The sequence below is a fragment of the Spongorhabdus nitratireducens genome, assembly GCA_947387575.1.
In the GTDB taxonomy this organism is placed as follows: Bacteria; Pseudomonadota; Gammaproteobacteria; order Pseudomonadales; family Endozoicomonadaceae; genus CANDOC01.
Window position 1 is genome coordinate 1 of sequence record CANDOC010000004.1, and the last position, 57,671, is coordinate 57,671.

General features: G+C 49.0%; 39 protein-coding genes and 1 tRNA gene (1 of these 40 running past the window's edge). 21 read left to right on the forward strand and 19 right to left on the reverse strand.

Translation table 11 applies throughout. The features are described from left to right. Positions 1-77, forward strand: a tRNA-Asp gene (locus tag ACYZZ0_RS08510). A gap of 137 nt (positions 78-214) precedes the next feature. Here ACYZZ0_RS08510 and ACYZZ0_RS08515 read toward each other — a convergent pair. Beyond that, the gene (locus ACYZZ0_RS08515; RefSeq protein WP_461536186.1) at positions 215-2,359 is read right to left on the reverse strand and encodes a carboxy terminal-processing peptidase; all 2,145 of its coding nucleotides are present in this window, start codon (positions 2,357-2,359) and stop codon (positions 215-217) included. A gap of 197 nt (positions 2,360-2,556) precedes the next feature. Then, positions 2,557-3,852 carry a M18 family aminopeptidase gene (locus tag ACYZZ0_RS08520; RefSeq protein ID WP_461536187.1) on the reverse strand — a complete coding sequence of 432 codons (1,296 nt, stop codon included), beginning with the start codon at positions 3,850-3,852 and terminating at the stop codon, positions 2,557-2,559. 78 nt (positions 3,853-3,930) lie between these two features. Here ACYZZ0_RS08520 and ACYZZ0_RS08525 point away from each other — a divergent pair, with 78 nt between their 5' ends. Then, positions 3,931-5,037: a tRNA-queuosine alpha-mannosyltransferase domain-containing protein gene (locus tag ACYZZ0_RS08525; RefSeq protein ID WP_461536188.1), complete on the forward strand. Its 1,107-nt coding sequence runs from the start codon at positions 3,931-3,933 to the stop codon at positions 5,035-5,037. Between the two features lie 30 nt (positions 5,038-5,067). Here ACYZZ0_RS08525 and minE read toward each other — a convergent pair whose 3' ends face one another. From minE to minC, 3 genes are all read right to left on the reverse strand, one after another. Continuing rightward, positions 5,068-5,328, reverse strand: coding sequence for a cell division topological specificity factor MinE (minE, locus tag ACYZZ0_RS08530; RefSeq protein ID WP_461536189.1), 261 nt, complete (start codon positions 5,326-5,328; stop codon positions 5,068-5,070). A gap of 49 nt (positions 5,329-5,377) precedes the next feature. Then, positions 5,378-6,190 (reverse strand): septum site-determining protein MinD, encoded by an 813-nt coding sequence (gene minD / locus ACYZZ0_RS08535; protein WP_461536190.1) that lies wholly within the window; start codon positions 6,188-6,190, stop codon positions 5,378-5,380. Between the two features lie 217 nt (positions 6,191-6,407). Then, positions 6,408-7,217, reverse strand: coding sequence for a septum site-determining protein MinC (gene minC / locus ACYZZ0_RS08540; RefSeq protein WP_461536191.1), 810 nt, complete (start codon positions 7,215-7,217; stop codon positions 6,408-6,410). A 160-nt stretch (positions 7,218-7,377) separates the two neighbouring features. Here minC and lpxL point away from each other — a divergent pair, with 160 nt between their 5' ends. Then, positions 7,378-8,325: an LpxL/LpxP family Kdo(2)-lipid IV(A) lauroyl/palmitoleoyl acyltransferase gene (gene lpxL / locus ACYZZ0_RS08545; protein WP_461536192.1), complete on the forward strand. Its 948-nt coding sequence runs from the start codon at positions 7,378-7,380 to the stop codon at positions 8,323-8,325. An 84-nt stretch (positions 8,326-8,409) separates the two neighbouring features. Here lpxL and rapA read toward each other — a convergent pair whose 3' ends face one another. The 6 genes from rapA to nth all read right to left on the reverse strand — a co-directional run bounded on the left by rapA (position 8,410) and on the right by nth (position 17,761). Then, entirely contained in the window at positions 8,410-11,289 is a 2,880-nt protein-coding gene (gene rapA, locus ACYZZ0_RS08550) for an RNA polymerase-associated protein RapA (RefSeq protein ID WP_461536193.1), read from the reverse strand. Positions 11,290-11,663: 374 nt separating this feature from the next. Beyond that, complete coding sequence (gene plsB / locus ACYZZ0_RS08555) at positions 11,664-14,171, reverse strand: glycerol-3-phosphate 1-O-acyltransferase PlsB (RefSeq protein ID WP_461536194.1); 2,508 nt, start codon at positions 14,169-14,171, stop codon at positions 11,664-11,666. Positions 14,172-14,618: 447 nt separating this feature from the next. Beyond that, a complete protein-coding gene (locus tag ACYZZ0_RS08560) occupies positions 14,619-14,999 on the reverse strand; it encodes a hypothetical protein (RefSeq protein ID WP_461536195.1) in 381 nt (126 codons plus the stop codon). Then, positions 14,986-16,143 carry a succinyl-diaminopimelate desuccinylase gene (gene dapE / locus ACYZZ0_RS08565; RefSeq protein WP_461536196.1) on the reverse strand — a complete coding sequence of 386 codons (1,158 nt, stop codon included), beginning with the start codon at positions 16,141-16,143 and terminating at the stop codon, positions 14,986-14,988. The genes ACYZZ0_RS08560 and dapE overlap by 14 nt, the downstream gene beginning before the upstream one ends. Before the next feature lie 163 nt (positions 16,144-16,306). Beyond that, positions 16,307-16,759: a hypothetical protein gene (locus ACYZZ0_RS08570; RefSeq protein WP_461536197.1), complete on the reverse strand. Its 453-nt coding sequence runs from the start codon at positions 16,757-16,759 to the stop codon at positions 16,307-16,309. A gap of 366 nt (positions 16,760-17,125) precedes the next feature. Then, the gene (nth, locus tag ACYZZ0_RS08575; RefSeq protein WP_461536198.1) at positions 17,126-17,761 is read right to left on the reverse strand and encodes an endonuclease III; all 636 of its coding nucleotides are present in this window, start codon (positions 17,759-17,761) and stop codon (positions 17,126-17,128) included. Between the two features lie 287 nt (positions 17,762-18,048). Between nth and ACYZZ0_RS08580 the strand changes: the two genes are divergently transcribed. Then, positions 18,049-18,987, forward strand: coding sequence for a hypothetical protein (locus ACYZZ0_RS08580; protein WP_461536199.1), 939 nt, complete (start codon positions 18,049-18,051; stop codon positions 18,985-18,987). Positions 18,988-18,991: 4 nt separating this feature from the next. Here the strand turns inward: ACYZZ0_RS08580 and ACYZZ0_RS08585 are convergent, their stop codons facing one another. The 6 genes from ACYZZ0_RS08585 to ACYZZ0_RS08610 all read right to left on the reverse strand — a co-directional run bounded on the left by ACYZZ0_RS08585 (position 18,992) and on the right by ACYZZ0_RS08610 (position 24,791). After that, positions 18,992-19,774 carry an ABC transporter permease gene (locus ACYZZ0_RS08585; protein WP_461536200.1) on the reverse strand — a complete coding sequence of 261 codons (783 nt, stop codon included), beginning with the start codon at positions 19,772-19,774 and terminating at the stop codon, positions 18,992-18,994. Continuing rightward, entirely contained in the window at positions 19,758-20,600 is an 843-nt protein-coding gene (locus ACYZZ0_RS08590) for an ABC transporter permease (RefSeq protein WP_461536201.1), read from the reverse strand. The genes ACYZZ0_RS08585 and ACYZZ0_RS08590 overlap by 17 nt, the downstream gene beginning before the upstream one ends. Before the next feature lie 2 nt (positions 20,601-20,602). Next, entirely contained in the window at positions 20,603-21,409 is an 807-nt protein-coding gene (locus tag ACYZZ0_RS08595; protein WP_461536202.1) for an alkaline phosphatase family protein, read from the reverse strand. A 63-nt stretch (positions 21,410-21,472) separates the two neighbouring features. Continuing rightward, entirely contained in the window at positions 21,473-22,459 is a 987-nt protein-coding gene (locus tag ACYZZ0_RS08600; RefSeq protein ID WP_461536203.1) for an ABC transporter substrate-binding protein, read from the reverse strand. Positions 22,460-22,610: 151 nt separating this feature from the next. Then, positions 22,611-23,591 carry a hypothetical protein gene (locus tag ACYZZ0_RS08605; protein WP_461536204.1) on the reverse strand — a complete coding sequence of 327 codons (981 nt, stop codon included), beginning with the start codon at positions 23,589-23,591 and terminating at the stop codon, positions 22,611-22,613. A gap of 114 nt (positions 23,592-23,705) precedes the next feature. Continuing rightward, the gene (locus ACYZZ0_RS08610) at positions 23,706-24,791 is read right to left on the reverse strand and encodes a GlxA family transcriptional regulator (protein WP_461536205.1); all 1,086 of its coding nucleotides are present in this window, start codon (positions 24,789-24,791) and stop codon (positions 23,706-23,708) included. 223 nt (positions 24,792-25,014) lie between these two features. Between ACYZZ0_RS08610 and ACYZZ0_RS08615 the strand changes: the two genes are divergently transcribed. Genes ACYZZ0_RS08615 through ACYZZ0_RS08625 form a run of 3 tightly spaced genes read left to right on the forward strand, consistent with a single transcriptional unit; the run spans position 25,015 to position 29,782 of the window. Beyond that, positions 25,015-26,937, forward strand: coding sequence for a PrkA family serine protein kinase (locus tag ACYZZ0_RS08615; RefSeq protein ID WP_461536206.1), 1,923 nt, complete (start codon positions 25,015-25,017; stop codon positions 26,935-26,937). Positions 26,938-26,979: 42 nt separating this feature from the next. Further along, positions 26,980-28,281 carry a YeaH/YhbH family protein gene (locus tag ACYZZ0_RS08620; RefSeq protein ID WP_461536207.1) on the forward strand — a complete coding sequence of 434 codons (1,302 nt, stop codon included), beginning with the start codon at positions 26,980-26,982 and terminating at the stop codon, positions 28,279-28,281. After that, positions 28,274-29,782, forward strand: a complete 1,509-nt coding sequence (locus ACYZZ0_RS08625) for a SpoVR family protein (protein ID WP_461536208.1) — start codon at positions 28,274-28,276, stop codon at positions 29,780-29,782. Before ACYZZ0_RS08620 ends, ACYZZ0_RS08625 begins: the two co-directional genes overlap by 8 nt. 51 nt (positions 29,783-29,833) lie before the next feature. On the opposite strand, the gene ACYZZ0_RS08630 is transcribed toward ACYZZ0_RS08625, so the two are convergent. Together ACYZZ0_RS08630 and ACYZZ0_RS08635 are read right to left on the reverse strand one after the other, a co-directional pair. Beyond that, a complete protein-coding gene (locus tag ACYZZ0_RS08630; RefSeq protein ID WP_461536209.1) occupies positions 29,834-30,406 on the reverse strand; it encodes a DUF6691 family protein in 573 nt (190 codons plus the stop codon). Continuing rightward, the gene (locus ACYZZ0_RS08635; protein WP_461536210.1) at positions 30,407-30,973 is read right to left on the reverse strand and encodes a YeeE/YedE thiosulfate transporter family protein; all 567 of its coding nucleotides are present in this window, start codon (positions 30,971-30,973) and stop codon (positions 30,407-30,409) included. A 311-nt stretch (positions 30,974-31,284) separates the two neighbouring features. Here ACYZZ0_RS08635 and ACYZZ0_RS08640 point away from each other — a divergent pair, with 311 nt between their 5' ends. The 14 genes from ACYZZ0_RS08640 to ACYZZ0_RS08705 all read left to right on the forward strand — a co-directional run. Further along, on the forward strand, positions 31,285-32,853 hold the full coding sequence (locus tag ACYZZ0_RS08640; RefSeq protein ID WP_461536211.1) for a long-chain-fatty-acid--CoA ligase: 1,569 nt from the start codon (positions 31,285-31,287) through the stop codon (positions 32,851-32,853). A gap of 347 nt (positions 32,854-33,200) precedes the next feature. After that, a complete protein-coding gene (locus tag ACYZZ0_RS08645; RefSeq protein ID WP_461536212.1) occupies positions 33,201-38,027 on the forward strand; it encodes an NAD-glutamate dehydrogenase in 4,827 nt (1,608 codons plus the stop codon). Between the two features lie 201 nt (positions 38,028-38,228). Further along, positions 38,229-39,455, forward strand: a complete 1,227-nt coding sequence (locus ACYZZ0_RS08650; protein WP_461536213.1) for an aspartate aminotransferase family protein — start codon at positions 38,229-38,231, stop codon at positions 39,453-39,455. A 143-nt stretch (positions 39,456-39,598) separates the two neighbouring features. Further along, a complete protein-coding gene (locus ACYZZ0_RS08655; protein WP_461536214.1) occupies positions 39,599-40,528 on the forward strand; it encodes an SDR family NAD(P)-dependent oxidoreductase in 930 nt (309 codons plus the stop codon). 299 nt (positions 40,529-40,827) lie between these two features. Continuing rightward, on the forward strand, positions 40,828-42,540 hold the full coding sequence (locus ACYZZ0_RS08660; RefSeq protein ID WP_461536215.1) for a DUF1800 domain-containing protein: 1,713 nt from the start codon (positions 40,828-40,830) through the stop codon (positions 42,538-42,540). Further along, positions 42,537-43,937, forward strand: a complete 1,401-nt coding sequence (locus ACYZZ0_RS08665) for a DUF1501 domain-containing protein (protein ID WP_461536216.1) — start codon at positions 42,537-42,539, stop codon at positions 43,935-43,937. The genes ACYZZ0_RS08660 and ACYZZ0_RS08665 overlap by 4 nt, the downstream gene beginning before the upstream one ends. A 183-nt stretch (positions 43,938-44,120) precedes the next feature. Beyond that, positions 44,121-45,386: a hydrolase gene (locus ACYZZ0_RS08670; RefSeq protein ID WP_461536217.1), complete on the forward strand. Its 1,266-nt coding sequence runs from the start codon at positions 44,121-44,123 to the stop codon at positions 45,384-45,386. A 5-nt stretch (positions 45,387-45,391) separates the two neighbouring features. Next, a complete protein-coding gene (locus ACYZZ0_RS08675; RefSeq protein ID WP_461536218.1) occupies positions 45,392-46,417 on the forward strand; it encodes an arginine N-succinyltransferase in 1,026 nt (341 codons plus the stop codon). A gap of 214 nt (positions 46,418-46,631) precedes the next feature. After that, entirely contained in the window at positions 46,632-47,666 is a 1,035-nt protein-coding gene (astA, locus tag ACYZZ0_RS08680; RefSeq protein ID WP_461536219.1) for an arginine N-succinyltransferase, read from the forward strand. 107 nt (positions 47,667-47,773) lie between these two features. Beyond that, positions 47,774-49,240, forward strand: coding sequence for a succinylglutamate-semialdehyde dehydrogenase (gene astD / locus ACYZZ0_RS08685; RefSeq protein ID WP_461536220.1), 1,467 nt, complete (start codon positions 47,774-47,776; stop codon positions 49,238-49,240). A 160-nt stretch (positions 49,241-49,400) separates the two neighbouring features. Beyond that, positions 49,401-50,738: an N-succinylarginine dihydrolase gene (gene astB / locus ACYZZ0_RS08690; RefSeq protein WP_461536221.1), complete on the forward strand. Its 1,338-nt coding sequence runs from the start codon at positions 49,401-49,403 to the stop codon at positions 50,736-50,738. A 183-nt stretch (positions 50,739-50,921) separates the two neighbouring features. Further along, entirely contained in the window at positions 50,922-51,392 is a 471-nt protein-coding gene (locus tag ACYZZ0_RS08695; RefSeq protein WP_461536222.1) for a CYTH domain-containing protein, read from the forward strand. Positions 51,393-51,629: 237 nt separating this feature from the next. After that, on the forward strand, positions 51,630-55,097 hold the full coding sequence (locus ACYZZ0_RS08700; RefSeq protein ID WP_461536223.1) for a hypothetical protein: 3,468 nt from the start codon (positions 51,630-51,632) through the stop codon (positions 55,095-55,097). A 126-nt stretch (positions 55,098-55,223) separates the two neighbouring features. Further along, on the forward strand, positions 55,224-57,671 hold the 5' portion of the coding sequence (locus ACYZZ0_RS08705) for an ATP-binding protein (RefSeq protein ID WP_461536224.1). Its footprint extends 822 nt past the window's final position; 2,448 of the gene's 3,270 nt are visible here — the first part of the coding sequence; it begins with the start codon at positions 55,224-55,226; the stop codon falls past the right edge of the window.

Sequence of the window (57,671 nt, forward strand, 5' to 3'; positions counted from 1 at the left end):
GGACCGGTAGTTCAGTTGGTTAGAATGCCGGCCTGTCACGCCGGAGGTCGCGGGTTCGAGTCCCGTCCGGTCCGCCATCAAACAGAAAGCCACATCAAGTTATTGATGTGGCTTTTTTTTTATGCCTGAAATATAAGGCCCTTCAACGTGTACCTGTTCGAATGGATTGATGCAGGCTGATCTGAAATGAGCTTTCCAGATCAGCCTCGACGGATCAGGGCTCCAGGTCCTTCTCTTTGCTTAGATCTGCTGTGTACTGGCGGTTCAGTTGAATGTAATCGACCAGAATATGACCTGACTCTACCAGCATTGCATCCTTGCGGACTTCTTCTTCAGTAGGCCCCTTGAAGCGTGAAGATGTTGCTTCATCCGCAAGCTCCTCAAGTGACTTCAGCTCCTTTTCACCCTTGGCTTTGCGCAACCGGTTTTCAATGGCCAGTTTCTGCTCGGTCTGGGCTTCTTCCTGAGCTTTGCGGGCTTTCTCATTTAGCGACAGTGTCTCTATATCGTCAGCCTGCTGCAGGAAATTTTTCATGTCATTGAGATACATGAAATCAGCATTGTCACTGACCCGCTGGCTGTGACGCTTTTCCAGCAGATCAAAATAAGGCGCCAGAGTGCCCGCTGATTCAAAATCAATCGGCTCAATGGTGTCCCAGGGAAGTGCGTTGGGCAGTGAGCTTTCACCGATTTTGGCCGGGTTGTACAGTGACGGGAATGCGATATCGGGAATGATGCCGCGATTCTGGGTACTCATGCCGGAAATACGGTAGAACTTGGCCAGGGTATATTTAAGCTGACCATGGTTCAGAGGCTGGATGGTTTGCACTGTGCCTTTACCAAAACTCTGACTACCAATAATCAATGCCCGGCCATAGTCCTGCATCGCACCCGCAAAAATCTCAGATGCAGATGCACTGAGTCGATTGATCAGTACGGTCATCGGGCCATCCCAGGCCAGGCCCGGATCAGTATCCCGCTGAATATCCATACGACCACGACCATCCTTGACGACGACTGTAGGGCCGCTATCGATAAAAAGGCCGGTCAGCTGATTGGCTTCCTGTAATGAACCACCACCATTGTTTCGGAGGTCAATTACCAGACCGTCCACCCGCTCTTTCTTCAGCTCGCTGATCAGCTGGCGTACGTCACGGGTCGTGCTCTTGTATTCCGGGTCACCAGCCTGAGCGGCTTTGAAATCGATATAAAAGGTGGGAATGGAAATAACACCAATCTTGAAGGTCTGCACTGCACCGGGAATTTCCAGTACGTACTTTTGTGCTGACTGTTCTTCAAGCTTCACCTTGTCACGGTTGATAGGATAAATACTGGTGTTGCTTTCACTGCCGCCAGAAGTGATGACTTCAAGCCGAACCAGGGTAGATTTGGGGCCGCGAATCTTTTTGACCACTTCATCCAGTCGCATACCGATGACTTCTTCAATCGGGCCGTCTTTGCCCTGACCAACACCGATAATCTTGTCACCGGGTTTCAGCTGTCCAGCCTTGTCTGCCGGGCCGGCCGGAACCAGGCTTACCACCTTGGTGTATTCATCATCGGCCTGTAGCACAGCACCAATCCCTTCCAGAGAAAGACTCATGCTGATATCAAAGTTCTCGGCAGACTGTGGCGAGAAATACTCTGTGTGCGGGTCAAACAGTTTGACGAATGAGTTGATATAAGTCTGGAAGGCATCCTCGCTGCGAGTCTGCTTCAGGTATCGCAACTGATTGGTAAAGCGCTTGCGCAGCTGGTTGGAAATTTCCTCTTCCGTGCGCTTGTTCATTCGCATGGACAGTACGCTTTCCTTGAATTCGCGGCGCCAGAGATCGAACTGTTTGTTCTTGTTGTCCAGCCAGGGGGCTTTATCCCGTTCCAGCTCAAGAGCCTCATCTCTTGTGAAATCAAGTATGCTGATGCCGTTATCCAGCAATTTCAACAAGTACTCAAGGCGTTCCTCTGCCCTTTGCTGGCGACGATTGAAGATTTCATAGGCTTGTCTCAGATCACCATTTTTTAGCGTGCCCGCCAGTTTTTTGCGCCAGGGATCAAACTCCTCGACATCGGCGGCAAGGAAGAATCGCTTGTAACGGTCAAGCTGCTCCAGATACTGGTTGAAGAAACGCTCGGCATAAGCCTCATCCACGGCCAGACGCTCATAGTGCTTGAGCTCAAGCATTTTGTAGATATTGGCACTGGCGATTGCCTGGTTCAGATTGGGCTTCAGTTCGGGTAAGGGGTCAGTGGTGGCATCTGTTTTGGCGTGTACCGGCAGGGATGACAGCGAGAATGTCGCCAGTACAACAGCTAACGAACGTGTCAGCTGGCTTTTCCTGAAAGTAGGGTTGAAAAGCATCTGAAATAGAGGCTCCTTGCTGTTTTCGTTAGTCCCCGCCACATATCAAGGCATTTGGGCAGCGTTCGTAAAGATAATCTTAGGACATGATACCGTCAGTAGTCTTCTGATGGGAGTGTTATTGCTGGCTGCCAGCAAGCCGACAGAGGGGTGGGAGCACAGGCAGGTAGCGTAGCGACCTGCCTGTTAATCATGGATTAGCTGATAACCAGCTGTTCCATGCTGGCCAGACGCTTCAATACCTTAACCAGATATTCTGCATCTTTGGTGCCGGCCAGTTCGCGAATGGAGTGCATGCCAAAGGTTGGCAGGCCAACGTCAAGCGTGCGTACACCCAGCTCGCCGGAAGTCAGCGGGCCAATGGTGCTGCCGCAGCCCATATCGGTACGGGTTACAAACTGTTGTACCGGAACCCCTTCCATCTCGCAGACCCAGCGGAACAGACTGCTGGTTTCATCAGTGGTGGCGTAGCGCTGATTGGCATTGATCTTGATGACGGGGCCGGCATTCAGCAGCGGGCCATGGTTGCTGTCATGCTTGTCAGCAAAGTTGGGGTGAATGCCGTGGGCATTGTCAGCAGAAATCAGCAGGGAGTTCTGCATGGTGCGGGTAAAGTCTGCACCGGAGCCAATCACGCGCTCCAGCACATCTTTCAGGAATGGTCCCTGGGCACCGGTTGTGGACAGGCTGCCACACTCTTCGTGGTCATTGCAGACCAGCAGGAATGGATACTCGGCATCGGTGCCGGCATTGAGCAAAGCCTCGGTACCGACAAAGCAGCTCAGCAGATTATCCAGGCGGGCGCTGGCAATAAACTCGTCACGCAGACCGATTTGTGCCGGTGCCTGGGTATCAAAGAAACGCAGGTCAAAATCGACAACCTTTTCTGCAGCGACGCCCTGTTCCTTGAGGTGCTTTAGCAGCAGGCTGCGGAAGTCAGCAGTGTCGTCATCCGGCAGATGGCACAGTACCGGCGGGATGTCGGTCTGGGGGTTAACGGTGCGCTCCTTGTTGGCACCACGATCCAGGTGGATAGCCAGACTTGGAATAGTGGCGATCGCTTTCTCAAAATTAATCAGGGTTGATTTCAGCTGGTTGTTGCTGTCGGTATAAACAACCCGGCCGGCCAATGACAGGTCACGGTCGAACCAGGGGTTCAGCAATACGCCACCGTAGGTTTCAACGCCCAGCTGCAGGTAACCGTGCTTTTTGATTTCCGGTGCAGGCTTGACTTGCAGGCAAGGGCTGTCAGTGTGTGCGCCCACCATCCGGAAACCGGTTTTGGTATACTCGGCACGGCCTGTAGTAAATGCGATCAGAGAGGATCCGTTGCGGGTAACAACATATCCCTTGCCTGGCTGTATACTCCACTCGTCACGCTCATCAAGGAGCTCAAACCCTGCTTCCTGCAACAGCTGTTGCATGTTTTTGGTGGCGTGCCAGGGAGTAGGTGATGCGTGGAGATAGTCCAGCAGGCGTTGATTAAAACTCATGCCCGATCCTTGTGGTGATTGCTGAAAAACTTCGGCTGTCACGGAACATTATCAGAGTGCCATTCCGGAAGCTGAAGAATGAAAATACTTTTACTGTCGGCCTATGATGCCATGAGTCATCGCTATTGGCGTGAGGGGCTGGTTGCAAATCTGGGTCATCATGACTGGACCGTACTCAGTCTGCCTCCGCGCCATTTTAATTGGCGTATTCGGGGCAGCAGTCTGAGCTGGGCCTTTGGCGAACGTCAACTGCTGGGGCAATCTTATGACAGGGTTCTGGCTACATCTATGACTGATTTGTCAGCGCTGCGGGGTATGGTGCCAAAACTGGCCTCGGTGCCAAGTATTGTCTACTTCCACGAAAACCAGTTTGCCTACCCCTCCTCATCCAGCCAGCAAACGACGCTGGAACCGCAGATTGTGAATCTGTATTCGGCATTGTCGGCGGACAGGGTGCTGTTCAATAGTGATTATAATCGCACAACCTTTATCAATGGTGTATCGCAGTTGCTAAAAAAATTACCGGATTATGTGCCTGATAATGTGCCGGAATTATTGCAGGAACGTAGTCAGGTGGTACCGGTGCCGTTGTCCGACAGCCTTTTTGTTGAACATACTGAAGACGACAGCAAAGGCTCGCCGTTACAAATTATCTGGAACCATCGCTGGGAGTACGATAAAGCGCCGGAAACCTTATTTATGGCACTCAGCCATCTTCGCAGAGCTAATGTGCCCTTTAAAGTACATGTGCTGGGGCAGCAGTTCAGGCGCATGCCGGAAGTGTTTGTGAAAGCCCGGTCAGAGCTGGAAAGCTTTATCGGTAGCTGGGGACATATTGCTGATGACACTGAATATCGAAAAATTCTGGCTGCGGGAGATATTGTATTGTCTACGGCGATTCATGACTTTCAGGGCATTGCAGTGCTGGAGGCAGTAGCTGCAGGTTGTCAGCCTTTAGTGCCGGATCGGCTGGCTTACCGGGAATTGTTTCCCCACCGCTTCAGGTATGAGAGCTGTCCGGAGCAGCCGGAAAAAGAAGCACAAATACTTGCGGGAAGGCTTCAGGTGTTGGCTGAAGCGAAGTCACAGGGAAGCTTTAAGCGAGATGTGCCCGATTTGAACAGGTTACGCTGGTCATACCTTGGCCAAAGTTATGATGATGCCCTGACTGCAATCAGTCTCTGATCAGACCGGGAAGGAATAATACGCCCGGCATCAACCGGGCAGGGTGACATTCACTTCCAATACTGATGTGTCTCCCAGGCTATCCAGCTGGATATGAATATCGCCGGGATTTACGTTCACATATTTGTTTACAACCGTGACAATATCCTGCTGCATGGCCGGCAGGTAATCAGGTCCATTCCGGGTCGAACGCTCGTGTGCAACAATGATTTTCAGCCGTTCCCGGGCTGTATCCGCGGAGTGATCTTCTTCGTGCCCGTTGCGGCGAAAGAAAGAGTCCAGCAGGCTCATCAGACTGTGCTCCCTGTTCTCGGAATGGCTGTTATAGGTTTCATGCCAGCTACTTCCCCCCAAACATCCTTTGTATCAGAGATGGTTTGGGCGCTTCCAGAAAACGGTGAGGCCGTTCTTCACCGAGGAATCGTTCAACCATATCCATGTAAGCCTGACCTGCGATGGATTCCTGCAGGTGAATAACAGGCAAACCCTTGTTGGATGCCTTGAGTACATCCGGTGATTCAGGAATCACGCCCAGTAATGGAATCGCCAGGATTTCCTTCACATCTTCCAGGTCGAGCATCTCCCCCTTACTAACCCGCACGGGATCGTAACGGTTAACCAGCAAATGTTCTTTTACCGGCTCAAGGTTATTTTCAGCACGACGGGAACGACTTTGAAGGATGCCCAGAATACGATCGGAATCACGAACAGATGAAATCTCGGGATTGGTTGTGACAATGGCTTCGTCAGCAAAATAAAGTGCCATCATGGCACCATGTTCAATGCCGGCCGGGGAGTCACAAACAATATAATCGAAGTCTTTAGCCAGATCGGACAAGACGGCTTCAACACCTTCTTTGGTGAGCGCATCTTTATCACGGGTTTGGGATGCAGGCAGAACGCACAGGTTCTCAGAGTGCTTGTCTTTAATCAGCGCCTGATGAAGCCGGGCTTCGCCATTAATAACATTGATAAAATCATAAACAACCCGGCGCTCACAGCCCATGACCAGATCCAGATTTCGAAGGCCGACATCGAAATCAATGACGACTGTTTTGAAACCCTTCATGGCAAGTCCGGTTGCAAAAGCTGCGCTGGTAGTTGTTTTGCCTACCCCCCCCTTGCCGGAGGTTATTACAATGATCTTTGCCAAGGTACCATCCTGATTTTTACGGCGATGGCCTGATATCCGGGATGTGTCTTTGACGTGCGGCAACCAAAAAAATAGAAGCAATGCACCGGTTTAAAACTGACAGGCATAATCCGGTCGCATTTGATTTCATTTAATACCGAGCTCGTCAGGGAAACTTCCGGCAATTATTAAGTGTTGAAAGTGTTGTCTGGGCCACCTGCTTAACTGACCACAGTATTTATGAAAGCGCTTCAAGGTGCAACTTATCTTCGACTAAATATGCCTGAAACGGCTTTTTCCAATACTTTTTGTCTTGCTCAGAGATCAGCTTGTAATTACCACCGATCGAAACCAGCTCGGCTTCAAAGCTGTGGCAGAAGATACGGGCGTGATTGTTGCTCTCTATACCCGCCAGAGCTCTTCCCCGTAAAGCACCATAGACATGAATATTGCCGGCAGCCAATAGCTCTGCTCCGGTACTGACCTGACCAAACACAATCAGGTCACCGTCACTGTGAATTTGCTGTCCAGAGCGTACGGGAGTGGTAATTACCTTGGCGACAGAAGAAACAGATGGTGTGGCAGGCTGTTTTTCCGACATATTGTTATCGACTGCATTATTATTGAGTTCAAGTCGTAGTTGGTGCTGACTCATTAATATGACATTGCCGTCGTTTTTATTTTCGGTAATCTTGTCGTTTTTAGATTCTTTTACTTTGGCCGCGGGTAGCCATGCCAGGCCAGCAGTTTGTGCTACTGCTCGATGAGATTCCGTGCCGCCGCGAATGGCAACCAGAATAATGCCATAGTTTTTGCACAGGGCTCGCAATGAGTGAAAGTCAATAAACTGATGGGAAGGTTCCAGTTTTTCCAGTGCCAGAATAACCGGCGACTGTTCGAAGAAACGAGGTGCGTTCTCGATGGTTTTGCTTAACTGACGTTGAAATGCTTCCGGAGTGAAGTTAAGCAGTTCGATGGTTGTAAGGGCGACGAGTCCTCCCTTGAGCCGAAAGCAGGTGCTTTCCTGTTGCAAGTCGTGTCTGTTCATACCCAACCCTTTTGGTGCCCGCCATCCGATTCCCCATTATAAGCAGATTTTTTTATGGAATGCAGAACCCTTTTTTCAAGATCGGGTCAGATTTTTAAAGATCAGGCCAAAAATGCGAGAATGCGCCGCCTGAGATGTCTAACTTTTATGACCAACCAATATGAATAAACGCACTTCCGCTGCGGACAAGCCGGAACAGCCGCTGGAGTTTCAGCTGCACTATTTATCTCCCCGTTACTGGAGCCTGTGGCTGATGTTCGGTATTAGCCGGCTGATTAGTGGCCTGCCATGGAAAATGCAGATCGGACTGGGACGCAGGTTAGGACGAATGTTTCTTCGTGTGGGAGGGCGTCGCCGTCATATTGCCGAGCGAAATATAGCTTTGTGTTTTCCTGAACTTGATCAGCAACAACGAGAAAAGTTTCTGGTTAAAAGTTATGAATCGCTGGGTATCGGGGTGCTTGAAGTCGGTATGGCCTGGTGGTGGTCACGCAAGCGACTGGAAGACAGCTGGGAGCTGGAAGGACTGGAAAATATAGAGCAGGGTGGCAAAGGCATTGTCCTGCTGGGTATTCACCAGACCTGTATTGAAATGATGGGTGCTACCGCATCACTGGCCGTTGCAACTGATATAACTTATCGCCGCCACAAAAATCCTTTTTATGAATATATACAGCGCCAGCGTCGAACCCGTTTTAATGACTGTGGAAGAAAGCTGGTCGATCGAAAAGATGTGCGGACTTTTGTACGACGATTAAAAGCCGGCAAGATTATGTGGTACTTGCCTGATCAGGATTACGGACCCAAGCAAAGCGTTTTTGCCCCCTTTATGGGCATTAATGCTGCAACAGTGACCGGAGCAGCGAGGTTATGTCGTATGACAGGATCTCGGGTGGTGCCAATATCGGCTTACAGAAATTATGAAACTGGTAAGTATCACATCAAGTTTCATCCAGCATGGGACGATTTCCCGCAAGGTGATGATGTCAGGGATGCGGTGCGGGTCAATCAGTATGTGGAGCAGATTATAAGACAGTACCCTGAAGACTACTACTGGGTTCATCGCCGTTTTAAAACACGGCCGGAAGGAGAGCCCAAGCTTTATTAGGTTTTTTCTGTGAATTTATAAAGAAAAAAGGTGGTGCAATATTGATTGCACCACCTTTTTTGGTGAGCCCAAGAGCTGAGCTGGTCAGGTAGTGATTACCAGGCGCATGGCATCCAGTCTGAGCTGGGCTTTTTGCAGAGCCTGATGACCATAGGCTGCCCGCTGTTTCAGGAAGTCGATTTCTTCATCCCGAACATTGGGGTTAACCTGTTTCAGTGCGGCCAGGCGCTTCATTTCTTCCGTTACATTGTTCAGCAGTGTCTGGCAGGCGTTGGTCACAATTGCAGGCACTTGTTGTTTAACGGAAGCTTCAGCAGCTTGCAGCAGAGCCAGAATAATCTGACGCTGGCTCTTGACTACCTTGCGGGCGGTACCGGTCTTCAACGGTTGAAGCTGTGCAGCCAGACCTTCAAAGCTGACCTTTGCCGCCAGATCTTTACCTGTTGGATCAATCAGGGTACGGATCGGTGTTGCCGGCAGATAGCGATCAAGCTCGAGCTGTCGTTTACCGCAGGCTTCAACCGTGTAGATAGCTTCCAGCAACATGGTGCCGGGCTTCAGACTGCGGTTCTTGATAATGGATACGGCAGTGTTACCGGTCTCTCCGGTCATAACCGTTTCCATGCAACTGCTGACCAATGGGTGCTCCCAGGTCAGGAACTGCATATCTTCCCGAGCCAGTGCCATATCACGATCAAATGTGAAGGTGGCGCCATCTTCCGGTAAGCCGGGCAGACTTGGAACGGCCATATGGCTGCCAGGTCTGGCAATCAGGCAGTGTTTGGAGTGGTCTTCTGATTCGACACCGAAGGCATCAAACAGCTTCTCCATATACTTCTTCAGGGTACGGGACTCTTCCTCTTCCTGAATAGCGGTAACAATGCTGCCCTGTTCGCTACCGTGGCTGCCATGAGAGTTCAGTTCCAGCAGGCGATCACGACCCTGCTCAAGATAAGCACTGACTTCACTGCTGACTTTGGTGGTTTTCTGGATCAGCTTTTCAGCATCTTCCGAGTTAAATTCACCACTGGTCAGGACGGTATTCAGTTCATCACCCAGTTCGGCCGAAACAATACTGCCGGCCCGGCAGGTGGTATTGAAGGCATCCATCCCTTCGTCATACCAGCGGAACAGCATGGACTGGGCGGTATTTTCCAGTACCGGCGCATGAATCTGGATGGTTTGGGTCTGACCAATACGATCCAGACGACCAATGCGCTGCTCCAGCAGATCCGGGTTAACCGGCAGATCAAACAGGACCAGGTGATGAGCGAACTGGAAGTTACGGCCTTCACTGCCAATCTCGGAACAGATCAGGGTCTGGGCACCGTACTCTTCATCAGCAAACCAGGCGCTGGCACGGTCACGTTCGACAATGCTCATGCCTTCGTGGAATACCGCTGCCGGAATGCCTGAACGGATACGCAGGGCGTTTTCCAGATCCAATACAGTCTCTGCACGGGCGCAGATAATCAGTACTTTCTTCTTTTTCAGCAGCTTCAGCAGGTTGATCAGCCAGTCGACCCGGGGATCCACTTTCCACCAAGGATCCATATCATCCAGCTTGATCTGCTGCTGATAAGCCAATTCCGGATAAAGGTGCTGTTCCAGCCCTTCAGCTTCTTCCATGGCAATGCTGTACAGTTCTGGCAGAGACAGAGGATAGCTCTGTGCCAGGCGACCCGGGAAGCCGGAAATGGCGTTACGGGTGTTACGGAACATAACCCGGCCGGTGCCATGACGATCCAGCAGCAGTCGAATCAGCTGCTCGCGGGCATGCGTGCGGTTCTCGCTGGCCTGATGACTATTGATAGTCTGAATCAGTGTATCAATCTGGTCACCCAGCAGGGTTTGCAGATGGGAAACCGCTTCTTCCGGTAACTGGTCGTTATCCAGCAGTTCCTGCACTGCAGAGGCTACCGGTTCATAAGCAGACTGCTCTTCGCGGAAGGCTTCCAGGCTGTAAAAACGGTTGGGATCCAGCAGGCGCAGACGGGCAAAGTGGCTGGCCTGACCCAGTTGCTCCGGTGTTGCCGTCAGTAGCAATACACTGGGCGTGTTTTGTGCCAGCTGTTCAACCAGTTCGTATTCAGTGCTGGGTTTATTTTCTTCCCATTTAAGATGATGAGCCTCATCGACAATCAGGGTATCCCAACCGGCTTCCTGGCATTGCTGGCGAGCATTTTCATCGTCCCGCAGGAAGTCCAGACTGACCAGAATCAGCTGCTCGCTCTGGAACGGATTATCACTTTCGGTATGCCGGCAGCGTTCCTGATCAAACAGGGAAAAATGCAGGTTGAAGCGGCGCAGCATTTCAACCAGCCACTGATGCTGGAGTGTCTCCGGCACAATCAGCAACACTCGACGGGCATGCCCGGTGATCAGCTGACGGTGAAGAATCAGACCGGCTTCAATGGTTTTACCCAGACCCACTTCATCCGCCAGCAGTACGCGTGGAGCGTAACGGGAAGCGACTTCATTGGCGATGTGAAGCTGGTGGGGGATCAGGCCGGCCCGGGGGCCCAGCAGACCGCGGAAAGCGGATTTACACAGGCGGTGATTATGCTGCAGGGTCTTGTAGCGCAGATTGAAATTGCTGTTGGTATCAATCTGGCCGGCCAGCAGGCGGTCCTGAGGCTTGTTGAACTGGATAAAGTTGCTGAGATTGGTTTCCGGTAGTTCGTGGCGTTCACCGTCCCGATCCTGACCGATATATGTCAGCAGTCCGTCTTTTTCTGCAACCTCGGTAACGGTCATGGTCTGACCGTCATGACTTTCCACCCGGTCGCCCGGATTGAAAATGACGCGGGTCAGGGGGCTGTTATGACGTGCATACAGTCGCGTTTCGCCAGTGGCCGGAAAGAGCAGGGTAACCATGCGGGCGTCCATCATCAGGACAGTGCCCAGCCCCTGTTCGATCTCGGTGTCGCTAATCCAGCGTTGTCCGGGAACGAATTCTTCCATAGGTTTCCGTGTTTTTGCTGCCGTAGTAAATAGCCTGCAATCAGGCTAAGGGGGTTAATGGGAAAACCGGTAGGTCAATGACCCGTTTGATGCCCGGATGCATCTATGTTGAAAAGGGGCGGTATAGTAGCGGAAAATCCTGAGAGGACAATATGTTATGCCCGTAGACTGGCATGTTTTCTCCGTAGATGGATATCCCGGACAGCGCATCATGGTAATTGATGGCTATGATTTGTCCGCCGTTCTGTCTGGAAGCCTGTAGCTGAAACAATGAAAACAGAATAGCAGCCTCCAATAAATTTACCCGCGCGATTATACACGGATCCAACCGCTGCCAAAGCAGTTGTTGGATCCGTTATACGTTTACTGAACGCTCAGGAAGCCTCAGGTTGAGGGTTTGGTTGGTGTGGGTGCTGCTTCTGGGTGACTTGCAGAATACTGTGACGCACTTCACTGGTCAGCAACTGGCGGGCATCTTCAGCAACCTGGGTGACTTCATGTCCGTACTCCAGTTTACTGCCGGTATTTTCCAGCAAGATACCCTGCTGAATCAGCTGGTCAATAAAGCTGCGGAACAGGTTTTTATCAAAGAACTCCGGTGCATTGATGCCATGAATCATGGACAGGCGCTGGGCCATGACCTGAGACTGAGCCTCCAGGCTTTCGCGGTCAGTTTCACCGCTGCCATTAAGCAGCAGCAACTGAATGACGATATAGAAGCGCTCCAGTGTGGGCAACATCGGGCGAGCCATTACACTCATCATCACATAAGGTGTGGAGCTGCTGTCAGGGCGGCTGTATTCACCGTCGATTTCACTGAGTAATCCGGCATCAACCAGCGCATCGAGCCAACGATTGATTTCGCGTACCAGCTCCCGTTTCTCCCAGCGCAGGAACAGCTCAGCCTGAAGATAGGGATACAGTACCATACAGATTTCCTGCAGGTGTCGGCGAGGCTGACGATGATTGGTCAGGAACATGGCACAGATCAGAGATGGCAGAGCCAGCATATGCAGAATGTTATTGCGATAGTAGGTCATCAATACCGGATGGTTGCCCTCCAGTTGCAGCACATCTCCCAGACTGTCTGAACGACGAGTGACCAGTTTAAGCTTCTCAACATATTCCACCATTTCGCTGCCACTCAGCTCGGTGTAAGAAATATGCTCGCTGTAGGGAACGGTTTTTAACAGCTTCAGTGTAGTATCCAGCTGCAACACCAGTTCTTCTTCACTGAGAGCATGACGGGGAGCGCTGAGCAGTGCTGTGGCTACCATATTGACTGGATTGATAGCTGCAGCATTATTAATTTCCTGCGACAAGCGTATACCCAGCTGGTTGGTAACCGGCTTGAGCCATTCCGGTTTGAACTCATCATTGTACTTCTGGGTTGTCCAGCCCGGCTGTTGCTGGTCAAGAAATTCGTTCAGGCAGACAGGTTCACCGAAGTTCAAACTGACCCGGCCAAACTCACTCTTCAGTTCAGCAAGGGTACGAATGATATCCAGCGGAGACTCTTTTTTCTTTTTCTTGCCACGTAGCTCACCCAGGTAGGTGCCAACTTCCAGCAGCTTTTCATAACCAATATAAACCGGAACAAAGCAAATAGGCCGGCGGTGATCACGCAGGAAGCTGCGAATGGTAATGGACAGCATACCGGTCTTTGGATTCAGGGTACGACCGGTACGGGAGCGACCACCCTCAATAAAGTACTCGACCGGGAAACCACGAACATACAAGGTATGCAGGTACTCATGAAATACTGCACTATAAAGCGGGTTTCCGCGGAATGTACGACGCATAAAGAATGCACCACCGCTTCGCAGGAAACGACCAACAACCGGCATGTTGAGGTTGATGCCGGCAGCAATATGCGGTGGGCTCAGACGGTACTGAAACAGGGTGTACGACAGTAGCAGGTAATCAATATGGCTTCGGTGGCAGGGGATATAAACCACTTCGTGAGTTTTGGATATATCCTGCACCCGCTCGATATTGTTGACTTCGACGCCATCATACAGCTTGTTCCAGAACCAGGTCAGCAGTTTTCTCAGGAAACGAACAACAGGGAAACTGTAGTCGGAGACTATCTCGTTCGCATATTTCAGAGCGCGAGCTTCAGCTTCCTTGATGGTGATCTGATGGGCGGTAGCTTCCTTTTCAATGGCCTGGCGCATATGGCGGGTGCGCAGCAATTCGTCGACCATGGTACGACGGTGAGATAAGTCCGGCCCGATGACAGAAGTACGCAGCTGACGAAAATGCACCCGTAGAACACGCCCGGTTTTTCTTAATATCCGGTTATGATCCTGACTGTCACCCGCAAGCTCTCGCAGAGAAATGGGTTTGCTGAAATGTACCAGCGTTTGACGGCCATTAAACAGCAGTTCGGTAAACCGGCGCAGTCGGCCTCCGACGTTATAACCGCGGGCAAACAGCAGCTTCAGGGCGGAGTCTTCCTTGTCTGGTCCCTGACCTACAAAAATGGACACAGGAACCAGCTGAATATCCTGCTCCGGATCAGCTTCAACTTGATGCAGCAGCTCAACCAGGCGAGGGGAGTACTGGCCATGCTGGATTTGCGGCTGATGTAGAAAAATACAGGCATTACCACTGTCGCTATCCAAACCTTCTATTGGGTGCGTTGGGCGAGGAAGGCCTGCCTTGATACATTCCTGATCCAGTATAACCAGGTCGGACAGAGACTGCCGGTGCAGCACATAGCAAACCGGTTTGGCAGGGTCGATCTCAAGTGCTTCAAATGAGTTATTGATGCCCTCGGCTCTGACCAGCAGATTCTGGGCCTGACGTACAAGACGAAAAGCCAGACGTTTGGTCCGGGACGATGTCGGGCGAGAGGGGTTTTCGCTCTTATCTTTCATTACAACTGACAGCCATAAGCGGAAAAGCGGGAGGGCTCGGAAGAGTGAGCTACCACCTGTTCACACCATTACAGATTTAATAAACAGTGATATAAGTTCCCGGGTCGTTGTTTTACATCTTTTGACGGAGCCTTTTCCATCCTTGCTGCGTTGCAACCCTAGTTTCCTAGCGAGGGTCACGTAGCTATGGCTACGTTCCCGACGTTGCGCCTTGGAGGCTGAAAAATTCACGCGTCAAAAAGTTGCAAAACAACGACCCAGAAACTTACAAAAAAACAACAGATGGAGCGCATTGTAACAGTCTGATTCGGCTTCGGCACGAAGAGGCTAATAATGAGCTTTACTCACAGGAACAATGTGAGTCGACTATGAAAGCAGATTGACGGGAGAAAGGGGGAGGTTGATGACAACGGGGTTGCCATCAACCAATAAGAAAATCCGAAAGGATTATTCGTTTGGCCACTGAATTAACTGTTCGCTGCCATCTTGGTTTATGTGCAACCACTCATCCATATTGCTTTCATCCCCCTGCCACAGAGATGCGTTACAGCGAACCGGTTGCTGGAAGCGCTGGTTGAATGCTTGCCCGCAGCTTTTATCTTCATCCCACGGTGTACCAGAAGAGTCAAACCAGATGCTATTCCATTTGCCGCTGGCTCCTTTCTGGATCTGCACCGGAATCTGTTTCTCTGCAAGGTATACCTTGAAATAGCGACAGTTGCCGTGCACAGGCCCTGTTTCAACAGTGTCAAATACTTCCGCGAGCCAGGTCGTTATATCTTCCAGGTTCACATCACGTACATAAATTTCGATATCAGGCTGGCTCATACAGCAGGTTTTCCAGAATCTGTTCGTAAATGCGCGAGAGTATATCCAGATCGGCAGCCCGAACACACTCATTGACCTTGTGAATTGTGGCATTTACCGGGCCAAGTTCCACTACCTGGGCACCAGTCGGAGCAATAAAGCGGCCATCAGAGGTGCCACCGGAGGTTGAAAGCTCGGTTTCATAACCGGTGACTGTCTTGATTGCGCTCTGAGCTGCAGAGACCAGAGCGCCTTCAGCAGTCAGGAAAGGCTCACCACTGATGCGCCATTGAGTGGAGTAGTCCAGACCGTGCCGGTCAAGTAGTGCCTCGGTGCGCTGTATCAGTTCATCAGCGGTTACTTCGGTGCTGTAGCGGAAGTTGATATGAACATCGACAGCACCGGGAATCATATTCTCTGCGTTGACCTTGCTGCCGGTGCGGATATCGGTAATCTGAAAGCTGGTGGCCGGAAAGAAGTCATTACCGTGATCCCAGTGCTCCTGGCTTAGCTCGGCCAATGCCGGAGCAGCCAGGTGAACCGGGTTTTCTGCCAAATGAGGGTAAGCCACATGTCCCTGGTGCCCCCGAATGCAGATATCAGCATGCAATGAGCCCCGGCGGCCATTTTTAATAATGTCCCCTACCTTGTCTGTGCTTGATGGTTCGCCTACCAGGCACCAGTCAATCTTTTCGCCACGGGCTTCCAGGTGTTCGATGACTTTTACCGTACCGTTTTTAGCCGGACCTTCTTCATCGCTGGTAATAAGAAATGCGATTGAGCCTTGATGATCAGGACAGCGTTCAACAAAACGTTCGCAGGCTGTCACCATGGCAGCCAGACTGCCTTTCATATCAGCAGCTCCGCGACCCAGCAGCATGCCGTCACGAATTTCAGGGGTAAAGGGAGGAGAGTCCCAGTTAGCCTCGGGGCCGGTGGGAACAACATCGGTATGACCGGCAAAGGCCATGACAGGAGCCGAATCTCCCCGGCGCAGCCAGATATTATCAACCTCCCCGAAGCGCAGTCGCTCAACTTTGAACCCCAGCGGCTCGAGTCGACTGATCATTAACTCCTGGCAACCTGCATCGACAGGCGTAACTGACTGGCGCGAGATAAGGTCAAAGGCCAGTGCAAGTGTTTCTGATAGGGATGTATCAGGCATTCATCGTAACCTTCTAGTCGAGTCAAATTATTATTCTCAAACCTGCCATGTATTGGGGCAGGTTCTAGGTGCCCTGGCTCAGGCTCTGTAGCAGCCAAAGATAACAGATCATGGTCAGGGAGGCTCAGAGGATTGTAATATGGGGACCGGAAAAATGAGCATATCAATGAGTGTCCGAGGAGCCTGAAGGCAAAGGCAAGTCGTCAAAGACCAGCAGAAAAGCCTTGGAGTTATTCTGTAGAGTGAATCTCACCAATAGATGAAAATCTCCTCGATAGCGACCAAGGGCTTCGATACTCAAGTTAATATCTTTGCCTGCATAGATTAGTTTCAACGTGACTGCTGGAACCGGTTCTGCTTCAAAAATGGCGTCTTCCATTTGTAACACTTCATCCAGCTGTACTGTCGGGTCCATGGGTACTGTCAGAATGAAAAGTGCTGCCGGAATCAGGCGGTTCTCTATAAAGGCCACTGGTAGTTCAGTATTCCGACTCAAGACTGTGAACAGATGTTCCAGGAAATCATATGGCAGATGACTCTGGTCATCCTCTTCTCGGGATCCGAAAAAAAGTGATTCATCTGTTGAACTGGCTTCAGACGGGGCTTTTTTATTCAATGAGGCAGCACTGGATTTCCAGAAAATATCTGCATTCCCGGCGCCACCTTCTGCTTGAGAAAGTTGAATAGTAGCGACCGCCTCGGGGGCTGTAGATGTACACTTAAAAACCCGGAAATACACTGGCAACGGACCAAAAGGTGTTGCAACCGTTTCAAATGATGCCCTGGCCGGTGTGAGGGTCTGGCATATCAGTAAAATGAAAGTTAGAAAGAGCCGGTACATGTGTTCATATCGCTCTTGAGCTTCTTTATGTATACAGTACCGGTTACTCCGGCTACTCAGGGGTGGGCTCTATTGTTTATTTGGAATACGGAACGCTTTGCCCAGCTTGTGAGATTGCAAGTGTAGCTGTTTTCTTTCATTTCAGTCGGATAACTTATCCTTAAATTCACACAGGTCTTCAATGATGCAGCTACCGCACTGAGGTTTTCGCGCCTTGCAAGTATAGCGCCCGTGGAGGATTAGCCAGTGGTGAGCATCCAGCAGAAACTCTTTCGGTACCAGCCTTACCAGCCGCTTCTCGACCGCAAGTACATTTTTACCTGGTGCAATCCCTGTGCGATTGGAGACTCTGAAAATATGGGTGTCCACGGCCATTGCTGGCTGCCGGAATGCTGTATTCAGTACAACATTTGCAGTTTTGCGACCTACACCGGGAAGAGCTTCCAGCGCTTCTCTGGTATCAGGAACCTGAGAGTTGTGTTGTTCAACTAGGGCTTTACAGGTTTTGATAACATTTTCGGCCTTGCTGTTAAACAGGCCTATGGTGCGGATATATTGCTTCAACCCCTCGACACCGAGGGCATAAATATCTTCTGGCGTATTGGCGACCGGGTATAGCTTGGCTGTAGCCTTATTAACACCAACGTCAGTAGCCTGTGCTGAAAGAATGACCGCAATCAGCAGTTCAAAAGGACTGGAATAGTTCAGCTCGGTTTTGGGCTCGGGATTCTGCTCGCGCAGACGGCTGAAAATAGCGTGGCGTTTTTCCCGGTTCATATTAAATCTGATCTGCTAATACTCATGGTGGGGGCAGTTTAGCATGGGCGTACATAATAACTAGTGCAATAACCTGCTGAATTGAATTTGCTGACAACTTATACGTTGTTGGAAACGTACCTTGTTTAATAAATACAACATTTATATTGAATTGTGATTTCGAAATTTGGCTGAATAAGTTTTTTTGAAATTTTTCTTTCTATTAAATATCAGTTTTGCTGTTAATTTGTATGAACCTAGCTAAATGAGTGCTGTCATAGTTTTATCTGCTGAGAGAGGATTTCAGTATGAAAAAAATACTATCCAAAACAGGTTTTTTGTTATTTTTATTTGTTTCTTTTTTCGGATTATCTTCTTCTAGTCTGTTAGCCCACTCAATGAGTGAATATGATTATATCTGTGTTATACCTGTAAGCCCCGTTCAGTGTTATTTTGGTATAGCTATTGTTTTTGATTTTGCTGAAGATGACGAAGTGTCATTTTCAGTTGAGAAAAATCCCAGGATAAAAACCAAGTCTTCATCTAATTGTCTTTTTTTTGATCCTGATTTACAACTTTTTTCTATTGGAAGTAGGGTTCGGCGTGAAGCTATCTTTTTTTTGGTTTCTACTGTAACGGGTTCAAAAAAAATTGCAGTTGTTTTTGTTAATAAAAGCCGGGACAGTATTTTGCAAAATGATTATTTATATCAAGTTAGTGACTGCTGGTACGGTAATAGCGATAATGACTTTGTGCCAGTTTATACTGCCATGGGTGCAGGTTATCTTTCTAGCTCCATCTCCAGACTTCGAGATGCGGTTGATCGAAGAATATCGCAGGCAATGATTGATGCACTTAACTATTTCAGTGAAGTTTACACTTTGAAACTGGCAAATAGGAGCAGGCCGCATTTTACAGTTCTAACTGGGGGTTTTTCTTTTCGTTGTAACCACTTCGGATGGGGCTGGCAGCTTCAACGAGGTATGGACGAGTATGATTTTTTTGTTTCTGTGCTTTCCGAGGAGGATATCAAGTATGCTCTGGATAGAAAAAGAAATGAATATGAAAATGTAGAGTTTGAATCAAGCCATGAAGAAGAAAAGGATAGACCTTTTTCCGGAGATTATGATTTGCTTAAGGAGGTGACCCGCTGGAATTCTAAGTCACCAAAGCGACGTAGAAGTGTTGATCATAGAGGGTTAAAGTTGAATCGGAGTTATATTGAAACAGTTTGTAGTAAACCGTGAGCTACTATTTACTTCGATTCTTAATTAAAGTGACTGATATGCTGAAGAAAAATGTTAGCAGAATGTAAGATATAACAATCGCGCTGGTAAAATGTCCATTAAATTCTTTTATATTGTAAATATATACCTGTACAGTTTCATAGGATAAACCGGCTAATATTGATGCGAATACAAACTCACCCAGTAAGAATGAAAAAGAGATGAGAATACCTGTTGTAAGACCTGTTCGAATATTTGGTAGAGTTATAAGAAGAAAGCTTGTTTTTGAACGAGCACCAAGAAGTTGTGCTGCTTCCAACATGTCTTTCAAATTGAGTGCTTTTAGATTGTTACTAATCGTCTGATATATGAAAGGGTAAATTAAAATACACCAAGCACCGATGAGTATCCATGGCGTTCCGGTTAATATCAATACACCCGAAGAATAAACTTGTAATAACCCTACTGCAATCACAACAGGAGGTAGGGCAAAGGGGAGGATTGATAGCATATTCATCAATTTTTTTAATTTTGGTGCTTTTATCTCGGCAATGACAGCAACGGGTACTGTAACTACACAACATACGATTGTAGCGCCAAGCGCAAAGATACAGGATCTTAGCAGGCTATGAAGAAAGCGTGAGTTAGTAGCAAGTTCAACATACCATTGATAACTCCAGTCTGAAGGCAAAGGCGTCAGAGCCCAGTATGTTGAAAGGGAGAAGATCAATGTAGCGAACAGGGGAGAAAATAAAATGGTAGTGAATATGAAGATCACTAACCAGTGACGACTATTTGCCATCATCATTTCTATTCAGATAAGTATGTTTAAGAAGAAATTCGTGAGCCAGCAAGGCGATTGTCAGCAAGACAACAAGTAATACTGACAGTGCACTGGCCAGATTGGGATTCAATTGAATATCACCTGCCACCAGAGTAGCGATACGAATGACCAGCAGGTTGTAATTCCCACCAGTCAAAGCATAGGCCGTCGCATAGGCTCCCATAGCATTTGCAAATAAAATAAGAAAACTACCCAATAGTGCCGGCATCAGTACAGGAATACCGATATGTATCCAGAAATGAAACCGGCCAGCACCCAGTAACTCCGATGCTTCCTGCCACTCAGTCCTGATGGTATCCAGAGCAGGGTAGAGTAGGAGCAGTCCAAGGGGAACCTGAAAATAGGTGTAGATCAGTATCAAGCCCCACTTGCTGTAAAGATTGAAATCCGGCTCCAGTCCCAGCTGTCTCAGAATGATAATCAACATGCCGTTGAAACCAAGGAGAATGGTAAAAGCAAAAGCGAGGGGGACACCGCTGTAGTTGGTTGTCATATTGGCGAAGCACAGCACCCAGTCTCGGGTTCTGCCTCCTATTGCCTGCAGGGCACGGGCACACCCAAAGGCAAGCAATATACCCAATAAACTGGACCAGCCTGTGATTACGAGGCTGCGATAAATACTGTCCAGATAAAGCGGGCCGGTGAATATAGTCTGGTAGTGCTGGAGGGTTAAGTTACCGTCCAGAGTGACACTGTTATACAGCACGATCCCCGCCGGTAACCCTAGAAAAAGCAGAAACAGGGTCAACAGGGGAAGTACTGTAATAACAGTCAGCCAGTGTTTGTGCATATTCAGGCTAGAATATCCCTGTTTTCAGGTTTTCCGTGCTGAGTAATTCCCAGCAGGGTACACATAACGCCACATAAATCGAGCTGTGAGATAGCAGGCTCGGCATCCAGTTGGAAAGCTGAGCCAGCGATATAGAGAGGAATTTCTCTCTCTTCCGAGGTGACCCCGCCATGGGTGCAATCTGAGTTCATGCCATGGTCACTGGTGACAATAATTTGATAGTCCTGCTGTAACCAGATTGGCAGATACTCGGATAGCAGGTTATCTGCTTCACGTGCTGCGTGACGATACTCAACACTGTTACAGCCGTGGTGATGGCCGGCATCATCAATATTCATCGAGTGAACCAGTAAAAAGTCTGGGTCGTACTGCTGGCGCAAAAATTCTGCATCAGAGAACAGATGGCTATCCGGGTATGTGTCCGCATAGTAGAAAATACCCTGCTGGACGGGTTTGCCCGGGGTAACTGAATATCGATGACGAATCTTGTCAAAAGGGGACTCGTTATAGAGCTCGCTGATCCAGTAATAGGCCGCAGCAGCTGTTTTCAGGCCTGCCTTGGAGGCAAGGGAAAAGATACTTTGCTGGTTGGACTTTCTGATTACCTGATTGTGGGTAATACCACTGTCCAGAGGATGTGTTCCGGTTAGCAGGGTTTCATAGAGAGGGCGTGAAAGACCGGGTAGTTCACATTCAATACGATACATCCGTCCTTTTTTTCGCTCCACAAGCGCCTGCATAAAGCCCATACAGTCATGGGCAACCTGATAGCCAAGGCCATCCAGTACAACAAGAATTACCTTATGCATATTGCTGTTCTTTTTTCCGGGCTATAAACGAATGGGTGCTTTGAAAAGTTGGTCGTGACCATGCTATGGCATACTGACTGCAACCCGTGTCTGCCATTGCCGCTGGAGCTGAAGGGAACTTTTTATCCAGCCCTCTCGATTTTGTATGGTTCGGGCGTTTATGTATTGCGCCTCCGGCAATAGTTTGTCCCGTACATTGTCTGGCAGGACAACACTTTTACGTATCGGGCGGGCATATCCGCGTGCCAGGTTAATTTGACCGGCATCGCTGAGAATGTATTCACGCGCCAGAGCTGCCGCATGGGGATGAGGCGCATAGCGGTTAATGATGGTTGTATAACCTTCGGTCACTGTACCATCCAGAGGAATTTGCACAGTAAAATGTTCCTTTCCGATCATTGCTCGATAATGTAAAGCGAGAAAATCCCAGATTAATCCAACTTCCACCTCTCCCCGCTCCAGATTGGTTATGGAGTTGCATTCAATAAAGTTCAGCCGTCCCTGACGTGCAAGTCTGGTGAATAAATTTAACGCTGGATCAAGGTTAGACTCATCGCCACCCAGAGCATACGCAGCCGAGAGAACAGCAAGACTGGGTTGTGCTCCGCTACCTACATTTCCAATAGCGACCCGGTACCGACCATTGGCAATATCACTCCAGCTACGTGGAGGGTCAGGCACCAGATGGTTATTTATGATGAAAGCAATGGTGCCTGTATAAGCGATAACCCAGAAGCCATCCTCATCTCTTGCCCAGCCGGGAATGTCATCCCAGGTTGTGGTGCGGTACGGCATACAGACGCCAAGTCGCAGCGCGTTTGGAATGAAAGCCATACCTATATCGGTAATATCCGCGCTGGCGTTGGCTTTATCTGCATTGAAGCAGGCGATGGCCTGAGCGCTGTTCATGGAGGTGTCCCTGTGCCTGATATCGTAGAGGTGATACAGGTCATCCCAGGTTTGTTTCCAGTTAGCCCAGGTGTCAGGCATGGTCAGGCTGCAAGCCATCCCCTCTGAGGATGCGTGTTCAATCAACTCGTCGAGTGGCATTGATTGAATGGAGCTTGCCAGGAGCTGTGGAGAGTTTGAAAACAGAATAAGCAACAAAAAAATAAAATGTAATTTCATTGTACGAAACTACACCCGCATATCATCGTGAAGCTCGTGTGTGCTTTCATGAATGTTTGCAACTCTCCCGTGACTATTGACAACAAGGAATGAAGCTCCAGCGTGAACCAGTCACTTCACTACCATGAACTGTTTCTGTAGTTTGAACTGGAGGCGCTGGTTGGAGAGTTGGTTGTATTTTTACTGTTCCTGGTGGAGGAGAAGGAGGAGGCGTAGGCTCTGATACAGGTAAGACAGCGGGAGTGTCGTTTTGTTGATGACCTGAAACGGCCACTTGTTCCGAGCTTGCTCCTGTGCTTTCAATATATTGTTGTGGGGTTGTCATCAAAGTTGCAGAAAGAAAAGGTATGTCACTTGAACTTCCAGAAAGTGAATAGGATATATCACGTCGAGTATCGTCTTTCAGGTGCTGGAGCTTGAACTCTGCTGAATAAGGATGATTTGGAGTGCCTGTATTTTTGATGAGTTTGATTAATATTGTTGTTTCGAAGCCTCTACTCTGAGTTATAGCTGCCCCGGTTATACAGGGGCCTACAATTTTTATCTGGGTTTGTGATTCAAGCAAGCAAACTTCCAAATGAGACTGGCTGATGAATTCTGAACGAGCTTCTTTACTCAGCCTTTTTGTTTGCTGAGAACTTAACTGTGGCTCCTGATAAAACAACAGGGTATAGGCAATAGTGAGCAATGGAGGAAATTCTGCAGCGTCAGCTCCTGCCGGCAACAAGGTTCCAACTGTTACGGTAGGAAGCATAACGAAGTCGAAACCAATCTTTTTAGGGGAGGGGACTTTCACTTCAGTGCCAGTTAAAACCTTTTGCACCGAAGATGTTATAGATGTTGCTTCTGGCGGGTTGGCTCCAGCTGCGAAGGAAAACTTGACCTTGACTTTTTGATTACCTGAGTCAGTAAGAGTCAGCCATTGTTCTATCCGAAGCATGTCAGTGTTAAGTGTTGCATGTGCCAAGCCGATGCAGAAAAAAAGCGCAGAAGCTGCCAGTAACCACTGCATGACCGATTGGATATTCAAACGACGATAAGTAATACAGGACATTTCTTATTCTCCTGTGTCGTAATGAATGCTTCCGATTTTATGGAGGACAATTATTGTTCAGGCGATATCTAGACTAGCAGCTACTCAAGGCAGCGTATGTGCTTCACACTGGAATTATGCTATTTCCTGCCGGCGCTTTCTTTCTTCCCTTGGCGTCAGCCCAAAATGATTCCGATAAGCGGTACTGAAATGCGATGCGCTGGTAAAACCACAGCTCAAACCTACCTGCAGTACCGGTTGCTCTGTCATACGCAGCAAGCGGCGGGCTTTTTCCATTCGGAGTTGTAAATAGTAACGGGATGGCAATGTCTGCAGATGCTTTTTAAACAGCCGCTCAAGATGGCGCCGTGAAAGTCCAACATGAAACGCAATATCATCAGTGGTCAGCAATTCTTCCAGATTGGTTTCCATCAAAGTCACCGCTTCAACCAGCTTGGGCTGTGCTGATCCGATACGGTGGCGTAGCGGGGTTTGGTAGGCGTCGTCCGTAGTCCGCAGCCGCTCGCATACAAACTGCTCGGAAATACTGGCAGATAACTCCATTCCATGGTGTTTGCCGATTACAAATAACATCATATCGGTCGCCGCAGTACCGCCACTGCAGGTATATCGGTTGCCGTCTATTTCATATAAACCATCGGTTAGCTGAATCAGCGGGAATTCATTCTTAAGAGCATCGTTGCTCCACCAGTGAACAGTGGCCTTGTATCCATCGAGTAGACCGGCGCAGGCCAGTACATAGGAACCGGTACCGATGCCGCCAATACTCATAGTGGCTTCATCACGGTTCAGGGTGTTGAACGCGCGTAACCAGGCGATGGCTTGATCATTGATGGTAGGCGCAACCGGACTGGCTCCTACAACAAAAACCACGTCCAGAGTGTCCGTAATATTGTGCCCTTGATCGCATCGTGCTGTCAGAGAGTAATCTGGCATGACCCGAACCCCTGCTGAGCAGGTAACAGGTTGTCCGTCCGTGGTAAGGGTCAGAATTTCATACAGATCTTCATTGCGAATCCAGTTAGCCATTCGCAGCGGTTCGGCTGCCGAGGCAAACGCCGTCATGGAAAAATTGCCAAGCAAAAGAAAGCCGCAACGCTTCGGCTGACGCTCGCCGTCAGCATCGCCAGTGATGTTGTTGCATGTTGCACAGGGGACTGAACCCCGAGGCAAGGTATCGGTGTTACAAGCGGTGGTCATGCTTCAGCAGTCTTATATCTAGAGGTATCGCACGGGGAGCATATGGCCGGTAGCTGCCTATGATAAGTGAAGCTGATCAAGAGGTACATGCTCAGCTTCATCAACGGCCGATTTATGAATCAGGCATTCTGCAGACTTCCTGATAAACTTAACGCACCCTCTCCTGTCAGTTTATATGACAAGGGTTCGGCTTTACCGAGTTTGCTCTCCGGAGGCTTCAAATATGCTGCTTTTCGCCGACTACAGGGAACGTTTCAAGTCCAGACAACAGGAAGAAATGAGTCTTCAGGAATATCTGGATCTCTGTCGTGAAGACAAGAGCGTATATGCCAATGCAGCAGAACGGCTACTGATGGCCATCGGGGAGCCTGAAGTGGTTGACACTTCAATGGACCCCCGGCTGAGCCGAATATTTTCCAATAAACTGATTCACCGTTATCCGGCATTTGATGAGTTCTACGGTATGGAAGAGCCGGTGGAACAGATCGTGTCTTATTTCCGCCATGCAGCGCAGGGACTGGAAGAAAAGAAACAGGTGCTTTATCTGCTAGGGCCTGTCGGGGGCGGCAAGTCCTCACTGGCCGAAAAGCTCAAGGAGTTGATAGAGGACATACCTTTCTATGCCATTAAAGGCTCGCCAGTCTTTGAGTCACCTTTGGGGCTGTTCGATCCGGCATCTGATGGTGGAACCCTGAAAGCCGAGTTTGGTATTCCAACCCGCTATCTACGTTATACCATGTCTCCCTGGGCGGTTAAGCGGCTGGAAGAGTACGACGGTGATGTAACAAAATTCCGGGTAGTTAAACTCCACCCCAGTCGGCTCAACCAGATTGCCATCTGCAAAACCGAACCCGGTGATGAAAACAATCAGGATATCTCCAGCCTGGTTGGCAAGGTCGATATTCGTCAGCTGGAAGAGTATTCCCAGGATGACCCTGATGCCTACAGTTACTCCGGTGCTTTGTGTCGGGCAAACCAGGGCATTATGGAGTTTGTTGAAATGTTCAAGGCACCGATCAAGGTGCTACACCCGTTACTGACGGCAACCCAGGAGGGTAATTACAATAGCACTGAGGGACTTGGCGGGCTGCCGTTTGAAGGCGTAATTCTGGCCCACTCAAATGAGTCAGAATGGCAGACATTCAAGAATAATCGCACCAATGAAGCGTTTATCGACCGGGTTAATATTATCAAGGTGCCTTATTGCACTCGGGTCAGTGAAGAAATCAAAATCTATGAGAAGCTGCTGCAACACAGTTCATTGCATCATGCTCCCTGTGCGCCGGATACGCTCAGTATCCTGGCTCAATTCATTGTGCTGTCCAGAATAATGACGCCGGAGAACTCGTCAATTTATTCAAAAATGCGAGTCTATGATGGCGAAAATCTGAAAGACACCGACCCCAATGCCAAGCCGCTGCAGGAATATAAGGATGTGGCCGGAGTGAATGAAGGTATGGAAGGGCTTTCAACCCGTTTTGCTTTCAAGATTCTGTCCAGAGTTTTCAACTTTGATCCAACTGAAGCCGCAGCCAACCCTGTACATCTGTTGTATGTGCTGGAACAGCAGATTGAGCAGCAGCAATTCCCGGAAGAAGTGGAAGAGCGTTATATCAGCTTTATCAAAGAGTATCTGACGCCTAAATACATTGAGTTTCTTGGCAAGGAAATTCAGACCGCCTATCTCGAGTCCTACTCCGAGTTTGGCCAGAATGTATTTGATCGCTATATCACCTACGCCGATCTGTGGATTCAGGATCAGGAGTATCGAGACCCGGATACCGGACAGATTCTGGATCGTGGCGAATTGAATGATGAGCTGGAGAAAACCGAAAAGCCGGCGGGCATTGCCAATCCGAAAGACTTCAGGAACGAGGTAGTCAATTTCGTATTGCGCGCCAGAGCCAGTCTGAAAGGCAAAAACCCCAGCTGGCTCAGCTATGAAAAAATGCGACTGGTGATTGAGAAAAAGATGTTCTCCAATACGGAAGATCTGTTGCCGGTTATCTCTTTCAATGCCAAAGCCTCGCAAGACGACCAGAAAAAACATGCCGACTTTGTCGATCGTATGGTTCAGCACGGCTATACCGAGAAGCAGGTAAGGCTGCTGTCCGAGTGGTATATCCGGGTGAGAAAATCTCAATAGCTTCTCATATCTGATCTGTCCTGAACCCAGCAGGAGGTTGGTATGAGCATTATCATTGATCGACGATTGAATGCCGGGAAAAAAAGCACGGTCAATCGCCAGCGATTTTTGCAGCGGCATCATAAAGTTATTCACAAAGCAGTGCAGGATGCACTGAGTCAGCGTTCTATTACCGATATAGACCGGGGCGATAATATCCGTATTCCCAGGAAAGACTTATCTGAACCGGTCTTTCATCATGGTAGTGGCGGTCGTTCCGAACAGGTGCATCCCGGTAACCGTCAGTTCCATGCCGGTGACCGGATCAAACGGCCACCCGGTGGTGGTGGGCAGGGAACAGGCGATGGAGATGCCAGCAATCAGGGCGAGGGTGAGGACCAGTTTGCTTTTGAAATCAGCCGGGATGAATTTCTCGATTATCTGTTTGATGAACTAGAGCTGCCAAACCTGGTTCGCAAGGAATTAAAAGATGCTACCGAGTTCCGGATGCATCGCGCCGGGTTTACTACCAAAGGTTCACCGGAGCGGTTGAATATAGTCCGCTCTCTCAGAGCCGCTCATGCCAGACGAATTGCCTTGTCAGGAAAAGAGCGGAAACAGATTCGTGAATTAAAACGACAATTGCGCGAACTTCAGGTCAATCCTGATTGCAATGATCCTGAGCGGGAAGAGGAGTTAAGGCTGGAAATACAGGCCTTGAACCGGCGACTCAGGCGAATGCCGTTTATCGACGAATTTGACTTGCGATATAACAGCTTTACCAAGCTGCCGCTTCCCAGCAGTAAAGCTGTGATGTTCTGTCTGATGGATGTTTCAGGCTCGATGACCCAGTCGATCAAGGAGATCGCCAAACGCTTCTTTTTGCTGTTGTATTTATTTCTGCAGCGAAACTATGAAGCTGTTGAGGTCGTCTTTATCCGACACCATACCGAAGCCCGCGAATGTAATGAGCAGGATTTTTTCTTTTCCCGGGAAACCGGAGGAACAGTGGTCTCCAGCGCCCTGAAATTGGCTAGCGAGATTATTGCCGAGCGCTTTCCTCCAGAAAAATGGAATATTTATATCGCCCAGGCATCAGATGGTGATAACTGGAGGGAAGATATCGATCGTTGTAGAGAGATTCTTTCAGATCAGTTGCTACCCCTGTGCCGTTATTTTGCCTATGTCGAGATTGCCGAAGCACCTCAGGCTTTATGGCATACCTACCAGCTTCTTGGTCAGGAAAATGAGCATTTTGCCAGTCAGAGAATCAGGTCGCAGCAGGATATTTATCCAGTGTTCCGCCGGCTGTTTGCCAAGCATCCGTCATCATTGGCAGCGTTGAGGGGATTCGGATATGGCTGAGCGTTGCCTTCTATCTACAGGTTCTGAATGGAGCTTTGAACTGCTGGAAACGTACGACAGGGAAATTGGTCGGCTGGCAGAGCAGTACCGCATTGATACCTATCCGAACCAGATAGAGATCATCAATTCGGAGCAGATGATCGATGCCTATGCTGCTGTTGGCATGCCCCTGATGTACAACCACTGGAGCTTTGGTAAACAGTTCCTTAGCAATATGAAACGCTATCGGCGGGGGCAGATGGGGCTGGCCTATGAGCTGGTAATCAATTCCAACCCCTGTATTGCCTATTTGATGGAAGAGAACACAATGCCAATGCAGGCATTGGTTATCGCTCACGCCTGCTATGGCCACAACTCTTTCTTCAAGGGCAATTATCTGTTCAAACAGTGGACCAATGCCGACTCCATTGTCGATTACCTGCTGTTTGCCAAGCATTACATTGCCCAGTGTGAAGAAAAGTATGGCGTGGAGCAGGTAGAAACCTTGCTGGATGCCTGCCATGCACTGATGAATCAGGGCGTTAACCGGTATGAACGACAGGCACATCTTTCTCCTGAAGAAGAGCGGCATCAGGCCCGGGAGCGTGAGGAATATATCCAGCGCAACCTGAATGACCTATGGCGTACGATTCCGGTCAAGGAAGAAAAAACGCAGGTGAAAAGCGAGCGTTTTCCCAAGTCGCCGGAAGAAAATATTCTCTACTTTATTGAGAAAAATGCACCTTTGCTGAAAACCTGGCAGCGGGAAATCATCAGGATCGTCAGAAAAATAGCCCAGTACTTTTATCCCCAGCGCCAGACCCAGGTTATGAATGAAGGCTGGGCCAGCTTCTGGCATTACACGTTAGTGCATAGCCTGTATGACGAAGGACTGGTAAATGAAGGCTTTATGCTGGAAGTCCTTCACTCGCATACCAATGTCGTTTTTCAGCCAGCTTTTGATGATCAGCGCTATTCCGGCATCAACCCCTATGCTCTTGGCTTTAATATTTATAGTGATATTCGCCGGATCTGTGAGAATCCAACGCCGGAAGACCGGCAGTGGTTTCCGGATATTGCGGGCAGTGACTGGCTGGATACACTTCACTTTGCCATGCAGAACTTCAAGGATGAAAGCTTTATCCTGCAGTTTCTGTCTCCCAAAGTGATGCGGGATATGCGGCTGTTTGGTATCGATGATAATGATGCCCATCAGTATCTTGAGATCAGCGCCATTCATGATGAAGAAGGGTATCGATCGCTCAGGCAGTCATTATCTGCGCAATATAATCTGGGTAACCGTGAACCTAATATTCAGGTGCTGGACGTAGATGTCACCGGAGATCGCTCAATGATTCTGGTGCATGAAATGCATCAGGGACGGCCACTGGATGCTGCCAGCACGCAAGAGATTCTGAAACATGTTTACTATCTGTGGGGCTTTGATGTCAGCCTGCAGTCGGTTGATGAGTATGGGAAGGTTCAGCAGCGCTACTGGTTACCCGACAGTGAGCAGGGGTGAATAAAATACAGAAAAGTCATCATCAGTCAGGTGCTGATGATGACTTTGGTTTCAGGCGTTTTCAGAAGATGCTGTTGAAGCTGGCAACAGCACGGCAATGATGATGAATACAGCAGCAATGGCTCCTGCAACCCATAATGCAGGTAATGACGGCAGCATGACGGAATATTTTTCAACTCCGGTTGTGGCCAGCGTCGCTTTACCTCCAAGGTCGTCAAATAACCAGCTGTTCTGTATTGAACCGTAACTCAGGGTGAAAATACCTGCACCGACCAGCCCGCCTGTTATGAAAAACAAGGCATCTTTTCTTCCGGCGCCTGCGGCTACCAGACTGGTGCCTGGGCAAAAGCCAGCCATTGCCCAGCCCAGTCCCAAAATAGCACCACCGGCGATAACACCCATATAAGATGTTTTAATACTTAAATGATTGCCACTGATGATGCCTGCTGACAGCAAAGTAAACAGCAATAGGCTGCTTATACCAATACCCAGCAAAATAGCTTTCATCAGGTGCAGGTCTGTAAGCCGCAGCATGCCGATGATTTTGGCCGGGCTGGCGGCCCCGGCTTTTTGCAGCACGAAACCGAAAAGGAAGCCGACAATAATTGCGAGCATAATATTCATTTATGCGTTCCTCCGGTACATCAGCATCGCAACAGGGACGGCCACAGCAAAAGCCCCCATCGCAAAAAGATAGCCACTCAGTGACGTCTGCATCATGCCGCTCATCATATGTCCACTGGTACATCCTCCGGCCAGCCGGGCACCAAAAAGGACCAGTACACCACCGAAAAATACGGTGAGATAGCGCTTCGAGTCAGGCTTGTCACAGGTTACGGCAAGATTGTTGCTATCAGCTTCAGAGGCATTGGATTGCATGCGACTGGCGACAAAACCACCCAGTACCATCGCCAGCACAAAGACAAAACTGTAATTCAGCGGATTAGCGATATTGCTGGCATATTTACCTCCGCTTTTATTCAGGTAGGCATTGGGGCTGGCATAACCGGTTTTACTGGAATTATCCTCAACCACAACATCACTGAACAGGTTCCAGACAATGCCGTCAAATATGACAAACTGAGTGGAAACACCGATAGGTTTGACCAACAGTACAGCCAGCAAGAAAGTCAGCCCCAGGGCTAGACCACTGATCTTCCAGTTCCACTGTTGTTTATAAAGAAACTTCATAAACCCTCCTTCCTTGCCTTTGTGATGATATTTATAGGCAAAAGATATATGCGCTTATCATATATTAGATTTTCCTAATGTAAAGTATAGAAGAAATGTGAAACCCGAATTTACGTAGCGTTTTTCAGGGTTTGTCAGTTTGGGTTAGACGTGTGACCGTTTGGGTCATGGGATTGTACCGGGAGGTCAGTTAGGCTGGTGTCGCATAATAAAGCGGGACACAAATAAAAAGCTTCATCAGACGTCTTGCATCACAATCAGAAGCACAAGAATCACGATCCCGATAACGATAATAAAAAAGGTTGTATCTTATGCAGAATATTGCCGCCTTCCTGCAGCGTAATGCCAAGCTGTATCCTTCCAAAGCCGCTATTGTCTGCAATAACGACAGAATCAGTTACTCCGAACTGGATGCTGCTGCCAGTCAGGTAGCAGCTGGACTGATAGCTCGCGGGCTGCAGCCGGGAGATCGGGTTGCACTCAGTTGTCCTAACCTGCCTTTCTTTCCGGTTGTTTATTATGGCGTACTGAAAGCGGGCGGCATTGTGGTGCCGTTAAACGTCTTGCTGCGTCCGAGAGAGATCGAATACCACCTGCAGGACAGTGGCGCCAAATTCTTCTTCTGTTTTGAAGGCACGCCTGAGCTTCCCATGGGCAAACTGGGACAGGAAGCTTTTGAGCAGGTCGATAGCTGTGAAGAAATGTTTGTGATGGCAGCGCAAGACCAGAGCGCTATGGAGCTGGATGGTATTGCCACGCTGACAGCGTTGACTCAGGGACAGCCGGGTGAGTTTGACTATGTGCCCCGCAGCAATGACGATCTGGCCGTGCTGATTTACACCTCGGGAACCACCGGGTATCCCAAGGGTGCAATGCTGACCCATACCAATATTACAATGAACTGTATGCTGGCCATGACGCAGGTAAGCATCACTGCAGATGACAGGCTGCTGCTGACATTACCGCTGTTTCATGTGTTCGGACAGGTGGTGCAAATGGTTGCGGGTATCAGTGCCGGTTCATCCCTGATTATGGTGCCCCGTTTTGATCCGGAAACCGTGCTGTCGTTAATGGAAAAGGAAGAAGCTACCCAGTTCTGTGGTGTACCTACCATGTATATCGGACTGTTGAGTGTTAAGGATGCGGCAGAGCGGTTTGATCTGGAAAAAATCGCCAGCAATATGAAGATCTGCGTCAGCGGTGGCGCGGCAATGCCGGTTGAAGTCATGCGCCAGTTTGAAGAGAAATTCAATGCGCCGATTCTGGAAGGCTATGGCCTGTCGGAGACTTCACCTATTGCCGCCTTCAACAGCCTGCATCTGGAGCGTATTCCTGGCTCGGTGGGACAGCCGGTTATCGGTATTGATATTCGTATCGCTGATGAAAACGGTAATGAGGTTGCTGCAGGTGAAGAAGGTGAGATTCTGATCCGTGGCCATAACATTATGGCGGGCTATTTCAATAATCCTGAAAAAACTGCTGAAACCATCAAGGACAGCTGGTTCTATTCCGGCGATATTGGCCGCATGGACGAGAAAGGCAATCTGTATATTGTTGACCGGGTGAAGGACATGATTATTCGGGGCGGCTACAACGTTTACCCCCGCGAGCTGGAAGAAGTACTAATGGCCCATCCTCATGTAGCCAATGTGGCTGTAGTGGGCGTTCCTCATGATGTTCATGGCGAGGAAGTGATGGCCTGTGTTGTACCTCATGATGGTGTAGATGCCTGCCCCAATGAGATTACCGGTTGGGCTAAAGAGCGTATTGCAGCGCACAAATACCCAAGAGTGGTACAGATGTTCAATGAACTGCCTATGACCGCAACCGGCAAGATCCTGAAGCGGGAATTGAGGGAGTTACTGAAACAAGCCGACTGACTTATCAAATACTGATAAAGCGTTTTTAATGGAACTACAGCCTCACCGGGGGGCATGGGGTTGTAGTTCCAGCCTTCACTTCTATCAGGCTCTCCGACGATAACACCACTCCTCAACGTTCGATTTCCAAAATTCAGCATCAGTACCTACAGAACGGTTTATCCTTGGTGGGTTGGTCTGTCCTTTTTTCGCTGATATTGCCTTGCGGTATGTCAGGCTGGTGAAAGTCCCTGTCGCATTATGAAAAATACTTATCTGGGTTTCGTGGATAATCCGGTTGAGATCATTAAAGGATCAACTGGAGATAAGGTTCAAGTGGCGCTTTACCTCCATAAGGGGAAGCCACTATGACCCGGGATGTTATGAACAGTTATACGGATATCCGCAGAATCACTGTCGAACAACTTCAGTCCTGGCTGAAAGAGCGCATGCCAGAAGAAGAACATACATCGGCTAGTAATCTTGCAGAGCACTTTTACAGACGTCACTCATTGAGTGATCTGTCCAGCCAGTCCATTGACGACCGCTATGGTTCACTCCTCTGCCTGTGGCAGTTTATTCAGCAGCGCAAGCCTGCTGAAGCGCTGGTCCGGGCCTACAATCCAGAGCCTGAAGAACACCACTGGCATTCCACTCACAGCGTGATCGAGATTCTCGCTGATGATATGCCTTTCCTGGTGGCTTCCGTTCTGATGGAGCTGGACCGTCAGGATCTGGTCGTACACGAACTTAACCACCCGACTATCAATATTGTCCGTGACAGCATCGGCAAGCTGGTAGCCCTGCACAAGCCGGATGTTGAAACCGGTATCTCAGAAGCACTTATCCGGATCGAAATTGACCGTCAGCCAGACGAAGAAGCACTGGCCGATGTGGTTAAAAATATCGAGCTGGTGGTTGGTGATGTGCAGCGTGTTGTTGAAGACTGGCCAGCCATGCAGCAGCAAATGGATAAGGCCGTTGAAGAATGCCAGCGTACCGACCTGCCGGTTGAAAAGGAGCAGGTCGAAGAAGTAGAAGCTTTCCTGGAATGGCTGAAGCAGGACAACTTCCTGTTTATCGGTCACCGCTTCTATGATTTTGATGCCTCCGATGACTGCACTCGTCTGGTCATTCGCGACAATTCCGGTCTTGGCTGCTTCCGTGAAGAAGTGCGGGAAAGCCCGAAAATCAGAATTCTGTCCGATCATGAAGCAGAGCGACTGATGTCGCCTGAACTGCTGGTTATCACCAAGTCCATTACCCGTTCCACCGTTCAGCGTCCGGCCCATATGGACTATGTCGCTATTCGTCAGTTTGACGATCGTGGTCAGGTAGTAGGTGAGAGTCGTTTCTACGGTCTGTTTACATCAAAGGCCTATGATACCCCGCAGGAAAATATTCCGCTGATGCGGGAAAAGGTTACCAGCCTGCTGGCCCATGCCCGCGAACAGGAAGACAGCTACCGCGGCAAGGCACTGCGTCACATTATCAGTCACTATCCGCGGGATGAGCTGCTGCAGGCCAGCCAGAAGCAACTGCAGCAAACTATTCTGGGTATTCTCGACTGTCAGCAGCGCAAACAGCTGCGGGTATTCCTGCGTCCGGACAGCTTTGGCCGTTTTGTTACTGCCATGGTTTATGTGCCGAGAGACCGCTTCAATACCCAGCTGAGAATTACGCTGCAGCAAATTCTGCAGGAAGAGCTCAAGGGTCACAGTGTTGACTTTAATGTACGCCTGTCTGACAACCCGCTGACCCAGGTACAGTTCACCATCCACTGTAAAGACCTGCACGATCAGGTACTGGATGCTGCGCTGCTCGAAGCGCGGATGACAGAAGTGATGCTGGGTTGGGAAGACCATTTGCATCAGGCACTGATCGAACAGCATGGTGAGGCGGTTGGTCGTCAACTGTATCGTCGTTATGTGCGAGCATTTCCTGCCGGTTACCGGGAAGATGTCCACCCGCGTCAGGCTGCTACCGATATTGTGCGACTGGAAGCGCTGACTGAAGAGCAGCCGCTGAACACCAGTCTGTACCAGCCGGTGAACGACTTTGAATGTCTGCACTTCCGGGTACTGGGTCTGGGTGAACCGCTGGCACTGTCCCGCATGATGCCGATTCTGGATCAGATGCAGGTACAGGTTCAGAATGCCCGTCCTTACACGATTCGTCGCCGTGGTGGTATTCATGCATGGGGTGTCGACTTCAGTATCCTGTTGGCTGATGGCCAGACCCTGGACAGCGAAGAAGTACGACAGCAGTTCCAGGAAGTGTTTATCCGCACCTGGCGTGGTGAGCTGGAAAACGACGGTTTCAATGCACTGGCAGTCAATGCCGGCCTGAGATGGCGTGAAGTGAATCTGCTGCGGGCACTGAGCAAATATCTGCTGCAACTGCAGGTACCGTTCAGTCAGGCCTATATGCAACAGGTGCTGAATGATAATCCGGCGATTACCCGTAATCTGGTCACCCTGTTTGAAACCCGCTTTGATCCGGCACTGGAAGGTGACCGCGAAGCCGCTATTGAAGGCGTGAGCAATACCATCGAAGCACTGCTGGAAAAAGTCGAGAACCTGGATAACGACCGGATTCTGCGCCACTTCCTGAGTGTGATTCAGGCCATGCAGCGCACCAACGCCTACCAGCAAACAGCAGAAGGCAATGCCAAGAGCTATATGTCCTTCAAGCTGTTGCCGAACATGATTCCGGCAGCACCACTGCCTCGTCCTGAATTCGAAATCTTTGTGTACTCCCCGCAGGTTGAAGGGGTTCACATGCGCGGCGGTAAAGTTGCCCGTGGTGGCCTGCGCTGGTCTGACCGCCGGGAAGATTTCCGGACTGAAATCCTCGGTCTGGTTAAAGCCCAGATGGTGAAGAATGCGGTTATCGTTCCGCACGGTGCCAAGGGTGGTTTTATTCCCAAGCAGTTACCGGTACGTGGTAGCCGGGAAGAGATTCTGGCGGAAGGTATCAGCAGCTATAAGACCTTTATCTCCGGTCTGCTCGATATCACCGACAATATGAAGGACGGTGAGCTGCTGCCGCCGCTGAATGTTATCCGTCACGATGGCGATGATCCGTATCTGGTAGTTGCGGCCGACAAGGGCACTGCAACCTTCTCGGATATTGCCAACGAAATTTCCGAAAGCTATGGCTTCTGGCTGGGCGATGCCTTTGCCTCTGGTGGCAGCCAGGGCTACGACCACAAGAAGATGGGTATTACCGCTCGTGGTGCCTGGGAGTCGGTGAAACGACTGTTCAAGGAAACCGGGCTGGATACCCAGAACCAGAGCTTTACCGCGATCGGTGTCGGCGATATGGCCGGTGATGTATTTGGTAATGGCATGTTACTGTCCGGCCATATCCGGCTGGTGGCGGCATTCAACCATATGCATATCTTTATTGATCCGACCCCGAATGCTGCCAGCAGTTACCAGGAACGTCAGCGCCTGTTCCGGATGCCGCGTTCCAGCTGGGATGACTATAACCGCGAGCTGATTTCCCGCGGTGGCGGCATCTTCAGCCGCAAGTCCAAGTCCATTCGCCTGAGTGCAGAAGCCCGCAAGGCGCTGAATACTGACAAGGCTGAGTTTACGCCGGCGGAACTGATTCAGACCATTCTGCAGGCTCCGGTTGATCTGCTGTGGAACGGTGGTATCGGTACCTATGTCAAAGCTGGTAGCGAGACTCACGCTGAAGTGGGTGACCGGGCCAACGATGCGGTGCGTATCAACGCTACTGACCTGCGGGTCAAGGTTGTCGGTGAAGGTGGCAACCTGGGTCTGACCCAGAAAGCGCGGGTCGAGTTTGCCCGTCATGGTGGCCTGATCAACACTGATGCGGTTGATAACTCCGGTGGTGTGGACAGCTCTGACCATGAAGTAAACATCAAGATTCTGCTGAATCAGCTGGTAGCTGCAGGTGATATGACCCTGAAGCAGCGGAATGTACTGCTGGCAGATATGACGGATGAAGTCGCTGCACTGGTACTGCGCCATAACTTCCTGCAGAGTCAGCAGCTGAGCCTGTGTGTACATCAGAACAGTGATGTCCAGAATGATTACCGTCACTTTATTCGCAGCCTGGAAAAGAGTGGCCGTCTGAACCGTGAGCTGGAAAGTCTGCCGGAAGACCGTGAGCTGAAGGCTCGACTGAAAGTCGGTGAAGGTCTAACCCGTCCGGAAGTCTCTGTGCTGCTGTCCTACGCCAAGCTGAAACTGTTTGATGAGCTGGTGCAGGAAGGTGTTGCTCAGGATGAAGACCTGATGGAAGAGCTGCTGATGTACTTCCCGACACCGTTGCGGGAGCGTTTTGCAGCCCAGATTGTTGAGCATCCGCTGAAAGCCGAGATTCTGGCAACACATCTGGCCAATATTGTTGGCAACCGGATGGGCCCGACCTATCTCGACCAGCTGAAGCAGGAAACTCGCTGCTCATCTCTGGATGCGGTACGTGCCTTCTTCATTACCTGCCGGGTATTCGGTATTCCGGAGATGTGGCGCCAGTTTGAGGCGGCCGGATTTGACAGTGATGACGGTATCCAGCGCTTCCAGCAGATGCGGATTCAGCACCATATCGAGAAAACCTCGACCTGGTTGCTGCGGACCCATATGGGCGAGCTGAGCATTTCTGCCCTGATCGAGCGTTATCGTTCCGGTACGGCCCTGATTACCGAGCAGCTGGAAGATATGCTGGGTGAGCATGAGCAGGCGGTTATGCGCGATCGCCGTAACGGTATGGAAGATGCGGGTCTGTCTTCCGAGCTGGCAACCACTTGCGCCGGCTTGCGCTATACCTATCATGCACTGGATATTCTCCAGATCAGCGAGCGCCAGCAGCAGGATGTCATCGAAACTGCACGGGCTTACTTCAGTCTGGAAGATCGCCTGTCACTGCCATGGCTGCGTGAGGAAATCCGCAAATTGCCGGCAGCCGACCGTTGGCAGCGCAAGGCCCAGATTTCATTGCGTGATCAGCTGGATCGCTGCCTCAGTGAAAACTGTGCCGGAGTCCTGGAGACAGAGCAGGACAATGACAGTGAACTGTCACAGCTGGATCAGTGGCTGAGTGAGAACGAGTCACAGATGCAGCGCTGGCAGCAGACAGTGGACGATATTCAGGTATCTGAACACTGTGATCTGGCCATGCTCTCTGTTGCTATTCAGGCATTGTCGTTGATGGCGGCATAACCCAGCCAGGCAATCAATACAGACCCTGCTTTTCGGGAAGGAAGAGCAGGGTTCATGAATAACAAATCGCTGTTATCAGTCAGGCCCCAGTCCTGCTGAAAAGGCAGTTTTTAAAGGCAGTTTCTGCCGTATTAAAAGAACGAGGCAGCTGGATTCAACCCCGAGTGCAGCTGGCTAAGCACGACAAAAGGAATAAGTAAAATGTCAGAAGTAAAAGTAAGTCGGGAAACCTTTAACGATGTAATGGTACCCAACTACAATCCGCCGGCCATTATTCCTGTTCGTGGTGAAGGTTCCCGTATCTGGGATCAGCAGGGCACAGAATTTATCGATTTTGCCGGTGGTATTGCCGTTAACGCGCTGGGTCACTCCCATCCGCGTCTGGTTGCAGCCCTGAAAGATCAGGCTGATAACCTGTGGCACCTGAGCAACGTATTCACCAACGAACCGGCTCTGGAACTGGCCAAGCGCCTGACCGAGCTGACCTTTGCCGAGCGTGTATTCTTCTGTAACTCCGGTGCGGAAGCTAACGAAGCGGCTTTCAAGCTGGTACGTAAATATGCATTCGATAACTTCGGTCCGGAAAAGAACGAAATTATCTCCTTCGAAAAATCCTTCCACGGTCGTACGCTGTTCACCGTATCCGTCGGTGGTCAGAAGAAGTACCGTGAAGGTTTCGAACCGGCTCCGGGTGGTATTACCCACGTTGAATACAACAACCTGGAAGCACTGAAAGAAGCCATTTCCGACCGTACCTGCGCTGTCGTAATGGAACCGGTACAGGGTGAAGGCGGTATCATTCCGGCAACTCCGGAATTCGTTAAAGGTGTTCGTGAACTGTGTGATCAGCACAATGCCCTGCTGGTATTTGATGAAGTTCAGACCGGTGCCGGTCGTACTGGCGAACTGTATGCCTACATGGGTATGGACGTAACTCCGGACGTACTGACCAGCGCCAAGGGCCTGGGCGGCGGCTTCCCTGTTGGTGCCATGTTGACCACTGCCAAGATTGCTGAAAGCCTGGGCATGGGTACTCACGGCAGCACCTATGGCGGTAACCCGCTGGCTTGTCGAGTTGCTCTGGAAGTGATCAACACCCTGAGCGATGAAAAGCTGCTGGCTGACGTCAAGCGCAAGTTCGGTCTGTTTGTTGACGGCCTGGAAAGCATCGGTGCCAAGCACGGTATCTTTGAAGATGTTCGTGGCAGCGGCCTGCTGGTTGGTGGCGAGCTGAAAGGCGAATGGAAAGGCAAAGGTCCGCGCTTCCTGGCAGCTGCCCGTGAAGAAGGTCTGATGCTGCTGGTAGCCGGCCCTAACGTACTGCGTATGACTCCGTCCCTGATCATTTCGGATGAAGATATCAAGGAAGGTATGATTCGTCTGGAGCGTGCGGTAGCCAAGGTTGTGGCTGAAGGCGCTGACGCTTAAGTCGATAGTTTCTGTCCGTAAAACCAGCCTGATTCTATTCAGGCTGGTTCATTTCAATATATTTCAGCTCTTCCAGATGCCACGCCTTCATAAACCACAATAGCTGCTACTTTTAAAAAATAATTTTAAAAGGCACAAAAAGTATGCACGGCAATTTTGGACGTATCTGGAACTCATGGCTTTTATGGATCGGATGCTGCTTGTTGTTTCTGGTTATACAAGAAGCTTCAGCACAGCCAAAAATTGTTCTGGTCACAGGTGCATCTAAAGGAATCGGTCTGGAAACAGTAAAACTGTTGGCAGAGGACTCTGCAAGATATGAAGTGCATGGTACGTTCCGTCAGGGCCCTCCTCCAGCAATCAATAATGTGACAATGCATCAGGTTGACTTGTCAGATGAAAAAGCCATTTCTGAGTTCTTAACTCAATTTGATAATGATGTGGGCCGGCCTGTATCAGTTCTTGTAAATAATGCCGGTATGGCTGTTTATGGTCCTCTGGAAATACTGGACCCGAATGATATTGCCTACCAAATAAGAGTTAACCTGATAGCACCACTTTTATTAATGCGGCATTTCATTCCTGCAATGAGGGAGCATCTGGAAGGTTGTATTATTAATGTCAGTTCGGTTGCAGGTATGGTGGGTCCTCCGTTTATGGATGTGTACGCAGCATCAAAATTCGGGTTGGAAGGTGCCAGTGCCGCTCTATATGGCTACGTAGGAAAACTCAGTGATCAAGCCAAAATCCGTTGTCATTTGATTCAGCCGGGATTTACCAAAACAGGTTTCAAGGATGGCTGTAAACTGAATAAGCCAGCTGTAGATTCTTTGATTACTTTATGGGGCGGTTTTGAAAAAGTCCTGACAAGAGGCTTGGATAATGGGCAGGATCCACGGGATGTTGCGTTGAAAATAAAAGCTGTAATCGAGGATGAATCTGGAGAGCTACCTCTCAGGATTCAGACCAATGAAACAGATACACAGACGTATCGGGGGCGAGGTTGTGACATAACGGGTAAGTCTCTGGTTGCACCCAAGGATCCATATCAATACTACAGATGTAATGATTGAAAAGAAGGTGTGACAGTTTAATCTTCATTGTTTTTAAATTTCAGGTTGCTGTTTTATCAAACACTTGTTTCTGCCAGTCTTGCGATCGCTATAAAATGTTGACAGGTTTTTGATAAGAACCTGCATCAGCAAAAGTAGGGCAAGCACTTACTGATTTTGATGAAAAATTGATTTGGAGCAAGTTGACAGGCTAATTACCAAGTGACCCTTTGAATTCTCAGTGATACATTTTTGTATCGTTACGGAGTGCGCATATTATCTGATGGGGCTCCGATGCGGGAATGGAGGAGTCACCAACCGTGAATAAGCAAACTGCGGCCAGCTTTCTGATGCAGGCCACACTGGGGGCTGATCAACAAGCCATTGATGATGTGGCTGATAAGGGCGTTGATGCCTGGCTTGACCGGCAGTTCAAGGCGAAGCTGACGCCGGATGATAGCTATCAGCAGGAAACCAACAAAATCTGGAAACACTTTCGGCGTCGTCTGGTTCGAGCACACGGCAAGAAAGCTATTGATGGTGACGGTAATAATCCGGCGTTGCCCTACAACTGGTATTTCCGGATGGCCTGGTGGCATAAGGTGCTGTCTGTTCCCTCAATCAGTGAACACCTGCTAAGGCATCGAATTGCACTGGCACTCAGCGAGATTCTGGTCATATCAGAAAACTCACAGCTGGAGCTGGATGCAGTCGCTATGGCCAGCTACTACGACATTTTCTATAAGCACGCTTTTGGTCAGTACAGCGATATTCTTTATGAAGTGTCGATGCACCCGTGTATGGGTGTTTATCTATCCCATATGAATAACCAGAAGGCTGATCCTGAAAAAAATATTCACCCGGATGAAAACTATGCCCGGGAGATTATGCAGCTGTTCAGTATCGGGCTGTTCGAACTGAATCAGGATGGCAGCCGCAAGAAAGATAAACAGGGGCGTGATATCCCCACTTATGACAACCGGGATATTAAGGAAATGGCACGGGTCTTTACCGGGCTGAAAGCGGCCAGATATCTGTATGAATGGAACACCGGCTTTTTCCCGTACAACAATACACCGGTTGAGTTTGCGGACGGTGTCAGCAAGGTTTATAAAACCATCCCGTTTGTAGATATGATCAGCCCGATGCTTGTGGATGAAAAGTTCCATGACAGGGGCGCCAAGAAACTACTCAAGGGACGTATCAGTATTGGTCCCGGTCAGTCAGGCAAGTCAGATATTCAGCAGGCAGTCAGTGCGCTGGTTTCCCATCCAAGCACAGCTCCGTTTATCGCCCGCAAACTGATTCAGCAGCTAGTCACCTCGAACCCCAGTCCAAACTATATTCAGGCCGTGGCAGCCCAGTTTGGTTCCAAGGGTAATATGGCTGCGGTTGTGCGTACCATTCTGACCCACCCTGAAGCCCGTCGCCCTGAAAAACTCAAATCACCGCTGCTGCGGGTTTCCCAGTTATTACGTGCTTTCAATGTCAGAAACCAGTCCGGCAAATTGTGGCTGGTGGGTGATGATATCAAGGAATCACTCGGACAACTGGCGCTTGCTTCCCCAACGGTCTTCAACTTTTACCGGCCGGACTATACCCCTCACGGTCCGATTGAAAACAAGAGGCAGGTTGCGCCGGAGTTCGAGCTTCACAACTCTGCTACATCTGTTGCCTATATCAACACCATGTATTACTGGTTCTTTGGCGACTACTTCCCACTGGTTAGCACCCGTATATCCCGCTCACATAAAAATATTGTCGAGCTTGATCCGGATACGCTGCATGCCAGTGGTGCCAACAGACTTGCACCGGACTTTTCATTTGAACTGGAACTGGCACGAAAGGGGCAGATTGATCAGTTGATTGAACATGTCAGTCTATTGCTGACCGGAAGCAAGAAGTGTGATGTGAAACGGGATATCAATGGTGCAGTATCGAACTATCCGGATGAAGCTGTATGGGTGGTTCAGACAGTCGTCTTTATGATTGCCATTTCTCCCCAATTTGCCGTACTGGAGGCTGCAGCATGAAAGGATCTCAATTATCTCGCCGCAGCTTTCTGCAAAAATCCGGTGTTGTAATGGCCGGTTCTTCCCTGCTGTTGTCAGGGTTGCCGGGAACACAGCTGATGGCAGGCACCCGACAGGAGCCGCCGATAAATCTGCGACCGCAGCAGAAGGCGTTGGTCTTCCTGATGCTGGATGGTGGCAACGACAGCTATAACATGCTGGTGCCGATGTCTGCGCCGGAATACAAGGAATATTCCGACACCCGGGGCCACTTGGCACTGCCTGAACAGAAACTGCTGCCTCTGAATTCTTTTGAAGACGGTAAGGGCGAAATGTTTGGCCTGCATCCGTCCATGCCGGAAGTGCAGCAGCTGTTTAATACCAACAAACTGTCATTTGTTGCCAATGTTGGCCCCCTGATCGAACGGGTCAGCAAATCCGAGTTTTACAGCAATACCCGTCGTCTGCCGGTTGGTTTGATGTCGCATTCCGACCAGTTCCGCCATTGGCAGACTTCACGTCCAGGTGAGCGGATCAATCGTGGCTGGTTTGGTGCCTTTGCCGATGTGCTGCAGCCGGATAAAACACCCGGTCAGGTACCGATGAATATCTCCCTTGCGGGCAGTAATATCATGCAGAACGGTGCTGTTGATACCAGCTATGCCATTACGGAGAAAGGCAGCGTTGGTATGCTGTTCAAGGATCAGAATGGTGAGTTTGACCGGATTCTGCAGCGCTCGGTTGATAGTGTTCTGAACCGCCGGTATGACAGTCCTTTCAAACAGACCTACGCATCTTTTACCCGTACTGCACAGCGCCAGCATGAATCCTTCAGTAGTGCGGTGAATAAGGTTAACCTGGGCACTCGATTCTCTGATTCAGACCTGTCCAAACAGCTGAAGATGGTGGCTCGCAGTATCAAGGCCTCTGCCGACCTGGGATTGCCTCAACAGACATTCTTCCTGCGCTATATCGGTTGGGACCACCATGATGAATTGCTGAAGAGTCATGCCCGGATGCTGCGTATTGTCAGCCAGGCCATGGGTGAATTCCAAACCGCTCTGAATGAACTCGATATTGCTGACAAAGTGGTGACCTTTACTGGTTCCGACTTTGGCCGTACCCTGACTTCCAACGGCAACGGTACTGACCATGGCTGGGGCGGCAATATCATGGTAATGGGTGAAGCGGTGAATGGTGGCAAGGTGCTCGGTGACTATCCATCCCTGGCACTGAACAGCGATCTGGATGTAGGTGACGGAGTGTTGATTCCAACCACTTCAACCGATCAGGTCTATGCCGAACTGGCCATGTGGTTTGGCGTCAACAGAAATGACCTGACTACGCTGTTCCCCAACCTGGGTAACTTCTACAAGCCTGCAACAGGCGAAGGATTACTGGGGCTTATTAACGCCTGAAAGTAATCTTCTGGACACCAAACCTGCAGTCTGGAGTTGCGGGTTTGGTGTTATTCAAACCGTTTTCCGCTGCGTATCCATACTCTTTCCAAGGTTATTTACACCTCAAAACTGTCCGGTTTCTGAAACTTTCTGTCGCGTTACCGACAGAAGCTCTCGGTTTTTACTCATTATAATGGTGGCATGTCTAACAACAAAAAAGCCGCTTACTCTATGAATAACCACTCGTTCTCGAGCTGGCTGTCGTGGCTGGATGACCAGCAAGACAGCATGCTGGCCGATACCATTCGACTGGCCGAAATCAATTCCGGCAGTCTGAATGCAGACGGCGTCAATCAGGTTCGTGAAGTATTGTCCGAGCTGGTTGGTGTACTGGGTGGCGAACAGGAAGTCATTGAAGTTGCTCCGTTCAAGCAAATCGATGATAACGGCAATGAAGTTTTTCATGAGCTGGGCAAGGCACTGCGTGTGCGTAAACGTCCGGAAGCTCCGCTGCAGATTTTCTTCTGCGGCCATATGGATACCGTATTTGCGATAGATCATTCATTCCAGAAAGTAACCTGGCTGGATGACAATACCCTGAATGGTCCCGGCGTTGCCGACCTGAAAGGTGGCCTGGTCGTGATGATGCGTGCTATTGCAGCACTGGAACGCAGCCCCTGGGCTGACAAGGTCGGCTGGGAAATCCTGTTTAACCCGGATGAAGAGATCGGGTCTCAGGGTTCTGCACCGCTGATTGTTGAAGCGGCAAAACAATGCGACCTGGGCATGATTTACGAGCCCAGCATGCCGGACGGTACCCTGGCCGGACAACGCAAGGGCAGTGGTAACTTCTCGGTCATTGCCAAGGGTCGTGCCGCTCACGCGGGTCGTGAACATCACCTAGGTCGTAATGCGATCAGAGCCCTGTGTGACTTTGTCAGTGCACTGGATGACCTGAATGGTCAGCGTGAAGGCGTTACCATCAATCCGGGTTATATCCACGGTGGTGGTGCAACCAACGTAGTGCCGGACAATGCGGTATTCCATTTCAATATTCGTATTGAAAAGCCGGAAGATGAACAGTGGTGCCTGGATAACATGCAGCCACTGATCGACAAGATTAATCAGCGTGATGGCATCGAGCTGGTACTGGAAGGCGGCTTTACCCGTCCACCGAAAGTACTGTCAGGTGCCAACCTGAAACTGTTTGAACTGGCCAAAGAGTGTGGTGCCGACCTGGATATGAGTATCCAGTGGAAACCAACCGGTGGCTGCTGTGACGGCAACAATCTGGCTGCAGCCGGCGTACCTAATATTGATACCCTGGGTGTACAGGGCGGCAAAATCCACAGTGCAGATGAGTACCTGCTGGCAAACAGCTTGGTACCCAGAGCCAAGCTCAGTGCATTGATGCTGATGAAGCTGGCCAGTAGCGAAGATCTGTCCTGGCTCAAGCAGCAGGGATAAGGGATATGTGGCTGGTACGTCCTGTTCAGTATTCAGATCTTCCTGCACTGGAACAGCTGGCCGTAATGGCTCGGGGGCTGGTGACAACGTTGCCGGCCAACCGGGACTATCTGGCAGAGCTGGTGGCCGATACCCGCCATGCGCTTGCAGCTGATATCCGTGAACCCGGTGGTGAGACTTACCACTTTGTGCTGGAAGATACGACAACCGGCCGGGTGCGGGGTATTGCCGGGATTGATTCCGGGGTTGGTCTGAAAACACCCTTTTACAGTTTCAGAAAAGAATCTGTAGTCCATGCATCGCCGGAAATGCAGATGCATAACCGTATTCCGGCGTTAAGACTGTGTCATGAGTACACAGGTGCCTCTGCACTGTGCACATTCTTTATTGATCCCCAGTTTCATAACCGGGACAGCCTGCACTTGCTGAGTCGTGCCCGACTACTGTTTATCAATGCCCACCGGTCACGTTTCAGTGATCGTATTCTGGCGGAGATGCAGGGTCCCCGGAATGATAAAGGCGTATCGCCTTTCTGGGAGAGTCTGGGACGGCACTTTTTCAGTATGGATATTAATCAGGCGATGTATCTGGCAGGTATCAGGGCAAAGACGTTTATTGCTGACCTGCTGCCGGAGCATCCGATCTATATTCCGATGCTGACCGAAATGGCTCAGAAAGCAATCGGTGAAGTCCATCCCGGCAGGCATGATGTGATGGACCGGTTGCTGGCAGAGGGCTTCAGGGCTCAGGGCTGTATCGATATTTTTGATGGTGGCCCGCAACTTGAAGCCAGAGTCGATCAACTGCTGACGCTGAAGCGCACTCAGCCCTTTGAATTTGATGCTGAGAATGTGCGATCAGTGGGTGATATCAGCAAAGCTGAAACCCAGAGTATTGTGACCAACAACAGTCTGAAAAATTTCCGCTGTTTGTTAACTACACTGGATCAGCAGAAACCACGGTTATTGCCGCTGGAAGCAGATTTGCTACAGCTTGAAAAGAAGCATTCAGTTGCTTGTGTAAGTTTATAAGTTTTTATGTGGTTTTCCGGGCTGCTTATCATCTGCAGCCCAGACACTGGCTAGACAGATAAATAGCCAATAAGGGCTGTAGGGAATGCAGCCCCCAAGAATAACAGGGATGAAGATTTTCTCATGATCACGCCTGGTTGCTGTGCTCCGGAAACAGGGGACAGCAGACAAACCAGCGCGTTCAATAATAATTTGGTAGTTGGGGATATTGCCCATGATGGTTATTCGACCAATCCGTTCCGATGACTGGGATGCTCTGTGGGAGCTGGCCAACAAGACAGGGCCGGGATTCACTTCATTGCAGCCTCATGAAGAGCGGGTCAGGGAAAAGCTGAAGTGGACACTGGAGTCCTACGATTCTGAAGAAGCTGTTGGTGAGTCACTGTACCTGCTGGTACTGGAAGATACCTCAATCGGCAAGGTTGTCGGTATTGCGGGTATTGAGTCTGCCGTAGGTATGAGCGAGCCCTGGTATAACTACCGGGTCAACACTCAGGTTCACCACTCCGCCGAGCTGGATGTGTACAACAAGGTTGAAACCCTGATTCTCAGCAGTGACCACACCGGTTACTCCGAACTGTGCACCCTGTTCCTGCTGCCGGAATACCGTCACAGCAACAACGGTCGCCTGCTGTCCAAGTCCCGCTTTATGTTTATGGCCGAGCACCAGAAGCGTTTCGCTCCGGATGTGATGGCAGAACTGCGTGGCTATCTGGATGAAACCCAACACTCTCCGTTCTGGGAAAGCCTGGGTCGCAAGTTCTTCAATGTAGACTTTATTGAAGCTGACCAGCGGGTAGCCCATGGCAAATCCTTTATTGCCGAGCTGATGCCGAACCACCCGATTTACGTCAACCTGTTGCCGGAAGCAGCGGCTGAAGTTATTGGCAAGACTCAGGCCGATACCACTCCGGCGCTGAAAATGCTGGAGCGTGAGGGTCTGCGTTATACCGGTTGTGTCGCTATCTTTGACGCCGGCCCGCTGGTTGAAGCACCGGTACGTTATGTCCGTGCAGTCAAGGAAAGCTACTACTGCAAGGTACGGGTAGAAGAAATTGAACAGCCGCCAAAAGCAGATGTTTACATGCTGTCCAACCGGGAGCTGAAAGACTTTCGTTGTATTATTGCGCCGCTGCAACCTTCTGATGATGATGTGGTGACTATTAGTCCGGCTCAGGCTGAAGTACTGAAGGTCAGTGAAGGCGACACCCTGCGTGTTGTTACCCTGTCACCGCTGAACAGGCATTAAGTTCATAGCTAGTACCTAGCTTGTATATAGATACTACAGTGGCAAATGGCCGGTCATGTGCCGGCCAGCGATAACAATTTTTCCAAAACTTGTGACAGGAAAACCTGATGTCTGAAGCTTTATATATCGATGGTCAGTGGCTGGCTGGTAAAGGGCCGGTATTTACTTCTGTAAACCCGGCGGATGGTTCTGCTGTATGGGAAAGTGCTGCGGCGGACAGCGAGCAGGTTGATGCGGCAATCAAGGCAGCACGTACTGCGTTTCCGGCCTGGGCTGATCTGACATTTGAACAGCGTGAAGCCATTGTCCTGAAGTACGGTGAACTGCTGACCCGGGATGCTGAAGTACTGGCTGAAACCATCGCCATGGAAACCGGTAAGCCTCTGTGGGAAACCCGCACTGAAGCTGGTGCCATGAAAGGCAAAATTGGCATTTCCGTACGTGCCTATCATGAGCGTACCGGCACCGTTGAAAATGAAGCACCGGGAGCCAAGGCATTTATCCGTCACAAGCCGCATGGTGTAGTCGCTGTATTTGGCCCCTACAACTTCCCGGGTCACCTGCCAAATGGTCACATTGTTCCGGCCTTGCTGGCAGGTAACACTGTAGTACTGAAGCCCAGTGAACTGACCCCGATGGTTGCTGAAAAGATGGTTGCGCTGTGGCATGAAGCCGGCCTGCCTGCAGGTGTACTGAATCTGGTTCAGGGCGAGAAGGAAACCGGTATTGCACTGGCTGGTCATAAAGAAATCGATGGTCTGTTCTTTACCGGCAGCTCCCGTACCGGTCACCTGATTCACGAACAGTTTGCCGGCCATCCGGGCAAGATTCTGGCGCTGGAAATGGGTGGTAATAACCCGCTGATTATTGATGAAGTCGCCGATATGAAAGCGGCTGTTCACGATATTCTGCAGTCTGCATACATCACTGCCGGCCAGCGTTGCACCTGTGCCCGTCGTCTGTATGTACCGAAGACCGAAGCCGGCCAACAGCTGGTTGAAGCACTGACTGAAGCGACCGGTAAAATCCGGGTCGGCCTGTGGAATGATGAACAGCAGCCGTTTATGGGCTCACTGATTTCCGAGCATGCGGCTGATGGCATTCTGGATGCCCAAAATCAGCTGGAAGAGCTGGGTGGTACCTCTCTGGTCAAGGCCGAGAAGATCAAGCCGGGTACTGGTCTGATTTCTCCGGGACTGATTGATGTGACTGCTATTGAAAGCCTACCAGATGAAGAGTACTTCGGCCCGCTGCTGCAGGTTATCTTCTATGATGACTTTGATCAGGCAATCGATATGGCTAATGACACCCGTTATGGCCTGTCTGCCGGTCTGCTGAGTGACAGCCGCGAGCAGTTCGAACACTTCTACCGTCGTATTCGTGCCGGTATTGTGAACTGGAACAAGCAGCTGACCGGTGCCAGCAGTGCTGCGCCGTTCGGTGGTATCGGTGCCAGTGGTAACCATCGTGCCAGTGCCTTCTATGCTGCCGACTACTGTGCTTTCCCTGTTGCCAGTCTGGAAGCTGAAGGTGTTCAGCTGCCGGCAAACCTGGCACCAGGTCTGGAGCTGTAAGCTTTAGCTTATAGCCTGCTATTACCCGGTTTTCTGCAGCCTGTGCAGAGGACCGGGTCATTTCACCGAGTCAAATCATGGCGTAAATGAAGGGATTTCATTAACAACAAAAAGTTTTCGCCTCTGACGCCCGTGACGCCGCCCCTCAAGAGAATGATAAATGACAGCTTTTGAAGCAAACTTTGACGGTCTGGTAGGACCGACTCATAACTACGCTGGCCTTTCCTTCGGTAATGTTGCCTCTACTGGGAACCAGGCAGCTGTTTCCAACCCCAAGCTGGCCGCCCTGCAGGGCCTGAAAAAAATGAAGGCGCTGCATGATATGGGGCTGGTGCAAGGCGTATTTGCACCGCAGGAGCGTCCTGATACTCATACCCTGCGTCAACTGGGTTTCACTGGCAGTGATGCCCAGGTGCTGGAACGGGCTAACAAGTCTTCTCCCAAACTGCTGGCGGCCTGTTGCTCTGCTTCCAGTATGTGGACTGCCAATGCGGCAACAGTTTCTCCCAGTGCCAACACGGCGGACAGTAAAGTTCATTTCACTCCGGCCAACCTGAGCAGCAAGTTTCACCGGGCGATTGAACACGAAACAACCGGTCGTATTCTTCAGGCCATGTTTCCTGATAGCCAGCATTTTGCTCACCACAAGGCTCTGCCGGGTGTCTCTCACTTTGGCGATGAAGGTGCGGCAAACCATACCCGCTTCTGCTCAGAGCCTGGCAAGCAGGGCGTAGAGTTTTTTGTTTATGGTCGCAAAGCATTTTCTGCAGGTGTAGAGCCCCAGAAATATCCTGCTCGACAGACACTTGAAGCGAGTCAGGCTATTGCACGTAATCACCAGCTGGATAACGGTCATGTCGTCTATGCCCAGCAGAATCCGGCCGTGATTGATCAGGGTGTATTCCACAATGATGTTATTGCTGTGGGCAGCCGCGATGTACTGTTCTGCCATGAACAGGCCTACCTTGATCAGCAACAGGTTTATGCTGATCTGAAAGCAGCCAGTGGCTGGCGCAACTTCCAGATTGTAGAAGTACCTTCCAACCGGGTTTCTGTCAGTGAAGCGGTCAAGAGCTACCTGTTTAACAGCCAGCTGATTACTCTGCCGGATGGCTCATTGACGATTATTGTACCGGCTGAGTGTCAGGACAATGAGAATGTCTGGTCTTACCTGCAGGAGCTGGTTACCGGAGACAGCCCGATCAATGCAGTGAAAGCTTTTGATCTGCGCCAGAGTATGAATAATGGTGGTGGACCGGCTTGTTTGCGTCTGCGGGTTGAGATGAATGATAAAGAACTGAAAGCTGCTAATCAGAGCTGTATTCTGGATGATGGTCTGTACACAACTTTATGTAACTGGGTTGAACGTCATTATCGTGATCAGCTCCATACGGATGACCTGATTGATCCGCAGCTGCTGGAAGAGTCACGTCGGGCGCTGGATGAGCTTACCGGGATTCTGGGGCTTGGAGCGGTTTATCCTTTTCAGCGTGTATAAGCTTGATGTAAGTAAAGACTGATTCCTGAAATAGGAAAAGTATTCCATTATCTGAACCCTGAGCTGTAGTGGCTCGGGGTTTTTTATATCTTCGTGATAGATATCTAAGCGATAGACTTTCTAACCGTAAGATATCTGTATATAACTTCTTTTTGGAAAATAGATAATAGTTGAGGGTTTGTTATGGCTCAGGAAATTGAGCGTAAGTTTCTGGTTAAGGGCGATTTCAAGTCAGAAGCGCACAGTGAGCTTCGAATTGTACAGGGGTACCTGAACTCTGATCCGGAGCGAACAGTTCGGGTGCGTATAAAAGGAGATAAAGGGTTTTTAACTATCAAAGGTATCAGTAACGCCTCAGGGACTTCACGTTACGAATGGGAGCGTGAAATCTCGATTACTGAGGCAAATGAGCTCCTCTTGTTGTGTGAGTCAGGCACTATCGATAAAACCCGTTACCTTGTCACATGCGGCAGTCATGTTTTTGAGGTGGATGAGTTTTATGGAGATAATGATGGGTTACTGGTTGCCGAAATTGAACTCGAAGAAGAGGGCGAATATTTCGAAAAACCTGAATGGTTAGGAGAGGAGGTTACCGGTAATGATAGATATTATAATTCAGCTTTGAAAATGAATCCTTATAAAAGCTGGACCTGAATCCGGTTTTTTATCCTGTATATTATCTTGAATTTTTAAATTCTTGTTGTCGTTTACATTCTGCTTGTTAATTGGGTTTTTCTTTGCTCACTATGATGACTTGTTATGTGTCTTTTATTTGATATGTAGCTAATCGGATATATTATTTCTTCAATAGTTTTTTTGTTGCTGAGCAGAAAGTATTGGGGTGCGACTTTGTCAGGCAGTAGATTTTGTCAAATCATAATGTTCTGCTGCTTGATATTTCTGAGCAATTCAGTTTTTGGCTTCGATACTGCAAAGGCTCTGGCCCTGACTCAGCAAGTTTTGGTATTTCTAAAAGATCCTCGGTTTATAGATGAAGTTGCAAAGCTTGCAGAAAGTATGCTGGATGCTGATCCTGAGAAAATACAGGATGATGATAGAAAATATTTTTGGGACGAGGGTTCTTATTATGAAGTTTTCTATACGAAGGGCTCTTTTCTGATTTTATGCAACAGGCAGGATGTTATATGCCCTCCCAAAACACCATCCGCAACGCGGTCAAACACCCCTGTAGATAGAGGGCAGAGACTTTTTGCTGATGAAGAAGAAAGTAGTAGTTCAGAGGATGAAGATGAAAGCAGTAGTTCAGTGGGTGAAGGTGATAGCTGTTCAGAAGGTGATAGCTGTGCAGAAGGTGATAGCTGTGTAGAAAGTGATAACAGTGAGTACAGTGGTCTGCTTAATCATATGGGAGAGGTAGTCGAAGGCTCTGATACAGAAGAAGAGGGCACCTCTAGTGCATCGAGAGAAGAAATATCGAGATATTATTATGGTTGGAAGTTCGTCAGCGATGGAAAAAATTTAATAAAATCTCGTGAGATCATGACCGAGCAAGATGCTGATGAATATTGTCTATCGAATCCACAAGCTCTTTTTAGATTTAAGTGTAGTGCCTGCAAAAAAAAAGATATTGATGAGCATATTAGTTTTAAAGCGGATTCTGACGAAAATCAGTTATATATAGTATTTACTCGACGTTTAAGTAGCAGAGTTTTTGTAGATTTTCATATTTCAATTGGGAATGCATTATTTAATGATCCAAGTGAGCTTATTGATGAAAACAGCGAGTTCGACGGATTGGGAAGTGATAGTATTACTGCCGAAGATATTGCTGCATTTATTGAGCAATATGAGCAAAACTATAATCCCGACTTTCCTGAGATAAATGCACACCTGTTATCATTTCTTGGCTCAGGGATCTCTTCTCAGGTTACCTGGCCATTGTATTTTCTACGCTCCATGGTGCTTAAAAGAATTCATAGAACATGTAAATGTCAGGCAGAGGTTGAGAAGGTCATTGCCAGTGCCAGAGCGAATATTATGTTAATGAATCTAGCGGGAATACCTATAGCTCCTGTTTCGTATTTATACGTATACAATGTCAGGAGAAGAGATTATGTAATTTATGCTATTCAACCAAAATATGCCCGAGAACAATTTGCAGATCATGTATTAGCAGATCCAGCTGTTCCATGGGGTGATAAAAAGAAAATAATCGATACAATTATTGACTATATGGAAAAGTGTGAAGGTCCAAACCCCCTGAATCCTACCGGAGATCCTGAGCAGGGCTTTGTCTTTACAGTAGATCCCAATTTTCCAAATTACTGTTTGATAAAGGGGCAGTGGATGTTAGCTGATATGTCACCTTTCTTTTTTGCAGTGAATGATGAATTTGCTATTGGTAATCACTACATCTTAAACTTGGAAAACAATTTTTATCATCATGCCAAAACGCTTTGTACTAATCCGGTTAGGCGTTATGTTTTCTTTTTGGGAATGATATATAGAGAGTATCACAAGCATAAAAAGCAATGTTATTCTTATACTGATGTTGATGCAAAAGATGAAGAAGCAGAAATGAAAGCGAGCATTTGGCATGAAATTTATGAATATGCTGTGACTCAGGTTTTTTCTCTGCCTCAAGTAAGGCATGAATTATGTGTGATAATTGATCAAGCCCAGTCTTATATTCCTTATGTTTGTCAACTTCCGAGCTTTAGGTTTGAATTTATAGATTTTTGTTTAGAGCAACTTGAAAGTAAAGGTTATAAAGTCTCAAAAGGATATTATAGTCGAGTGAATCGACCGTTATGTGAATTTATGGATAATGGTTCATTGATTGCTAAAGCCGCAAGTATACAGGATTTATGGGATATAGGTGCTTGTTTCGGAACTAAAATTAATGAGCGAGTTGAAAAAAGAAAAAGGGAAAAAGGGAAAAAGAAAAAAGATTATGACTCCGGAGGGAGAGTTAAGAGTGAAATTTACAGATTACATGGCCCGCTTGACAGTCAGGAGTACAAAGTTTTTGTAGAAAATACTTTGAGTATGCAATATCACGCAATTCCTTTCACTACGCCTGAAAGTTCCTTTTTACAATCAGTTGCAAAAGGTGTCCTGCGCTTTGCCTTTCCTGGAGAGTCTGAAGAATGTGTACTTGGAAAGTTGGAACTTGCCTTGTATCCCAAATTGGCAAGTAGTCAGGTAGATCGTTGGTCAGTTCCAGAGCGAATATTTTTTCCGAGTTGCGATCATGAAGAAGATATTATTCCTATATTACTTGGTGTGTTGAGAGATCTCTCCGGGATAAAGTGTCGGGTTATGGTTGTATATCCAAACTCTCAGATGCGGCCAGAAAGTATTCTTTACCAATTCAATAGTGAAATAAAGAATCTGGTTGATGTAAGAAGGTTTTACAAGGTTGAAGATATCAAGAGAGAGGCAAGACAGGAAAGTACAATAGTTCTGGCTAGCCATCATACAGGACCACCAGTCTTCTTTCGGGAAAGCTCGCCTTGGGCATGCCTTTCAATCGCAGGTCTATATGTGAATAGTAGTGATGAGCCGGAATTATCTGATTCTAATATTCTGGACACCAAAGGTGTTATTTATCAAGCAGCCGGGTTTTATCCGGATCTTATACCTTTACGATTTGTTAATGAATACTCTGTTTGTATTAGTAATATGTATAGATTATCAGGTTTGGTCTCTGTAGATAAAACAATTCGTTATCAAAGGGATATTCGTGGGGCTATAACAGATTATTTAAGAAGCATACCTTTGGGTATCGCAGGGGTACTTAGAAGGGTACCAAAAAGCATGCAGTTACAGTGTTATCATCATGAGGCTGGTAGTCAGCTTTATATGCATGTTCTGGTTATAGCACTGATGGATTATTTGTTTGAAATGTATTCAGGGATAGAAGCTTATCGAACGGTTGTCTTAATACAACCTAATCTTAAATATGGGCAAAATGTTTCATCTTATGCGTATTGGAAATTCTATCGACAGGTTGAGCAGCAGTTAGTTGGGCGCTATTTTAAATACCATGCATCTGCACAGGAAATCGTCTCCTTGCTACAGCGTCCGGGTACAATCGTTTTCTTTTCTAATGCTTTTGTTTCCAAATCCGGGCACTATATCCTACCAGGCGAAGAAGCAGAATGTGCTGGTTGGTGGTGGGTACATAATTCAGGTTGTTTATATTATCGAAGGGCTCCCGATTATAATAACTCGACAAAATTACTAAACTATAGTCCTGTAAAACGGCCTCGCAAGAAAAAAAGGTTAAAGAAGATAAAAGCTGGTCAACATCCTTATCGAAGCCCGTTTCGTTCACTTGAAAACGATAGACGATTGAACGGGCACCACGTGAAACCCTGTGCTAGCTTGCAATAAGTCAAAACTCTTGGGAGTTGGCCCATAAGTAATGTACAGGGTTGTGAACAAGGCCGTATGTCGACATCTATCAGGCAAAAAATAACGCTATTCACTGTCATACCAGCGGTAGTGTTTTATAGCCTGGTGACAGTTATATATCTGTATTTCACCTATCGGGCCGCTTCGGTAGAAATCAGTCGAAGACACCTGCATCAGAGTCTTCAGTATGCCGCTGTGATTGATGGCAATATCAAGGAAGTGTTGATTGCAGCAAGGGCCATGCAGCTGCAGCTTGCCAGTCGAGAGCTATCAGATAATGAAGTGTCAGAGTATCTGAATGATCTGTTTGAAGCTAGCAAGGTTGTGACGGGTGTTGGCATATCAGATGTTTATGGTACAAAACAGTCAAGTAGGGGAAGTGCTGAAGCCCGATACTGGTCCAGAGAAAGCGGTTCTTTTTTTAACCCGGCTCGCTCACTCCCTTTTTCGATTCCTTTTTCAAACCAGTATGAGGCGCTTGATGCTCTGGCTGATCAGCCGGTCTGGTTTACTGATACTGATAGTCAGGAAGTTACCCTGTTTCGTACCAGCCTTTTATTGCCTCTGGCAAATAAACGACTTTTACGAGTGGATATCGATGGTCGAAAGTTAACTCAGCCGCTGGTTTGGCTGGGCTCAAGAACACGTTTGATCATTCTTAATCGACAGGAAGAGGTTGTATATGCGAATGGAATATCAATGCCAAGAATGAGGCATCTCGAACCATTCATTACCTCAGGTCCCTGTGACGGAGCCAGTAAAATTAACGTCACATCAGAAACTGGCGATTTGTTAAAGCAGTTTATTGCCAGTCCGATTCAGCCTTGCTCAAAGCAGGAACCCTGTGGAGTATTTCGGGAAGCCCTGCATCGTGTAGCAAATGAAGGGCAGTCAATTAATTTCAGGGTGTCGATTCGTAATGATCGCAAGTGGGTAACAGCTACGCCGATTCCGTCTACACACTGGTACCTTAGTATCAGTATTCTGGAGGAGGATATTCTTGCCCCGTTGATGCGGCATGTGGTTCTCAGCATTAGCCTGATATTGCTGGCCATGGTTTTTACTCTGGGATGTTTATGGACTGTTTCGGGGCGTATTACCCGGCCATTGATCAGGCTGAAAAAGGAGATGAATGCCTATGCAGGCTCAAGAGATAACAATGAGCCTGACTCACCGGATGAAGCTGCCAGTCTTAACCGCAGCTTTCTTGAGTTAAAGCACCGGCTGGCTGAAAGGGACCAGGCATTACAGCATGCCAGGGCAAACAATATGGGGCATCTGGTACAGCAACTGAGAGGAAATTACTTTTATTTCAACCTTTCCCGTCAGGGAGACATTATTTTTGTCAGCCCGTCTATCTGCTCTGTACTGGGTTATGAGTTGGGTGAGTTCAGCGGCCAGATCCAAAGCTTCTTTACCAAATCGGCGATGAACTTCCGGTTCGCCAATACACTGGATTCCCTGTCTGCTGGGGTATGGCAGGAGCCATTTGAAGTCGAGATGCGTCACCGTGATGGCACAGCAAGACGAGTGGAGCTGTTTTGTACCTCACATGACAATATTGAAGATAAAAGCAGTCAGCCGGATACCCGGCTCATCGCTATTGAGGGAATGGGGAATGATATCACCCACCGGGTCAGGGATACCGACAAGTTCCGTGCATTGGTGGCCGGCTCGCCGGACGCTACGGTAATAATAAATAAAGAGGGCATTATCGGGCTAGTTAATGATAAAACCCTGAAGTTGTTTTCCTATGAGAATGATGAGTTGGTCAATATGCCATTGTCATTGCTGGTCGCTCCCCGGGCTCGAGAGAATCTTCCCCTGACCGGGCGTGTTGACCAGCCATCTCCGGAATCGTTCTGTCTGGATAGTTATCTTTCCAGGGGGCTGACCAGAAATGGTCGGGAGTTTCCTGTAGAACTATCCAGTAATGTGCTGGATACCAGCGACGGGGTTTTGATTTCCATTGTATTCAGGGATATCAGTGAACGGGTCAGAATTCAGGCCGAACTGGTTGATGCAAGGGATCAGGCTGAAAGAGCCAGTCAAGCCAAATCGATGTTCCTTTCCAATATCAGTCATGAGTTGAGAACCCCTTTAAATGGGGTGCTGGGGTACGCCCAGCTATTACTGGCAGACAAGCACATACCTGAACGTTATCTGGGTAACCTGAAGTTGCTTGAAGAGTGTGGCCTGCACCTGCTAACCCTGATTAACGATATTCTGGATCTGACCAAAATTGAAAGCAGTGGTATCGAAATTGATCCCCAGCCCTTTGATTTGCGGGCAACATTGAATACTGTTGTAGCCAATATCAGGGAAACGGCTGTTAGCAAACGGCTGGAAATTGGTTTGGAGGTGGATAGTAATATTGCGTTTGAAGTGCTTGGTGATCATATCAAGTTGCGTCAGGTGCTGATCAATCTGGCAGGCAACGCCGTCAAATTTACCGATAAGGGAATGGTTACTATACGAGTATGCCTGAAAGACCAGCATCTTGTATTTGAGGTTTGTGATACCGGTATCGGTATTTCTGCCAGTGACCAGAAA

What these genes read in the sequence shown, in the direction of transcription:
- astA (WP_461536219.1), top strand. Translation starts at nt 46,632, where the DNA reads ATGATGGTTATTCGACCAATCCGTTCCGATGACTGGGATGCTCTGTGG.
- ACYZZ0_RS08580 (WP_461536199.1), top strand. Translation starts at nt 18,049, where the DNA reads ATGAAAAAAATACTATCCAAAACAGGTTTTTTGTTATTTTTATTTGTT.
- ACYZZ0_RS08655 (WP_461536214.1), top strand. Translation starts at nt 39,599, where the DNA reads ATGCACGGCAATTTTGGACGTATCTGGAACTCATGGCTTTTATGGATC.
- ACYZZ0_RS08670 (WP_461536217.1), top strand. Translation starts at nt 44,121, where the DNA reads ATGTCTAACAACAAAAAAGCCGCTTACTCTATGAATAACCACTCGTTC.
- lpxL (WP_461536192.1), top strand. Translation starts at nt 7,378, where the DNA reads ATGAATAAACGCACTTCCGCTGCGGACAAGCCGGAACAGCCGCTGGAG.
- ACYZZ0_RS08560 (WP_461536195.1), bottom strand. Translation starts at nt 14,999, where the DNA reads ATGAGCCAGCCTGATATCGAAATTTATGTACGTGATGTGAACCTGGAA.
- ACYZZ0_RS08650 (WP_461536213.1), top strand. Translation starts at nt 38,229, where the DNA reads ATGTCAGAAGTAAAAGTAAGTCGGGAAACCTTTAACGATGTAATGGTA.
- astB (WP_461536221.1), top strand. Translation starts at nt 49,401, where the DNA reads ATGACAGCTTTTGAAGCAAACTTTGACGGTCTGGTAGGACCGACTCAT.
- dapE (WP_461536196.1), bottom strand. Translation starts at nt 16,143, where the DNA reads ATGCCTGATACATCCCTATCAGAAACACTTGCACTGGCCTTTGACCTT.
- ACYZZ0_RS08605 (WP_461536204.1), bottom strand. Translation starts at nt 23,591, where the DNA reads ATGTCCTGTATTACTTATCGTCGTTTGAATATCCAATCGGTCATGCAG.
- ACYZZ0_RS08515 (WP_461536186.1), bottom strand. Translation starts at nt 2,359, where the DNA reads ATGCTTTTCAACCCTACTTTCAGGAAAAGCCAGCTGACACGTTCGTTA.
- nth (WP_461536198.1), bottom strand. Translation starts at nt 17,761, where the DNA reads ATGAACCGGGAAAAACGCCACGCTATTTTCAGCCGTCTGCGCGAGCAG.
- ACYZZ0_RS08590 (WP_461536201.1), bottom strand. Translation starts at nt 20,600, where the DNA reads ATGCACAAACACTGGCTGACTGTTATTACAGTACTTCCCCTGTTGACC.
- ACYZZ0_RS08595 (WP_461536202.1), bottom strand. Translation starts at nt 21,409, where the DNA reads ATGCATAAGGTAATTCTTGTTGTACTGGATGGCCTTGGCTATCAGGTT.
- rapA (WP_461536193.1), bottom strand. Translation starts at nt 11,289, where the DNA reads ATGGAAGAATTCGTTCCCGGACAACGCTGGATTAGCGACACCGAGATC.
- ACYZZ0_RS08630 (WP_461536209.1), bottom strand. Translation starts at nt 30,406, where the DNA reads ATGAATATTATGCTCGCAATTATTGTCGGCTTCCTTTTCGGTTTCGTG.
- ACYZZ0_RS08520 (WP_461536187.1), bottom strand. Translation starts at nt 3,852, where the DNA reads ATGAGTTTTAATCAACGCCTGCTGGACTATCTCCACGCATCACCTACT.
- ACYZZ0_RS08635 (WP_461536210.1), bottom strand. Translation starts at nt 30,973, where the DNA reads ATGAAGTTTCTTTATAAACAACAGTGGAACTGGAAGATCAGTGGTCTA.
- ACYZZ0_RS08645 (WP_461536212.1), top strand. Translation starts at nt 33,201, where the DNA reads ATGACCCGGGATGTTATGAACAGTTATACGGATATCCGCAGAATCACT.
- ACYZZ0_RS08625 (WP_461536208.1), top strand. Translation starts at nt 28,274, where the DNA reads ATGGCTGAGCGTTGCCTTCTATCTACAGGTTCTGAATGGAGCTTTGAA.
- ACYZZ0_RS08675 (WP_461536218.1), top strand. Translation starts at nt 45,392, where the DNA reads ATGTGGCTGGTACGTCCTGTTCAGTATTCAGATCTTCCTGCACTGGAA.
- ACYZZ0_RS08525 (WP_461536188.1), top strand. Translation starts at nt 3,931, where the DNA reads ATGAAAATACTTTTACTGTCGGCCTATGATGCCATGAGTCATCGCTAT.
- ACYZZ0_RS08665 (WP_461536216.1), top strand. Translation starts at nt 42,537, where the DNA reads ATGAAAGGATCTCAATTATCTCGCCGCAGCTTTCTGCAAAAATCCGGT.
- ACYZZ0_RS08610 (WP_461536205.1), bottom strand. Translation starts at nt 24,791, where the DNA reads ATGACCACCGCTTGTAACACCGATACCTTGCCTCGGGGTTCAGTCCCC.
- ACYZZ0_RS08600 (WP_461536203.1), bottom strand. Translation starts at nt 22,459, where the DNA reads ATGCCACTCGACGAGTTGATTGAACACGCATCCTCAGAGGGGATGGCT.
- minC (WP_461536191.1), bottom strand. Translation starts at nt 7,217, where the DNA reads ATGAACAGACACGACTTGCAACAGGAAAGCACCTGCTTTCGGCTCAAG.
- plsB (WP_461536194.1), bottom strand. Translation starts at nt 14,171, where the DNA reads ATGAAAGATAAGAGCGAAAACCCCTCTCGCCCGACATCGTCCCGGACC.
- ACYZZ0_RS08640 (WP_461536211.1), top strand. Translation starts at nt 31,285, where the DNA reads ATGCAGAATATTGCCGCCTTCCTGCAGCGTAATGCCAAGCTGTATCCT.
- astD (WP_461536220.1), top strand. Translation starts at nt 47,774, where the DNA reads ATGTCTGAAGCTTTATATATCGATGGTCAGTGGCTGGCTGGTAAAGGG.
- ACYZZ0_RS08620 (WP_461536207.1), top strand. Translation starts at nt 26,980, where the DNA reads ATGAGCATTATCATTGATCGACGATTGAATGCCGGGAAAAAAAGCACG.
- ACYZZ0_RS08615 (WP_461536206.1), top strand. Translation starts at nt 25,015, where the DNA reads ATGCTGCTTTTCGCCGACTACAGGGAACGTTTCAAGTCCAGACAACAG.
- minE (WP_461536189.1), bottom strand. Translation starts at nt 5,328, where the DNA reads ATGAGCCTGCTGGACTCTTTCTTTCGCCGCAACGGGCACGAAGAAGAT.
- ACYZZ0_RS08695 (WP_461536222.1), top strand. Translation starts at nt 50,922, where the DNA reads ATGGCTCAGGAAATTGAGCGTAAGTTTCTGGTTAAGGGCGATTTCAAG.
- ACYZZ0_RS08585 (WP_461536200.1), bottom strand. Translation starts at nt 19,774, where the DNA reads ATGATGATGGCAAATAGTCGTCACTGGTTAGTGATCTTCATATTCACT.